Annotated in this window: 45 protein-coding genes (1 of these 45 cut by a window edge); 22 read left to right on the top strand and 23 right to left on the bottom strand. The window is 67.6% G+C overall.

Going from position 1 to position 57,671, the window contains the following annotated elements; all coding sequences use genetic code 11:
• The 7 genes from BHE75_RS06435 to BHE75_RS06405 form a co-directional block, all read right to left on the bottom strand.
• Window positions 1-424 carry the 5' portion of a bifunctional MaoC family dehydratase N-terminal/OB-fold nucleic acid binding domain-containing protein gene (locus BHE75_RS06435; RefSeq protein ID WP_070933200.1) on the bottom strand. Its footprint begins 527 nt before the window's first position, so 424 of the gene's 951 nt are visible here — the first part of the coding sequence; the start codon lies at window positions 422-424; the stop codon falls past the left edge of the window.
• A gap of 7 nt (window positions 425-431) precedes the next feature.
• Window positions 432-1,625, bottom strand: a complete 1,194-nt coding sequence (locus BHE75_RS06430) for an acyl-CoA dehydrogenase family protein (protein ID WP_070933198.1) — start codon at window positions 1,623-1,625, stop codon at window positions 432-434.
• Window positions 1,626-1,627: 2 nt separating this feature from the next.
• A complete protein-coding gene (locus BHE75_RS06425) occupies window positions 1,628-3,445 on the bottom strand; it encodes a long-chain-acyl-CoA synthetase (protein ID WP_070933196.1) in 1,818 nt (605 codons plus the stop codon).
• Window positions 3,438-4,319 (bottom strand): alpha/beta fold hydrolase, encoded by an 882-nt coding sequence (locus tag BHE75_RS06420; protein WP_070933194.1) that lies wholly within the window; start codon window positions 4,317-4,319, stop codon window positions 3,438-3,440. The genes BHE75_RS06425 and BHE75_RS06420 overlap by 8 nt, the downstream gene beginning before the upstream one ends.
• A gap of 28 nt (window positions 4,320-4,347) precedes the next feature.
• Window positions 4,348-6,660 carry a TonB-dependent receptor gene (locus tag BHE75_RS06415; protein ID WP_070933192.1) on the bottom strand — a complete coding sequence of 771 codons (2,313 nt, stop codon included), beginning with the start codon at window positions 6,658-6,660 and terminating at the stop codon, window positions 4,348-4,350.
• A gap of 179 nt (window positions 6,661-6,839) precedes the next feature.
• Complete coding sequence (locus BHE75_RS06410) at window positions 6,840-7,643, bottom strand: Coq4 family protein (RefSeq protein WP_070933190.1); 804 nt, start codon at window positions 7,641-7,643, stop codon at window positions 6,840-6,842.
• A 1-nt stretch (window position 7,644) separates the two neighbouring features.
• Window positions 7,645-9,477, bottom strand: a complete 1,833-nt coding sequence (locus BHE75_RS06405; RefSeq protein WP_254684376.1) for an acyclic terpene utilization AtuA family protein — start codon at window positions 9,475-9,477, stop codon at window positions 7,645-7,647.
• A 76-nt stretch (window positions 9,478-9,553) separates the two neighbouring features.
• On the opposite strand from BHE75_RS06405, the gene BHE75_RS06400 reads away from it, so the two are divergent.
• Entirely contained in the window at window positions 9,554-10,246 is a 693-nt protein-coding gene (locus BHE75_RS06400) for a Crp/Fnr family transcriptional regulator (RefSeq protein WP_015459859.1), read from the top strand.
• 514 nt (window positions 10,247-10,760) lie between these two features.
• Here BHE75_RS06400 and BHE75_RS06395 read toward each other — a convergent pair.
• The gene (locus BHE75_RS06395) at window positions 10,761-11,615 is read right to left on the bottom strand and encodes a helix-turn-helix domain-containing protein (RefSeq protein ID WP_015459857.1); all 855 of its coding nucleotides are present in this window, start codon (window positions 11,613-11,615) and stop codon (window positions 10,761-10,763) included.
• A 254-nt stretch (window positions 11,616-11,869) separates the two neighbouring features.
• Between BHE75_RS06395 and BHE75_RS06390 the strand changes: the two genes are divergently transcribed.
• From BHE75_RS06390 to BHE75_RS06370, 5 genes are read left to right on the top strand one after another with little or no spacing between them, the layout of a single operon-like run.
• Window positions 11,870-12,670, top strand: a complete 801-nt coding sequence (locus tag BHE75_RS06390) for a TetR/AcrR family transcriptional regulator (RefSeq protein ID WP_070933186.1) — start codon at window positions 11,870-11,872, stop codon at window positions 12,668-12,670.
• The gene (locus tag BHE75_RS06385; RefSeq protein ID WP_070933185.1) at window positions 12,671-13,552 is read left to right on the top strand and encodes an amidohydrolase family protein; all 882 of its coding nucleotides are present in this window, start codon (window positions 12,671-12,673) and stop codon (window positions 13,550-13,552) included.
• Window positions 13,549-14,676 carry an acyl-CoA dehydrogenase family protein gene (locus tag BHE75_RS06380; protein ID WP_070933183.1) on the top strand — a complete coding sequence of 376 codons (1,128 nt, stop codon included), beginning with the start codon at window positions 13,549-13,551 and terminating at the stop codon, window positions 14,674-14,676. Before BHE75_RS06385 ends, BHE75_RS06380 begins: the two co-directional genes overlap by 4 nt.
• Window positions 14,666-15,901 (top strand): acyl-CoA dehydrogenase family protein, encoded by a 1,236-nt coding sequence (locus tag BHE75_RS06375; RefSeq protein ID WP_015459853.1) that lies wholly within the window; start codon window positions 14,666-14,668, stop codon window positions 15,899-15,901. The genes BHE75_RS06380 and BHE75_RS06375 overlap by 11 nt, the downstream gene beginning before the upstream one ends.
• On the top strand, window positions 15,898-17,529 hold the full coding sequence (locus BHE75_RS06370; protein ID WP_070933181.1) for a class I adenylate-forming enzyme family protein: 1,632 nt from the start codon (window positions 15,898-15,900) through the stop codon (window positions 17,527-17,529). Before BHE75_RS06375 ends, BHE75_RS06370 begins: the two co-directional genes overlap by 4 nt.
• 156 nt (window positions 17,530-17,685) lie before the next feature.
• On the opposite strand, the gene BHE75_RS06365 is transcribed toward BHE75_RS06370, so the two are convergent.
• From BHE75_RS06365 to BHE75_RS06355, 3 genes are all read right to left on the bottom strand, one after another.
• The gene (locus BHE75_RS06365; RefSeq protein WP_015459851.1) at window positions 17,686-18,642 is read right to left on the bottom strand and encodes a Rieske 2Fe-2S domain-containing protein; all 957 of its coding nucleotides are present in this window, start codon (window positions 18,640-18,642) and stop codon (window positions 17,686-17,688) included.
• Between the two features lie 151 nt (window positions 18,643-18,793).
• Window positions 18,794-20,251: an amidohydrolase gene (locus BHE75_RS06360; protein WP_070933179.1), complete on the bottom strand. Its 1,458-nt coding sequence runs from the start codon at window positions 20,249-20,251 to the stop codon at window positions 18,794-18,796.
• Complete coding sequence (locus BHE75_RS06355) at window positions 20,251-22,425, bottom strand: TonB-dependent receptor (RefSeq protein ID WP_070933178.1); 2,175 nt, start codon at window positions 22,423-22,425, stop codon at window positions 20,251-20,253. Before BHE75_RS06355 ends, BHE75_RS06360 begins: the two co-directional genes overlap by 1 nt.
• A gap of 433 nt (window positions 22,426-22,858) precedes the next feature.
• Here BHE75_RS06355 and BHE75_RS06350 point away from each other — a divergent pair, with 433 nt between their 5' ends.
• Entirely contained in the window at window positions 22,859-25,216 is a 2,358-nt protein-coding gene (locus BHE75_RS06350; RefSeq protein WP_084652970.1) for a TonB-dependent receptor, read from the top strand.
• A gap of 288 nt (window positions 25,217-25,504) precedes the next feature.
• Here the strand turns inward: BHE75_RS06350 and BHE75_RS06345 are convergent, their stop codons facing one another.
• The 6 genes from BHE75_RS06345 to BHE75_RS06315 form a co-directional block, all read right to left on the bottom strand.
• Window positions 25,505-26,662 (bottom strand): LLM class flavin-dependent oxidoreductase, encoded by a 1,158-nt coding sequence (locus BHE75_RS06345; RefSeq protein ID WP_070933176.1) that lies wholly within the window; start codon window positions 26,660-26,662, stop codon window positions 25,505-25,507.
• Between the two features lie 971 nt (window positions 26,663-27,633).
• The gene (locus BHE75_RS06335) at window positions 27,634-28,242 is read right to left on the bottom strand and encodes a nitroreductase family protein (RefSeq protein WP_070933172.1); all 609 of its coding nucleotides are present in this window, start codon (window positions 28,240-28,242) and stop codon (window positions 27,634-27,636) included.
• Window positions 28,242-29,096, bottom strand: coding sequence for an ABC transporter ATP-binding protein (locus BHE75_RS06330; protein WP_015459844.1), 855 nt, complete (start codon window positions 29,094-29,096; stop codon window positions 28,242-28,244). Before BHE75_RS06330 ends, BHE75_RS06335 begins: the two co-directional genes overlap by 1 nt.
• 14 nt (window positions 29,097-29,110) lie before the next feature.
• A complete protein-coding gene (locus BHE75_RS06325; protein ID WP_041865484.1) occupies window positions 29,111-29,881 on the bottom strand; it encodes an ABC transporter permease in 771 nt (256 codons plus the stop codon).
• Window positions 29,878-30,684 carry an ABC transporter permease gene (locus BHE75_RS06320; RefSeq protein ID WP_015459842.1) on the bottom strand — a complete coding sequence of 269 codons (807 nt, stop codon included), beginning with the start codon at window positions 30,682-30,684 and terminating at the stop codon, window positions 29,878-29,880. Before BHE75_RS06320 ends, BHE75_RS06325 begins: the two co-directional genes overlap by 4 nt.
• Window positions 30,684-31,802 (bottom strand): ABC transporter substrate-binding protein, encoded by a 1,119-nt coding sequence (locus BHE75_RS06315; RefSeq protein ID WP_070933170.1) that lies wholly within the window; start codon window positions 31,800-31,802, stop codon window positions 30,684-30,686. The genes BHE75_RS06320 and BHE75_RS06315 overlap by 1 nt, the downstream gene beginning before the upstream one ends.
• Window positions 31,803-32,054: 252 nt before the next feature.
• Here BHE75_RS06315 and BHE75_RS06310 point away from each other — a divergent pair, with 252 nt between their 5' ends.
• From BHE75_RS06310 to BHE75_RS06255, 12 genes are all read left to right on the top strand, one after another.
• The gene (locus BHE75_RS06310) at window positions 32,055-33,170 is read left to right on the top strand and encodes an ABC transporter substrate-binding protein (protein WP_438830581.1); all 1,116 of its coding nucleotides are present in this window, start codon (window positions 32,055-32,057) and stop codon (window positions 33,168-33,170) included.
• A 76-nt stretch (window positions 33,171-33,246) separates the two neighbouring features.
• A complete protein-coding gene (locus BHE75_RS06305) occupies window positions 33,247-34,341 on the top strand; it encodes a sigma-54 interaction domain-containing protein (RefSeq protein WP_041864958.1) in 1,095 nt (364 codons plus the stop codon).
• Between the two features lie 160 nt (window positions 34,342-34,501).
• Window positions 34,502-35,626, top strand: a complete 1,125-nt coding sequence (locus tag BHE75_RS06300; RefSeq protein WP_084652966.1) for an ABC transporter substrate-binding protein — start codon at window positions 34,502-34,504, stop codon at window positions 35,624-35,626.
• 17 nt (window positions 35,627-35,643) lie between these two features.
• Entirely contained in the window at window positions 35,644-36,390 is a 747-nt protein-coding gene (locus BHE75_RS06295) for a class II aldolase/adducin family protein (protein ID WP_015459837.1), read from the top strand.
• Between the two features lie 64 nt (window positions 36,391-36,454).
• On the top strand, window positions 36,455-37,819 hold the full coding sequence (locus tag BHE75_RS06290) for an LLM class flavin-dependent oxidoreductase (RefSeq protein WP_070933167.1): 1,365 nt from the start codon (window positions 36,455-36,457) through the stop codon (window positions 37,817-37,819).
• Entirely contained in the window at window positions 37,816-38,874 is a 1,059-nt protein-coding gene (locus tag BHE75_RS06285) for an ABC transporter substrate-binding protein (RefSeq protein ID WP_070933165.1), read from the top strand. The genes BHE75_RS06290 and BHE75_RS06285 overlap by 4 nt, the downstream gene beginning before the upstream one ends.
• Window positions 38,875-38,885: 11 nt before the next feature.
• On the top strand, window positions 38,886-40,682 hold the full coding sequence (locus tag BHE75_RS06280; protein ID WP_084652964.1) for an ABC transporter ATP-binding protein: 1,797 nt from the start codon (window positions 38,886-38,888) through the stop codon (window positions 40,680-40,682).
• Between the two features lie 21 nt (window positions 40,683-40,703).
• Window positions 40,704-42,566, top strand: coding sequence for an ABC transporter ATP-binding protein (locus tag BHE75_RS06275; protein ID WP_070933163.1), 1,863 nt, complete (start codon window positions 40,704-40,706; stop codon window positions 42,564-42,566).
• Between the two features lie 67 nt (window positions 42,567-42,633).
• A complete protein-coding gene (locus tag BHE75_RS06270; RefSeq protein WP_070933161.1) occupies window positions 42,634-43,200 on the top strand; it encodes a TetR/AcrR family transcriptional regulator in 567 nt (188 codons plus the stop codon).
• A gap of 49 nt (window positions 43,201-43,249) precedes the next feature.
• Window positions 43,250-44,218, top strand: coding sequence for a quinone oxidoreductase family protein (locus BHE75_RS06265; RefSeq protein WP_070933158.1), 969 nt, complete (start codon window positions 43,250-43,252; stop codon window positions 44,216-44,218).
• Between the two features lie 141 nt (window positions 44,219-44,359).
• Entirely contained in the window at window positions 44,360-44,566 is a 207-nt protein-coding gene (locus tag BHE75_RS06260; protein ID WP_070933156.1) for a TOBE domain-containing protein, read from the top strand.
• Between the two features lies 1 nt (window position 44,567).
• A complete protein-coding gene (locus BHE75_RS06255) occupies window positions 44,568-44,978 on the top strand; it encodes a winged helix-turn-helix domain-containing protein (protein WP_070933154.1) in 411 nt (136 codons plus the stop codon).
• Here BHE75_RS06255 and BHE75_RS06250 read toward each other — a convergent pair.
• Both BHE75_RS06250 and BHE75_RS06245 read right to left on the bottom strand, forming a co-directional pair.
• Window positions 44,939-45,949, bottom strand: a complete 1,011-nt coding sequence (locus BHE75_RS06250) for a cytochrome-c peroxidase (protein ID WP_070933152.1) — start codon at window positions 45,947-45,949, stop codon at window positions 44,939-44,941. The genes BHE75_RS06255 and BHE75_RS06250 overlap by 40 nt on opposite strands.
• Before the next feature lie 22 nt (window positions 45,950-45,971).
• On the bottom strand, window positions 45,972-46,514 hold the full coding sequence (locus BHE75_RS06245; RefSeq protein ID WP_041864957.1) for a hypothetical protein: 543 nt from the start codon (window positions 46,512-46,514) through the stop codon (window positions 45,972-45,974).
• Between the two features lie 188 nt (window positions 46,515-46,702).
• Between BHE75_RS06245 and BHE75_RS06240 the strand changes: the two genes are divergently transcribed.
• Entirely contained in the window at window positions 46,703-48,691 is a 1,989-nt protein-coding gene (locus BHE75_RS06240; RefSeq protein ID WP_438830611.1) for a TonB-dependent receptor plug domain-containing protein, read from the top strand.
• 137 nt (window positions 48,692-48,828) lie between these two features.
• Here BHE75_RS06240 and BHE75_RS06235 read toward each other — a convergent pair whose 3' ends face one another.
• The 4 genes from BHE75_RS06235 to BHE75_RS06220 form a co-directional block, all read right to left on the bottom strand.
• Entirely contained in the window at window positions 48,829-49,821 is a 993-nt protein-coding gene (locus BHE75_RS06235; protein WP_070933148.1) for an aldo/keto reductase, read from the bottom strand.
• 137 nt (window positions 49,822-49,958) lie between these two features.
• The gene (locus BHE75_RS06230; RefSeq protein ID WP_070933146.1) at window positions 49,959-51,359 is read right to left on the bottom strand and encodes an alginate export family protein; all 1,401 of its coding nucleotides are present in this window, start codon (window positions 51,357-51,359) and stop codon (window positions 49,959-49,961) included.
• Between the two features lie 44 nt (window positions 51,360-51,403).
• Window positions 51,404-52,306, bottom strand: coding sequence for a glyoxalase (locus tag BHE75_RS06225; RefSeq protein ID WP_070935544.1), 903 nt, complete (start codon window positions 52,304-52,306; stop codon window positions 51,404-51,406).
• A 296-nt stretch (window positions 52,307-52,602) separates the two neighbouring features.
• The gene (locus BHE75_RS06220) at window positions 52,603-53,544 is read right to left on the bottom strand and encodes a quinone oxidoreductase family protein (protein ID WP_070933144.1); all 942 of its coding nucleotides are present in this window, start codon (window positions 53,542-53,544) and stop codon (window positions 52,603-52,605) included.
• 56 nt (window positions 53,545-53,600) lie between these two features.
• Between BHE75_RS06220 and BHE75_RS06215 the strand changes: the two genes are divergently transcribed.
• Window positions 53,601-54,113: a MarR family winged helix-turn-helix transcriptional regulator gene (locus tag BHE75_RS06215; protein ID WP_070933142.1), complete on the top strand. Its 513-nt coding sequence runs from the start codon at window positions 53,601-53,603 to the stop codon at window positions 54,111-54,113.
• A gap of 161 nt (window positions 54,114-54,274) precedes the next feature.
• The coding region (locus BHE75_RS06210; protein WP_191225154.1) for a hypothetical protein at window positions 54,275-57,671 on the top strand (3,397 nt) is incomplete at its 3' end.

The following is a 57,671-nucleotide window of genomic DNA, read 5'->3' as shown; positions in this document are numbered from 1 at the left end:
GGCCGATGCCGAGCCCGGTCCGCTTCTCGTCCGAAATATCGGAGACGATCGCGCGGGCATGGATGATGTCGCCTTCCACGAGGTAGCGGAGATATTCCTGCTCGATATTGGTCGCCACCACACCGCGATATCCGGCCTCGTCGAACAGGCGCAGCACCGCCATGTCCTCGTCCTCGGTGCGGCCGCCGGCGCGATAGGGCGCCATCGTCCACACCTCCAGCATCGCCGGCGGGGCCACGGCCCCGGCAAAGCCGGCCGCGGCGCGGACATCGGGATCGTGCCACAGCGGGTTCGCATCCCCCATCGCCTCCGCCCAGCGGCGGATCATCGGCTGGTTGACCGGGTCGCGCGCCGTCACCGGCGCGGTGGCGGGACGGCCGATCCAGGCCCGGGCGCGGCCCAGCAAATCGCTCTGCTCGGTCATAATCCTCCTATCGCCCGCGCGGCATGCCGAAGGCGACCTGCGCCACCATGTCGCGCAGGACCTCGACGGTGCCGCCGCCGAACGTGTTGATCTGGCATTTGCGATATTCGCGCTCGATCCGGCCCCGCAGTTGCGCGCCCGGCGATCCGTCGCGCACCAGCCCGGCCGATCCCATGATGTCGAGCAGCAGCCGCATCACCCGGATCATGCCTTCGGTGCCGAATATCTTGAGGCCGCTCGCCAATTCGGGCCGGGTAACGCCCTGCGATACTTCCCAGCCGACGCGATCGCCCATCTGGCCGATGGCGCGCAGCAGCGCATAGCATTCGGCCAGCGCCATCTGCACCCAGCCCTGATCGATCAGCCGCCCGCCGTCGGCCGCCGGCATCTCCCGCGCCCAGCCGACGACATCGTCGAAGCAACCGTTCGCGCCATAGGTCAGCGCGGCAAGGCCGATGCGTTCATGGTTGAGCTGCTCGGCGATCAGCCGCCAGCCCTCATTCTCGCGGCCGATGATCATCGACGCCGGCACGCGGACGTCCTCATAATAGGTCACGTTGGTGCGGATGCCGCCCACCGTCCAGATCGGCGAGACGGAGAAGCCGGGCAGCTTCGTATCCATCATGAAGATGGTGATGCCCTTGTGCTTGGGCGCTTCCGGGTCGGTGCGGGCGGCGAGGAACACATAGTCCGCGCCTTCCGCCCCGCTGGTGAACACCTTCTGCCCGTTGATGATGAAATCATCGCCGCCTGCGCCCCCCGATCCGGGGTCGCGCACCGCCCGCGTCTTGAGCGAGGCGAGGTCCGATCCCGCGCCCGGCTCGGTATAGCCAATGGCGAAGATCAGGTCGCCGGCCGCGATCCGGGGCAATATCTCCCGCTTCTGCGCCTCGGTGCCGATCCGCATCAGTGCCGGCCCCACCGTGTTGACCGTCACGAACGGAAAGGGCGCCTCGGCCAGCACCAGTTCCTCCAGCAGGATCTTCTGCATCGAAGGATCGAGGCCCCGCCCGCCATATTCCACGGGCCAGCCGGGGGTGAGCCAGCCGTCCGCCCCCATCCGGCGGATGACGTCGCGATAGACCGGGCCGCTTTCCGCGCCCACGGTCGCCGCGCGCACCTCCTCCGTCATGATGCCGGCCAGATAGGATCGGAACTCGCGCCGCAGCGCCCGCTGTTCCGCGCTCGGTTCGACGCGCATGTTCAGGACTCCGAAGCGAAGGGGGCGATGCCGAGCCGATCGAGCGCCTCGGCCGTCAGCGGCACATATCGGCCGGCGGCGGGATCGACGACGAACAGCGGATCGCCCCCTACATTGGCGGGATCATAGCCTTCGCGCTGCAGATCGATCTTGCGCAGCTTGAAAGTGCTGGTCATGTCCGCCGCCCGCGTGAGCCGCACGAACAGCGGCACCGCATAGGGCGCGAGCCGGCTGGTCGCGAAGCGATGGAAAGCCTCGCCGTCGAAGGCCGAGGGATCGGCATAAGTGAGCGCCGCCATGCCCGCCCGTCCCTCCGTGCCCGGCACGGCCACGCCATAGATGTTGACGATCTCCGGCCCCGGAAAGCCGCCCAGCACCGTCGCCACCTCCTCGGTGGAGACATTCTCGCTCTTCCAGCGGAAGGTGTTGCCGATACGGTCGACGAAGTAGAAATAATCCTCCTCGTCGAACCGCACGAGATCGCCCGAACGGAACCAGACGTCGCCGGGGCGCACCACGTCGCGCAGCAGCTTGCGCTCGGTCTCCTCGGCCGATGTATAGCCCTCGAAGAAGCCGGCGACGCCGCTGCCGCCCAGCACCTCGGCGATCAGCTCCGCCACCTCGCCGGGCTTCGCCTCGACGAGCCTGCCGTCGGCATCGCGGACATGATCGTCGGCTTCCACGTCATAGCGGACGAACTTCATGTTGGTGTGCGCCGGATAGGGAACGCGTCCCACCGACCCGATACGGTTGTCGACATTGGTGATGCCGTAATTGGCCTCGGTCGATCCCAGCCCCTCGAACACCTGGCCGATGCCGAAGCGCCGGGTGAAGGCTTCCCACACATCGGGCTTCAGGCCGGCGCCCGTCATCACCCGTAGGCTGTTGTCGCGATCGTCCGGCCGCTCCGGCGCGGCGAGCAGATAGCGGCAGATCTCGCCGATATAATAAAAGGACGTGATCCCGTGTCGGCGGACATCCTGCCAGAAGCCGCTGGCCGAGAATTTGCGGCGCAAGACGAAGGGCACGCCGAAGGCGAGCGCGGTCGAAGGCACCACCATGCCGCCCGCGCCATGATAGAGCGGCAGGACGCAGTAGAACACGTCCCCCGGCCCGAATTCCATCAGGCCGCCCATCATCTCCCCCGCGTTCAGGAAACGCATGTGGCTCATCTTCGCGGCCTTGGGCAGGCCGGTCGTGCCGGAGGTGAAGATCAGATAGAGCGGATCGCCCATCACCACGCCGGCGCGGGATGCGCGATCGGGATCGACACTGTCGGCGGCCGCCATCTCCCTTCCCAGATCGCGCGCGTCCGCCAGCCCGGCAAGCGGCGTTCCGGGCTCGGCCTGCTCCCACAGCAGCGACGGAAGATCGACCCGGTCGAGATCGGCCAAACCGCGCGCCAGCGCGGAATCGACAATCAGCCCGCGCGCGCCGACCTGGCGCAGCGCATGCACGAGCACCGGCCCGCTGGCGGACGTGTTGATCAGCGCCGTCACGACGCCGATCTTGGCCAGCCCCAGCCAGATCAGCACGAAATCCGGCCGGTTGAGCATCATCAGCGCGACGACGTCGCCCTTGCGCAATCCCGCCGCCAGCGCGGCGTGGGCAACACGGTTGGCGGCCGCGTTCGCCTCCGCAAAGGTCAGCCGCTGATCCTCGAACAGGATGAACGGCGTGTCGGCATGATCGGCCGCCCGCTCCTCCAGCCGGTCGGCCACCGTATAGTCCAGATCCCGGCGAAAGCCGGCGACCCGGCCATAGCCGCGCATCAGCCGCGCCATGGTTTCCTCGCGGGTGGGAAGCTGCCAGTCAGCCATGCCGCGCCTCCCCGGCTTCGGCCCGCCGCGCGACGAAGGCGATGATGGCGGTCAGGAAGGCATCATTGTCGTCGCCGGCCACCATGTGCCGGGCATCCGCGATCTCCGCTATCTCGGCATCGGGCCGCAGCGCCTTGAAGTCCCGGAGCGATTCCTCGGACACCACCTCGCTCCGGGTGCCGCGCACCAGCAGGATCGGCGCATCGACGGTCTGGAGCGCGGCGGAAAGCCGCCGGTTGGTCGCTTCCGGGTCCCAGTCGTCGCGCGGCCGCACGAAGGCCGGGTCCCACCGCCAGTAATAACGATCGTCCTCGCCTCGCCGCAGATTCTTGGCGAGGCCGTCCAGCGACCGGGGGCGCGGGCGGTGCGGCAGATAGGCGGCGATCGCCTCGGCCGCCTGCTCCAGGCTGTCGAAGCCGTCCTTGGTGCCGCGCATGAAGCCCACGACATGATCGCCGCCGCTCCGCTCCAGCCGGGGCACGATATCCACCAGCACCAGCGCCGAAAGCGGTGCGCGCGGCTCCTCCCCGCAGGCCAGCATGGAGGATAGCCCGCCCAGCGACGCGCCGATCAATATCGGCGCGCCGCCGATCTCGCGGATGACATGGCGCACATCCTCGGCGAACAGCTCCAGCCGGTAGATGCCGTCCGGGGACCAGGCGCTCTCGCCATGACCGCGCAGGTCGAGCGTGGTGCAACGGAAGCCGCGCTTCGCCAGCACATCCGCCGTCGCATCCCACGCCCGCCGCGTCTGGCCGCCGCCGTGCAGCAGCAGGACGGGCCGGCCGGCCGCTGGCCCGCGCACATCGGCCGCGAGGGCGATACCGCCATGCCCCCGAAAGCTGATCCGCTCGGGCAGATCCATCTCGCTCATTCCCGTTCCCGTCCGCATCGAGGATGGTTCAGAACTTGAAACGCATGTCGACGCCATAGGCGCGCGGCTCGCCATAGCTGTTGACGGCGAAGCCCAGCGAACCGAAGTCGATGCCGGAGATGCGATAGACCTTGTTGGTCAGGTTCTTGCCCCAGAGGGTGAAGGTGGCCGATCCGCCGCCCAGCGCCACATCCGCCAGCATGATCCGGCCATCGAGCAGGCCATAGCCCGGCGCCGCGATATCGGCGTCATAGGGCGAGAAAGGCGGCCCCGGCAGCACGTTATAGTGCACCTTGCTCTTGTAGGTATAATCGAGCCTGAAGGAGAGCGCGCCCACGGACAGGGCATCGATCGTATATTGCGCGCCGGCGTTCAGCGTCGTGCTGGGCGAATAGCTGAAGCGGCCGATGTCGGAATAATCCTTGATCTGGTTGTCGGCCGGATCGACCGCCAGCAGCTCCTTGAAGTTGCGATCGACATAGCCGAAGGCCGCGTTCAGGCGGAAATTGTCGAAGGGCAGCGCCTCGACCTCCAACTCCACGCCCTTGAAGTCCGCCTTGCCCGCATTCAGCGTCTGGCTGGCGGCGCCGCCGGTGCCGGCGACGAACTGGTTGAGCTGCTTGTCCTTCAGGTCGGCATAGAACAGCGTGCCGTTGAAGCGCAGGCGGCGATCGAACAGCTCGCTCTTCAGGCCGACTTCGTAGGACGTCACCGTTTCCGGATCATAGCCGTCGTTCACCGCGCGCGGGTTGAACCCGCCCGCCTTGTAGCCGCTGGCGATGCGGGCATAGGTCATGATGTCCGGCGTCGCCTGCCAGGTCAAAGTCGCGGCATAATTGAACTTGGAGAAGGACCGCGAAAGCTGCCGCACGAACGGCGCCCGCTGGATCAGTTTCTTGTCGTCCCAGGTGTAGCGCACGCCGCCGGTGAAGCTCAGCGTGTCGGTGAAGCTGTAGGTCCCCTGGCCGAACAGCGCCTTGGATTCGCTTTCGGTGTCGTAATCGACGAGATTTCCAAGGTTAATGCCGACCAGACCGACACCCGTTATGTTCTGCACGAAGGTATAGGCCTGCGGATTGCGCTCATGCGCTTCCTCGCGGAAGAAATAGGCGCCAGCCACATATTCGAAGCTGGAGCCGATCTGGCCTATCGCGTTCAGCTCCTGGCTGAACTGATGCTGCCGGCGGGCATTGTCCGCACCGAACAATTGCACCGGCTGGATACCCGGCGGCGTGGGGCTCACCACATACCCCTTCAGCCCGGAATTGCCGTCCAGATCGGTATTGGCGATCGTGTTCTTCCATTTGCGGAAGCCGGTGATCGACCGCACCGTCAGGTCCGGGGTCAGATCCACCTCGGCGGTGGCGGTGTGGCTGATGTTACGATCCCAGGTGGCGGTAAGATCGGGCCGCGCTTCCTTCAGCCGCGTCGTGCTGGGCGGGATGAAGGCCGTACCGCCCATCGCCGGAGAACGGCTGAAATAATCGATCAGGTTCTGCTTGGCGACCGTGAGCTGCGCCATCGGCGCGACGCCGCGCATATCGGCCCAGTCGAACGCATAGTCGAAGCGAAAATCCCCGCCACGATCGAAGCTGAGCGCCGCGCGCACGGCATCGGTGTTGTAGGCGCCGGGATCGCGGCTGCCCTTCAGGTCCAGATTGTCGACATAGCCGTCGGCCTGCTTGTGCAGGTAGCTGAGCTTCAGCTTCAGGCCGCTTTGGCCGATCTCGCCCGTGTCGATCGATCCCCTGCCCTGCCAGTAATTGCGGTTGCCGTAGCTGCCGGTGACATCCACCCCGAATTCGTCGGACGGCTTCTTGGTGATGAGGTTGACCGCGCCGCCCGTGGTGTTGCGGCCATAGAGCGTGCCCTGCGGCCCGCGCAGCACCTCGATCCGCTCCAGATCGACCAGCTCAAAGATGGCGCCGGTCGACCGGCCGACGATCACCCCGTCGACATAGACGCCGATCGGGCTGTCCGCCGTCAGGATCGGTTCGGATTCGCCGATGCCGCGGATCTGGATGATCAGGTGGCTGCGCGACGACGGCCCCATCGTCGTCGACAGGTTGGGGGCGACCGCGTTCAGCATCGATGCGTCGGTGATCCGCCGCGTCTCGATGGTCTCGGCGCTGACGGCGCTGATCGCGAGCGGCGTGCGCTGCAGGGATTCGCTGCGCTTCTGCGCGGTGACGACGATATCCTCCAGGCCCTGCGCGTCGATGGCCGCCTCGCTGCCCTGGCCCTGGGCCATGGCCGGCGATACCGCCAGCAGCGTCAGCCCGCTTCCAAGATAGGCCAGCCGGCGTCGCTGCGCCTTTGTCGATCGGCGAAGATTACGCATTGTCCGAAGCTCCTCCCTTCACGCCGATCGGGGTTCTCTGATCCCGTTGTCGGCGGCGATATGATCCGCTGGAGGAAGGTCTTAGAATGCCCGGCGCGGCGCGCAGCGGCCGTGTGTTGTCAAATCCCAACACCATTGCCGGATAGAATCATAAAATGGTCCATCCGCGCGGGCGGGCTTCAGTTCCACTGCGCGGAGGCCGCCGCCGTATCGGCGATGCGCACGCCCCGGATACCCAGCTTCTCGCGTGCCTCGCCGGGCGTCAGCGCGAAAATATCCTCGTAGCGCATCAGGAACAGCGGGTCGGACTGGCGCCCCACCGCCGCGCCCCTTTCCATCGCATCAAGCGTCGCCAGCCAGGTCTGCGGATAATGGAGCACGGCGCGAGTCAGGATGCGTGTCGATCCCAGGATCGAGAAAGCGGAAAGCTCGCCCGCCAGCTCCGCATCCAGGTGAACGAACAGATTGGCCAGCCGCATGTAATAAGGCACCAGCTCGCCGATGAAATCGAAGCCGCCGCCGCCCAATATATGTTCCAGATCATGCGTCTGGCCGGCGCGAAGCTGGAAATATTCATAATCGTTGTGGGGCGTGAAACGCGGCACGATATCGACCTGCAGATCATTGCCGGCAAGCTGCGCGTGGAACAGCCCACCCACGCTTTCCGGCGGATAATCCTTCAGGTCCTCCAGCTGGAAGGTGGAGACGAAGCCTTCCTCGAACCACGCGTCCAGCGCGGGATTGCGCTTGCGCTCCGCCGCGAACAGCGCGTTGATATGATCGATGTCCTGCACCTCGCGCAGGATCTGCACGAGCTGGATCGAATCCGAAGGCGTCGGCACGTCCGCGCCGTTGCGGCGGAGCATGTGGGTCGCCACCCAATCGCGCACGCGCGCGTCGTTCAGGTAGCGGGATGAGCTTATGAGCACGCTGCTTTCGGTCGCGACCGGCTTTATGCCCTTCATCAGGTAGGAATAATCCATTTCAGGCTCCTTTCCGGCCGGCGGGCGCGAGCGCCTCGGCCAATGCCGCCGGCACGGCGACGGGGAAACGCAACAGCATCTGGGCCATGCCCTTGGCGGCGGGATCCAGCCGGGTGCTGGCATTGATGCCGCCGGTAAGCGCGTCGTGGACCACGAAGTTCAGGGCGTGGAAGCCGGGCACCTCATGGCGGTCCACCCGCGGGGGCACGCCGTTCCGTCCGAAATGGCGATACCATCGGGCCACCGCCTCCACCGTCAGCGCCGCGCGCAGGAAGGGGAGATAATCCGCCCGCCGTGCGATCACCGCGACGTTGAACAGATGCCCCTTGTCGCCGCTGCGCGCCCAGGCGAGCTGCATCAGATCGACCGTCCCGGCGGGCCCCGCGAACGCACCGTCATCCGCGAATGCCGGCGCGGCCGGCGCGGGAACATCCCCGCCTTGGGGCGGGAGCCACGGTGGCGCCGCCTGCGTTACGCCGCCGATCGTCACGCGCGGGGCGGCCACGGCTGCCTTGTCCAGCAGGAAGAGGAATATGCCGGTCATCGGCAGTACCTGCGTGCCGAGGTTGATCGACGTGCCGGGCGCCATGCCGGAAATGCCGGCCCATTGCTCGCGCGCGAAGATGTCCGCCCCCGCCTTTTCGGGGTGATCGGCCACCAGCTTGCAAATGATCTCCCGCGCGGCGCCCGGCCGGGCATGGTCGCCATAGCTCGCCTCCGCGCCGATCATCACCGTATCCGTCGCGGTGAAATCGGGGAGGTTGCGGGCGCGGAGCAAAGCCCTCGCCCGCGCGAACAGCGCCTCGGCCTGCCGGGCCGCCTTCTCCGCCGCATCTTCGCCCAGGATGGGTTGGTAGGCGGTGGCGCGCCAGCCGGCGTCGAAGGTGACGCACACCTTATATTGCGCGGTGGGCGGATTGCCGCGCGCGCCGCTCACCCGCACCCGATCGGGGCCGATCTGCTCCAGCGCCACGCCGCTGAAGTCGCAGCGGACGTCGGCGACGATATAGTCCGCCGGATCGCTGACCTCGTAAAGCAATTGCTCCGCCACCGTGCCGATCGAAACCAGCCCGCCCGTTCCGTCCGGCTTGGTCAGCACGAAGCTGCCGTCGGCGCGGCATTCGGCGATCGGAAAGCCGATATTCGCCCAGTCGGGCACGTCCCGCCAATCGGTGAAGGTGCCGCCCGTCACCTGCGCGCCGCATTCCAGCAGGTGCCCGGCCAGCGTGCCGGCGGCGAGCAGGTCATATTGCTGCTCGCTCCAGCCATATTCATGGATCAGCGGGCCGAGCGCGAGGGCGCTGTCCACCACCCGGCCGGTGACGACGATATCCGCGCCCCGCGCCAGCGCCTCGGCGATCGGGAAGGCGCCGAAATAGGCGTTGGCGCTGATCACATTGTCCGGGAACGGGGCGCCGGTGAACATGTCGCGATGGCCGGCGGCGCGCAATTGCGGGACGTCGGGCCGCAGATCATCGCCATCCACATAGGCCACCGTCAGGCTCAGCCCCAGCTCCGCGATCATCGCCTCCAGCGCGCGGGCGAGACCAGCCGGGTTCACGCCGCCGGCATTGGCGACCACCTTCAGGCCGCGCGCGGCGATGTCCCGCAGGTAAGGGCCGATATGAACGGTCAGGAAGTCGCCGCCGAAACCGGCCTCGGGATCGGCCGCCTGCATGCGGCCGAATATCCCCATCGAACCTTCGGCCAGATAATCGAGGATCATATAATCGAGGTCGGGCGCCGCCAGCAGCTGCGGCACAGACAGAGCGGTATCGGAAAAGGACGCGGTGGCCCCGCCGATCCGGACGATCTTCTGCTCGCGGCCCGCCATCATCCTCTCCTCCCATTTTTGGGCGAGGCTAGAGCTTTGGCTGGCGGATGATTGTTACGATAGTTACAATCCTGCCATGAAATCCGACGAACGCGCCTCCGCGCTGGCCCTGCTGCGCCGAACCGAATGGCTAGGCCGGCACCCGGCCGAGCTGGCCGCCGCGCTGCTCGATCATGGCCGGCTGGTGCGGTTGAACGCCGGCGAATGGGCGCAGGCCGAGGGCGATGAGCGGGACGGCCTGTTCGTCGTCCTCCACGGCCTGTTCCATTCCTATTGCCAGGCGCCCGGCGATCGCGAGGTGATGCTGGGCGCATCCGGCCCCGGCGCGGTGCTGGGCCATGCGACGCGTTTCAGCGGCGGACCACGCCTCGTCACCGCGATCTGCGCGGAACCGGGCGTGGTGCTGGAAATCGGCGTGGAGGCGCTGGAACGGATCGGCGCCCGCCACCCGGAACTGTGGCGCGCCATCGCCGATTCCGCTTATGCCAATGTCCGCAACGCCTTGCAGATGGTGGCCGAGGTGATCGCGCTGCCGCCCCGCCCCCGTCTCGCCGCCCGGCTGCTGGCGGCCGCCGGCCGGTCCGCCGACGGCACCGCGATCGTGCGGCTGAGCCAGGAACAGCTTGGGGAAACGGCCGGCCTTTCCCGCAAGACGACCAGCCAGCACCTTGCGACGCTGGAGGCGCAGGGCCTGATCCGGCGCGGCTACGGCCACATCATCCTGCGCGACCTTGCCGGCATCGAAAGGGTCGCCCGCGAAGGCGGATGACCGCGACCAGACCAGCTGCCCCCCTCCCCCGGCCTGCGCTCCAGCCCAGGCGGATGGACAAATCCGGATCACGGCCGCTGTTGGAGTTTTCGCCGACAGAGCAGCCATTCCGGACTCGCCGACATTGCTGACGATCTGATTTCGGTTAAGCTGTATCTGTGGAAGAGCCTAACCGTTACAGCAATGGGACTACGATCGGCGGCAAATTCGGCTGTGCCACCGCCGTGTTTGTCGGCCTTCCCGTACTCACCATTCTAATGTTCCTGAGCTTTTACGGTAGCTGCGCACCAAGAGAGCCTTGTCATAATGGTGAGGGGATGCGCTCTCTGGTTGTTATCTTGACGACACTATCGATCGCCACTGCCAGCGGGTTATTGGCCCGCTGGATCGTCAACCGCAGAAAGACGCGCGGCAGCTAACCCCGACATTCCGGTCATTCAGCGCATCGCAAAACCGTCCCCAAACCTGACGGCCGAATCACCATCGGAATTTGTCCACCCGGCCGGGGGCCTGGTCAGTCCACGCCCTGGCGCATGTTGCGATAGCGGCCTGGCGCTTCCCCGGTCATGCGGCGGAAGGCGAGCGAGAAGCTGGCCGGATTGGCGAAGCCCAGCATCGCGGCGATCTGCTTCAGCGGCTTGTCGCTGTCGATCAGCAGGCTCTTGGCGTGATCCAGCCGGACATCCTCGACGAAATTATGCACCGTCTTGCCGGTGCTCTGCTTGAAGGCGCGCATGAAATGCCCGCGGCTGAGGCCGGTCAGCGCCGCAAGGTCGCTCACCCGCACGCCGCCGGCGGGCCAGGCGCGGACATGATCCTCGATCGCGCGCAGCTGGTGCGGCGCCAGCCCGCCGCGTATCGCGCTGCCGCGCATGGCGAGCCCTTCGAAATGGCGGACGAGTTCGACCGGCAGCATGCTGGTGAGCGCATCGACCAATATGTCGCTGCCGAAGCCCGGTTCCAGCGCCTCCTGCCCCAGGCGGCGCATCGCCTCGACGATGCGGTTCGACCGGATATCGCCGAAGCGGGACAGAGCATGATCGTCCCACCCCTGTTCGAACATGGCCAGCGCTTCGTTCGATCCCTTGGGGAAGGTGCATGTCACCATCGTCAGCGGACCGCCCGGCCCGCTGCCCCAGATGGGATGGCCGGCCGGCACGTAAAGCAGGTTGCCCAGCGAGTAGCGGTTCGACGATTGGGGCCGGCCGAAATAGGATCGGGACGTGTGGCGGCGGCGCGCCGACATCAGCGTCAGCAGATGCTGCGACGGGCAGCGCACCTGTTCCGAAGGCACGTCGTAATTATAGGTCTGGACGCGCACCCGCGTGGAGCCGCAATGCAGCTCCGCCTCCACCACGTTCCGGCTCATCGGCACCTCTCCGCATGCCTCGTTCGATCAGGTTTTCTTGTGAACCTGGTGTCACTTTTATCATTCGGATGCCTGCCGGGGCAATCCGCACACCCCTCCTCGCACCGCTTTGCGTTATCGTCACGTCATTTCATGCCGCAAAATGGCAATGATGCGATTCTTTCATATCAAAGCGCCCCGGACCGGGGATTGAACCGCGAAACGCCACGGCTAACCTCGCCTTCCACCGCAGCGCGACGGACGNCCGCAGCCCCATGCCTTCCCCCTCCTTCCCTTCCGCCGCCATCGCTTCCGGCCGGGCGCGTCGCGCGCCGGGCGGCGGATATGCGGGCCGGCAGCCATTGCCGCGCGGGCCGCGCACGGCACGGGGCGAGGCGGCGCGCGAACGGATCAAGGAAGCGGCGCGCATCACCTTCAACCGCATGGGCTATCGCCGTGCCCGCGTTGTCGACATCACCACGGAGGCGCAGGTCGCATCCGGCCTTTTCTATCGCTATTTCCAGGATCTGCGCGAAATCGCGGCCGAGCTTTGCGGCGAGATGATCGCCCCCTTCCTGGCGATCGACGAGGCAATGGATGGCGATGCGGCCGATCGCCTGTTCGAAAAGCTGCGCATCCACCATGCCATCCAGACCGGCAATTATCTGCGCAATCCCGGCCTGATGCGCGCCTGGGTGCCCTTATCGGAAGACAGCCCCAAGAGCCTTGCCGCCGCGCACGCCGATTATCAGCGTTATCTGGAATATCTCGTCACCGATCGCTGGCCGGAGCCCGGCGCCCCGCCTTCCCCCGGCAGCGCCCGCGCGCTGATGCTGGGCTATGCCGCGCTGGGCGCGGGCGAGATGCCGATGGTCGCTTACGCCAATTGGCGCCTGCGATCGCTGCGGCCGCTGGAGCTTGCGGAGGATGCGCTGGCCGAATGGCTGGCGCTGATCGTCTACCGCATGTTCCGCGGCCGCGATCCCGCGCCGGGCAGCCTTCGCCATGCCGATGCGCTTGCCGCCCTTCCCTTTCTGTCCGGCCTTGCCGGGCATCCCAGCCCAGGAGTGAGATGAATGCCGTTTCCAACGGATGTCCGCGTTGTCGATCTGATGCTGAACGTGCCGGTCAGCGCCACGAACGAGGAATGGTACACCCAGTTCCTGCCGCTGCTGATGGACAAGGAAAGCCGGCAGGCCTTCAAGATGCCGGCCCAATATATGTTCAAGGGCATCCCCAATTTCGACGGCGTGGACGACCTGATCGGCCACACCTTCGCGGAGATGGACAAGCATAATATCGGCACCGCGATGATGGGCTTCTACGAAGGGTCCGATCATATCGCGGAGATCGGGCGCCGCTTCGGCGACCGGGTTCTGTGGGAACTGCCGGTCAATCCCAATGAGGGGATGGACGAGGTGCGCCGGATCAAGCGGCTGCACAAGGACCATGGCATCGCCGCCCTTTCCATCTTCCCCTGCGGCCTCAACCCGCAGGTGCCGATCAACGACAAGAAGATGTACCTGCTCTACGCCGCCGCCGTGGAGCTGGACATTCCGGTGATGGTGAATGTGGGCGTGCCCGGCCCGCGCGTGCCGATGGCGCCGCAGAAGGTGGAGCTGGTGGACGAGGTCTGCTGGTTCTTCCCGGAACTGAAATTCATCATGCGCCACGGCGCCGAGCCGTGGGACGAGCTGGCCGTCAAGCTGATGATAAAATATCCCAACCTCTATTATTCGACGAGCGCGTTCGCGCCGCGTTATTATCCGAAGTCGATCGTGGATTTCGCCAACACGCGCGGCGCCAACCAGGTCCTCTACGCCGGCTATTACCCGTCCGGCCTCAGCCTCGATCGCATCTTCGCGGAGCTGCCGGAGGTGCCCTTCAAGGACGAGGTGTGGCCCAAATTCCTGCGCGACAACGCCAAGCGGCTGTTCAAGATCAAGGACCCGGCATGAGCTTCGCCTTTACCGAGGAACAGGCGATGCTGCGGGAAATGGCGGCGCGCTTCGTGGAGGAGGTCGGCGGATCGCAGGCCGTGCGCGCGGCGGCCGCGAGCGAGCCCGGCCATGATCCGGCGGTGTGGCGGCAGATGGTGGAGCTGGGCTGGAGCGGGATCATCGTGCCGGAAAGCGCGGGCGGCCTTGGCCTGGGCCAGATCGAGCTTTCGATCCTGGCCGCCGCCTGCGGCCGCGCGCTGCTGCCTTCTCCCTTGATCGCGACCATGCTGGCCGCCCGCGCGCTATCGATCGCCGGCGACGAGGAACAATGCGCGCGCTGGCTGCCGCCGATCGCGCGCGGCGAGATCACCGCGACCGTCGCGCTCACCCATCCCGAAGGCCGCCACCTGCCGGGCGACGTGGGCGTGCGCCTGCGCCGCGAAGGGCAGGACTGCGTGCTGGACGGCGCGGCGGGCTTCGTGCTGGACGGCCATGTCGCCGATCTGCTGCTGGTCGCCGCCCGGGATGGCGAGGCCATCCGCTTCGTGGCGATCCCGGCCGCGACCGAAGGGCTTGCCGCCACGCGCCAGAATTCGATCGATATCGGCCGCGCCGTGGCGCGGATCGACCTGACCGCCGTTCGCGCAGGCCCGGAAGCGGTGCTGCCGGGCGATGCGTTCGAGGCGCTGCTGCTCCACGCCAACGCCACCCTTGCGGCCGAACAGATGGGGGCCGCCGCCGCCGCGCTCGACCGCACGGTCGATTATGCCAGGCAGCGCATCCAGTTCGGCCAGCCGATCGGCGCCTTCCAGGCGGTGAAGCATGCGCTGGCCGATCTTGCCCTGCTGGTCGAGGCGGCCGAATCCGCCGTCTGGTATGCGGCCGCCGTCGCCGATCAACGGCCGGAGGAACTGCCGATCGCCGCCGCCACCGCCAAGCTGATGGCCAGCGACGCCCTGTCGCGCTGCGCGGCGGACATGATCCATTATCATGGCGGCATCGGCTTCACCTGGGAGCATGACGCCCATCTTTACTTCCGCCGCGCCCGCGCCGCTGCCGGCCTGTTCGGCGACACGGATCGCCAGCTTGCGATCATCGAGGACGGGATGACCACCGATCGGGAGATGCTGCGTGCGGCTTGATTTCACCCCCGAGCAGGAAGCCTTCCGCAGCGAGGTGCGCGGCTGGCTGGACCGCGAGCTGGACGGCCCCTTCCGCCATGTGCGCGGCATGGAGGGGACGAGCGAGGGCATCGACAAGCGCTTCGCCTGGGAACGCCATCTCGGCCGGTCCGGCTGGAACCGGCTGGCCTGGCCGGAGGCCTTTGGCGGCCGCGCCGCCAGCCTGATGGAACAGGTGATCTTTCACGAGGAATACGCCCGCAGCGGCGCGCCCGGCCGGCTGAGCCATGTCGGGCTGGAACTGGTGGCGCCCACCATCATGGCCTTCGGCAGCGACGGGCAGCGCGCCCGCTTCCTGGAGCCGACCGCGATGGTGGACATCGTGTGGGCGCAGCTTTTCTCCGAACCCAATGCCGGGTCGGACCTCGCCAATGTCCAGACCCGCGCGCGGCTGGAGGATCGGCCGGGCGGCCCCGTCTGGGTGCTGGAAGGCCAGAAGATCTGGAGCTCCTTCGCCCAATATTCGCAATGGGGCATGGCGCTGGTGCGCACCGAGCCCGGCAGCAGCGGCGCCAAGGGGCTTTCCATGCTGCTGGTGCCGCTGGACGGCAAGGGCGTGGACATCCGCCCGATCCGCCAGATGACCGGCGGCAGCAGCTTCAACGAGGTGTTCCTGGACGGCGCCGAGACGGCGGCCGAAAACGTGCTGGGCACGCCCGGCGAAGGCTGGCGCGTGGCGATGGCGACGCTGACCTTCGAGCGCGGCGTCTCCACCCTAGGCCAGCAGATGAGCTTCCGCACAGAGCTGGACCGCGTGATCCGCGCGGCGCGGGGCAACGGGGCAATCGGCGATCCGGCCATCGCCAAGCGGCTGGCGCGGGCCGAGGCCGAATTGCGGGTGATGCGCTACACCGCGCTCCGCATGCTGGGCGATACCGGGCTCAGCCGGGCGGGGCTTACCTACAAGCTCTATTATACGAGCTGGCACCAGCGGCTGGGCGAATTGGCGATGGACGTGCTGGGGCCGGCGGGCGACATTGCCGAGCCGGGCGGCGATGCCTGGCGACTGCAGAAGATGTATCTGGAATCGCGATCGGACTCGATCTGGGCCGGCACCAGCCAGATCCAGCGCAACATCATCGCCGAACGCGGCCTGGGCCTGCCGCGCGAGGCCAGACCGCCCCGGCAGGAACCCGCCAGACAGGAACCGGCCAAACAAGAGCCGGCGAAACAGGAGAGAGCATGACCGATCCGCTGATCCTCGCCCTGACCGCGCCCGGCGCGCCGCACGAGCTTGAGGAGATCGACGTGGGCGGCGTGGCGATGCGCGCCTTCCGCAACGGCCCGCGCACCTTGGCCGCGCTCTATCGGGCGGCGGCCGCGTTCGGCGATCGGGACTGCATCGTCCATGAGGGTAGCCGGTTCAGCTACGACGCCTTCTTCGCCCATGCCGGTGCCTGGGCCGCGATGCTGGCCGACCGGCTGGGCGCGGTGCGCGGACGGCATATCGGCATCGCCATGGCCAACCGGCCGGAATGGATGGCCGCCTTCGCCGCGATCACCGCGCTGGGCGGGGTCGCCGTCCTCATCAACAGCCGGGGCACCGGACCGGACATGGCGGCGGCGGCGGCCGACGCCGATTGCACGCTGATCGTGGCGGATGGGCGGCGCGCGCAGGCCCTGATCGCGGGCGGCTGGCCCGCCGGCCGGCTGATCGATTGCGACGCGGATGCCCGGCCGGGGGAAGGCCACCGCCTCGATCCCGTCGCCGTCGATCCCGATGACGATGCCGTCATCATGTTCACCACCGGCACATCCGGCCTGCCCAAGGGCGCGCGGCTCAGCCACCGCGCGCTGACGCAGGGGATCGCCACCACCATGTTCTCCCGCGCCTTCGTCGGCGCCAAGGCGATGGCGGGGATGGACCCGGAAATCGTGAAGCTACTGGCCGCCCGCCAGCCGGCGGTGCTCAACGCCTTCCCGCTCTTCCACATTTCCGGCTGCGGTTCCGATTTCCTGAACACCTTGCTGTCCGGCGGCAAGATCGTGATCCTCGGCAAATGGAGCGCCGATGCCGCGCTCGACCTGATCGAGCGGGAAAAGGTGACGGCGCTGTCGGGATCTCCGGCCATGCTGTGGGATATGGTGCGCGCCCATAACGGACAGCGCGACCTGTCCTCGCTGATGGGGCTGGGCATTGGCGGGCAGGCGCTGCCGCCGATGCTGTTCGCCGATATCCGCGCGATGTTCCCTCATGCCGGCTTCGGCTGCGGCTTCGGCCAGACGGAAACGGCGGGCACGGTCTGCGCCGCCTCCACCGCCGATCTGGTCGAGCGGCCGGGCACGTCGGGCCGGGTCGTCCCCGTCGCGGACGTGCGCATCCTCGACGATGACGGCCGCGAGCTTCCCGCCGGCGAGGCTGGGGAGATCGCGATCCGCGGCCCCATGGTGGCGCGCGGCTACTGGAACCGGGAGGACGAAAGCGCCCGCGTCTTCCGCGACGGCTGGGTCGCCACCGGCGACGTCGGCTATCTCGACGCCGACAATTATCTCTATGTCGTCGATCGCAAGAAGGACATCATCATCTCGGGCGGCGAGAATATCGCCTGCTCGGAAGTGGAGTTCGCGGCGCTGGGTGAGGCCGGCGTCGGCGACGCTGCCGCCTTCGGCCTGCCCGACGAACGCATGGGCGAGCGCGTGGTGCTGGCGATATCGCCAATGCCGGGCGGGGAAGTGGACGCCGCCCGGCTGACGGAGGCGCTCGCTACGAAGCTCGCCCCGCATAAGCTGCCCACCGAAATCCGCATCCTGCCCCACCTGCCCCGCAACCATATGGGCAAGCTCGACCGCCGGGCGCTGCGCGAGGCGGGTTGAGGCCGATGGCGGGGGATCGAGTTGGGCGAACGTTCGGCGGCCCGGCCTTCCATCCACTCCATTGAGGGAAGGAAAAACCCGCAAGAAAACCAGTCCAAAAAAAGCCGGAGCAGGCCCCCTTCGCCTGCCCCGGCCCTGCCTCGCCTGGGCGAGCCCTTATTCCACGTAGAACTGGCTGTAGAACTGGCGCCAGCGCATGATCGGACCATCGCCGTCGCAGATGATCGGCTGGGGCATGAAGCGCTTGTGCTGCCAGATCGGATAATCCTCGTTGAACTGCTTCACGATATCCCGGATCACCGCCTGCCCGGCCGCCTTGTGGCCATGGCTGGGAAGCGTGAAGTTGAAGCGGGCGTGGACGAGATCCTTCTCCACGGGGGTGACGCCGGCGATCAGCAGCGTTTCGGCGATGCCTTCGAAGCGCACCCAGCTCTGCCCCGGCCCCATCACGGTGGAGGTGATCGATCCGTCGATCGGCCCGCGCGGCGTATCCATCTTGGCTTCCACCCGGCCGCGCATCATCGGCCCGTCGAACACGGTATCCATGTCGGGATAGCTGGCGGTGCCGTGGATATAGCGGAAATGGGCGGCATCCGCGCCGTTTTCGGCCATGTCCTGGATGTGGACGGGCACCGTCCATTCATAACGCTCGAACTCGCCCCATTCGGGGTTCGTGGCCTCGGGCACCTCCACCACATCCCATAGCGGATCGACATTTTCGGGGTGATACCAGGCCCAGATCAGCCGGTTACGCTCCACCACATGCCATGCCTTGACACAGGGACGCTTCACCTGCGGCGGGATGACCTTGGCATAGGGGATTTCCACCACCGCGCCCGTTTCGTCATATTGCCAGGCGTGGAAGGGGCATTCCAGCCGGCTGCCCCGCACCTTGCCGCCATGGCCCATATGCGCGCCGAGGTGGCGGCAATAAGGGTGGAGCGCGCGCGCCACGCCGTCCTCGCCCCGGAACAGCACGATCTCCTCACCGAAATAGCGCAGCGGCTTCACCTGGCCGGGCGCGAGATCGGCCGAATAATCGAGCATATACCAGCCGAAGGGGATCGGCAGCGTGATGCCGCGCTCTTCCGCGGTCAACGGGCGGGTCGTCATCAAAAGTCTCCTTCACACGGCCGCGAGCATATCTGCCGGGCATGGCGGCGAAAGAGCTTTCACTTTTCAAAATGGCGCATTTGATGTCGCATTGGCGGCTCGGGCCCGGCCGGCCGCCGACCGGCCGGGCCCTCCGCCGCACGCCGACGGCCTATTTATGGTCGGTATAGTCCAGAGCCGGCGGCTGATCCCCGATCAGGGCCGTGTAGTGGAAATCCTTCCCCCGGCCCGCCTCGAACTCCGCCCTGGCGGCCGCGATCTCGTCCGGGCTGCGGAACAGCTCCGCGCCGGTTAGCGCCAGCGTCTTGGCGGCCAGCACCAGGCCCTTGTTGCCGATGCTGGTGCCGCTGGCCGAAACCGCCTGCCAGCTATGGGGCGAGGTTCCCTCCACCCAGGTGGCGGTGCTGATCTGCAGGGTCGGCGTCGCCCAGCTGACATCGCCGACATCGGTGGAGGCAGGCCCCTTCCGGCCTTCGACGAAGGGCTCCACGCTGTCCGGCCCGCCGCCGGCCCGGCCGCCCGGCGGCAGATTGGCCTTCAGCCGGGCGGCATAGGCCTGCTCCTCTGGCGAATAGGTGAAGCCGCCGAGATCGCGCAGATGGCGGTCGGCGATCCGGCCGAGCGTGTAGTTGGGCAAGGTGCTGTAGGTGCCGCCGATCAGCCGCACCGAAACCTTTGTGCCCGTGGCCAGCGCCGCCCCTTCGGCCGCCTTGGTCACGCGGCCCCAGATGTCCTTCACCACCTCCGGATCATAATGCCGGACATAATAGAAGCTCTCCGCCGATGCGGGCACGATATTGGGCTGATCGCCGCCATTGGTGATGGTGTAGTGGATCCGCGTTTCCTGCGGCACATGCTCCCGCAGATAATTGACCGCGACGTTCATGATTTCCACGCCGTCGAGCGCGGAGCGGCCCCGCTCGGGCGCGGCGGCGGCGTGGGACGGCAGCCCCTCGAAAAGGAACTTGCCGGAGATGACGGACAGCATCTGCGACTGCGATGCGCTGTTGCGATCGCCGGGATGCCAGGCCAGCGTCACGTCCACATCCTTGAAATAGCCATCCCGCACCAGGAACACCTTGGCGAAGCCGCCTTCCTCGGCCGGCGTTCCATAGAGCCGCACGGTGCCGGGCGTGCCCGTCCTTTCCAGCCATTTCTTGAGCGCGATCGCCGCGCCCACCGAGGCGGAACCCAGAAGATTATGGCCGCAGGCATGGCCCGCCCTTTGCCCTTCTATGGGATGGCGATCGGCGTCGGCGGCCTGCGCGAGCCCCGGCAGCGCATCATATTCGGCCAGGAGCGCGATCACCGGCCCGCCCTTCCCCGCCGAGGCGATGAAGGCCGTAGGCATGCCGTCCACGCCGGTTTCCACCTGGAATCCCGCCTGCTTCAGCTCCTTCTGCAAGCGGGCCGCGCTTTTCTGCTCGTGAAAGCCGACCTCGGCATAATTCCAGATATCGGTCGCCAGCGCCGACAAGGCCGGGCTCAGCCTGTCGATATCGCCGGTGATCTGCGCGCTTTCCGCCTTTGCCAGCGGCGCGGCCACGGCCGGCGAGGCCGCCAGGGTTGCGATCAGCAGGCCGGCTGCCCCGCGAAGATGCCTGTTCATCAGAAATTCCCCGTCAGATTGATGCCGATCGTGCGCGGCGGCACGGTGGAGATGACCTCGACGCTGCCGCCCAGCACATTGCCCGCAGACGTCCGCGCCACCTTGTTCAGCAGGTTGTTGACGAACAGATAAGCGCCCCATTCCTGCGTCCTGACGCCGATGCGCCCGTTGACGAGCTGATAGTCGCCGCCCTCGCGATAGTTGAACGGCCGGGCCGGATTGGGCCGGAAATCCGAATAGAATTTGCCGACATGGTTGAAGTCCGCCCGCACCAGGCCGGTCAGCGCGTTCGAAAGATCCCACTCATATTGGCCGGCGAGAGTGAAGCTGCCCTCCGGGATATTGGGAATGCGGTCCCCCGCCCGGCCCGTCGTGGCGCTCGGCACCGTGCCGGGAGCGATCAGATCCTTGGTGAGCTTGGCGGACAGGAGGTTGGCATTGGCCGAGAAGCTGAGCCCCGGAATGGGGTTCAGCACCAGTTCCGCCTCCACGCCCTTGGCCCGCGCCGCGCCGGCATTGCCCAGATAGGCGAAGCTGCCGCTATCCAGCGTGACCTGCAGATTATCCCAATCGGTGCGATAGGCCGTGAGGTTGATGAGCAGCCTGCGATCGACCAGCGAAAGCTTGATGCCGCCTTCATAGGTCCAGAGCTTGTCCGGCAGATAGGGAAGCGCGGCGGCCAGCCCGAGCACCTGGTTCACGCCGCCGGGGCGATAGCCGGATGCCGCCTGGCCGTAGATCAGCACATTGTCGTTCAGCTTGTAGGCAACATTGATCTTGTAGAGCCAGCCATTGTTGTCGCTGGCGAATTCCGCATAGGGCGCGGCCGGCGTTCCCAGCAGCGGGAAGCCGATCGTCGTATCGCCGGAAACCAGCTTGTCATACTGGTAGTAACGCAGGCCGCCGGTCAGCGTCAGCCGATCGAACAGCGTATAGGCCAGCTCGCCGAACAGCGCCTTCTGCTTCAGCTTGTCGCCCACATGGCGCTGCAGCAGGACGGTGGGCGGATCCTTGTCCTCCCCGGTCGCGGGATCGACCTGATGGGCCTCGGAAAGCACCTTGGCCTTCCGGTCTTCGTAGAAGCCGCCGACCGTCCACTGGAAGGGGCCGCTGCCCGCCGACTGGAGCCGGATCTCGCTCGTCCAGTCCGTCACGTTCTGGGGCTGGTAATAGAGGCCGGCCGGATAGGACTGGCCGCCCAGCAGCTTCCACAGATAGCTGGGATCGCGCGTCATCAGCAGATCGCGATCCTGATAGGATGTCGTGGCGACGAGGGTCGCGAAACCCAGTTCCCCCCTGGCGGTGAGGCTGTAGAGCCGGTTCTGGTCGCGGAAAGGCAGCACCGCCAGATTGGGCGATTGCCATTTGCCGACCGAAGGCGACCATAGGCTCGGGCTGCCCTTGCTATCCTGATAGAAAGCGGATGCGTCGATCGTCAGATCGTCGATCGGCTTGATCCTGAGCAGGATGCGCCCGCCGTCGCTATCCTCCTTGTTGACGCCCTTCAGGCCCAGCTTCGGATTGTCGATCCAGCCCGGATCGAACCGCCTGTATCCCACCACGCGCAGGCCGATGCGATCGGTGACGATCGGCACGTTGATCGCGGCGTTGAGCTGATAGCCCTCCCCGCCGTGCGACGTGGTGGTGCCGCTGACGTCGAAGGAGGCGCCGAAGCTGTCGAGATCGGGCTTGTTGAAGATGACGCGCAACGCGCCGCCCATCGCGCCTGCGCCATAAAGCGTGCCCTGCGGCCCGCGCAGCACCTCCACCCGTTCGACATCGAACAGCTTGATGTCGCTGGCGGCGCCACCGGCGTCGGTGGTCGTGCCCGGCGGGCCGGCGAGCGGCGCCTCGTCATAATAGATGCCGACCTGCGCGTCGCCCGCGCTGCGGATGCCGCGCAGCGCGACGCGCCGCTGGCCCGGCCCCGCATCGGTGATCACCAGCCCCGGCGTGGTGCGCTGGAGATCGTTGATATTGTCGATGTTCGCGGCACGCAGCGTCGCCCCGCCCAGCGCGGTGATGGCGGCGGGCGTTTCCTGCAGCGATGTTTCGCGCTTCAGCGCCGTCACGACGATCTCGTCGCCGGGCTCGATGGCCTCGGCGTGAAGCGCCGCTATCGGCACGAAGGCAGTCGTCAGGAACAGGCATGACGTAATCGGCTTGAATCGCATGGAATGATTGCTCCCCCGGGACCCGGCAATTTGTGAGAATCTGATCACGGGAATGCCCCCCGCGACGCACCGGCCCACGCATGTCGCGTGCCAAGCGGCCCGGAACCCCCGGAAACCCAAGCGGAAAGCGGATTCCCGATCCGCCGGAGCCGGGCGATCGAACCCGGCCTGGCGGTTTATGCGCAGCAACCGATGGGATTTGTGTGGATTTTTGCGCGCGGCATCGCGCCGGCGGCCGGCAGCGCCGCGCGACCCGCTGTTGCTGGAAAACCAGCGCCGGCGGCCGGGCTGCGCAATTCCAGCCACCGGCGGGCAGCGGCCGTCCGCCGCAATCCCATGGAAATCATGGTCTTAGATGAATGGCACAGCGCTTGCTCAGCCATCCCCGGCAAAGCCGCGCGAAGCGGGCAACATCAACGCATGGGGAACATCATTGTCGAACATATGGAATTCGCCGCGATCGCTCCGCACCATCGGCGCGAGCGCGTTCGCCCTGATCGCGGCCGGCCAGATATCCGCCGCCCACGCCGATGAGGTGCCGGCCGCCCCCGAAGCGGCGCCCGCCGCCGAGGCGGTGGATGCCGAAGCGGCGGGGACCATCCTGGTGACGGCGCAGCGGCGCGAGGAACGGCTGCAGGACGTGCCGGTCGCCGTCACCGCGCTGGACAAGGAATTGTTCGCGGTCGGCGGGCTCGGCCGTTCGGCCAACGAGGTGCTGAACCTCGTCCCCAACGCATCCGCCGGCACGCAGCAGCATGGCCGGCCGCGCTGGTGGATACGCGGCGTCGGCGCCGGTCAGCAGCAGCTCGACCTCGCCAATCCGGTCGGCTTCTATCTGGACGATGTCTATATCAGCAATTCCAGCGCCACCGGCCTGCCGCTGTTCGATCTGGAGCGCGTGGAGGTGCTGCGCGGGCCGCAGGGCACGCTGTGGGGCAAGAACACCACTGGCGGCGCGATCAACGTCATCTCCAAGCGCCCGTCCCTCAACGGACAGGACGATAATTATGTGAAGCTGGAATATGGCAGCTTCGACGACAAGATCGCCGAAGCCGGCGTGGGCACGACGATCATCGACGACAAGCTGGCCGCGCGCGCATCCTTCCGCTTCGACGATCGCGACGGGCGTTTCGACAACCTCTTTACCGGCGAAAAATCCAGCTCGGTGAAGGATGTCGTGTTCCGGGGCCAGTTGCTGGCCAAGCCGACCGACACGCTCGAGGCGCTGCTCAGCGTGCATTATCGCGATTATGATACCGACGGCACCTATTGGACCACGGCGAGCTATGCCGCCAACGGCGTCGTCCGCAACGGCTATGCGCCGTCGACCGACATCAACGATGTCAGCGCCAACGCCCCCGAATGGAGCCGCAACAAGCAGATCGGCGGATCGCTGCACCTCGACTGGGAGATCGGCGACTTCGCCACGTTGACGTCGATCACCGGCTATGAACGGTTCAAGACGCGGAGCGCCGGCGACAGCGATTACACCCCGCTCGAAATCTCACGCGGCTATTCGGATGCGCTGTCGAAGCAGTGGACGCAGGAATTGCGGCTGACATCGGCGCAGGACAGCCGCCTGACCTGGATCGTCGGCCTCTTCTATTTCAACGAGCATATCCGCTCGAACAGCTATTCCGCCACCCTGCCGCAGGGCGTCGTCCCCGCGCTGCCCGGCGCCACCGCTGCGGCCGCGTTCAGCGACACGGATTACCGCCACAAGGCGGAAAGCGGCGCGGTGTTCGGCAGCACAACCTATGAATTCACCGACAGCCTGAAGCTGACGCTGGGCGGGCGCTGGACGCGCGAGACCAAGACGCTCGATTTCGACCGCCTGTCCTCGCCCACCCCGCCGCCGGGGCAGCCCAGCACCGCATCGTGGAGCAATTATGCCCAATGGTGGAACAGCTATACCGGCACCTATGGCGGGCCGGGCACCTTCAGCGACAATCTGAAGCGGACCTGGGATGCCTTCACCTATGACATCACGCCGTCGTGGAACATCGACCGCAACAATCTGGTCTATGCGAAATTCTCGCACGGCGTGAAATCGGGCGGCTTCAACACCGCCGCGACCCTGCCGATCGCGCTGACGGACGTGGCCCCGGAAAAGCTCAACGCCTTCGAGATCGGCTACAAATCGAGCTGGTTCGACAATCTGCTGACCTTCAACGCCACCGCCTTCCATTATGATTACAAGGATGTGCAGGTGAACGTGGTCGGGCCGAACCCCGGCGCGGTCGGCGGCGCGACCGTCTCCTACCTCCAGAATGCGGAGAAGGCGAAGGTCAACGGCGCCGAGTTCGAGCTGACGGTGAACCCGATCGACGGGCTGAAGCTCAACGCCGCGCTCGGCCTGCTCGATACCGAATATAAGAAGTTCCAGGTGCTGAACGGCGGCGCCAACCTGGCCGGCGCGCGTTTCGTCCGATCGCCCAAGGTGACGCTGAACGCGGGCGCATCCTACAGCTTCGCGCTGGCCGATCTCGGCCGGATCGAGCTGGCGGCGGACGCGCGCTACCAGTCGCGCCAATTCTATTATGTGACGCCGCAGGACACGGTGAACCGCTATTATCTGACGCAGAAGCCCTACACGCTCACCAATCTGCGCATCACCTATACGACGAACGACGAAGCGGTGAGCATATCGGGCTTCATCAACAACCTGTTCGACGTGCGCTACCTGAACCACTCGCTGCCGGGCGCCAATCCGGCGCTGGGCGTGACCGGCGACACGGTGGCCTGGGCCGATCCGCTGACGGCGGGCGGTTCGGTGATCTTCCGCTTCTGACGATCGGGGGCCGGGGCGAATGCGTCCCGGCTACCCGCAAAAAGGGGGGGCGAGATATTTTCCGCCCCCTTTTTGCTGCCTTTTACCAGGGTGCTGATATGCTGACGCATCACGCCCTGGAAATTCCCAGGTGTGGCACGAGCTTAAACCGCGTGGACAAATTCCGATGATGAACGGCCATCGGGTTCCGGGAGACACCGGCGATCTCCGCAAGGCGGTTATTGTCGGGGGATCGGACGTCAGCGCTTTTTCCTCCCCTCCCTTTCAGGGAGGGGAGGAAGGCTGGCATTATTCGGCAGCAGCCTGCAGGGCCGAAACCTGGCGGCCGAGCAGCGGCAGCACCTCCTCGCCCACCCGATAGGCTTCCTCCAGATGCGGCGTGCCCGCGAGGATGAAGGCATCGGCGCCGCGCGCGATCAGATCGTCCAGCCGGGCGGCGCACTGTTCGTAGCTGCCGACGATGCCGAGCGCCGGGCCGCCGCGCAGCAGGTTGAAACCGCCCCACAGGTTGGGCGCGACGATCAGCTCGTCATAACGGCGCGCATCGCTGGGCCGGAGCGCCGCCTGCCGCGCCGCGCCCACCGAATCCGTCGCCTGCCCGCGCCAGCGCTGGCGGGTCTCCTCGCTCACATTCTCGAAGCCGGCGCGGATGTCGGCCCATGCCTCCTCCTCGGTCGGCCGGGCGACCAGATCGACGCGCACCGCGCATTTCTGCTCGCCCCCCAGCGCGGCCGTCCGCTCCTTCACCCGCGCGAACTTGTCGCCGAGCTGGTCGAACGGCTCCAGCCACGAAAGATAATAGTCCGCATGGCGCGCGGCCGTCTGGAGCGCCGCGTCGGATGAGCCGGAGAACCAGATCTCGGGAAATTCCTCGCGCCGGAACAGGGCCGGCAGGCCCCCCTTGCGGAGCTGGTAGAAGCGGCCGTCATAAGAAAAGTCCGACGACTCCCACACGCCCCGGAAGATATCGAGGAACTCGCTGGTGCGGCCGTAGCGGTCGTCATGCGCGAAGCTGTCGCCCCACCAGAGCTGGGCGGGGCCGCCGCCGCCGGTGATGATGTTGAACAGCAGCCGCCCGCCGGTCGCGCGCTGCAGGCTGGCGGCCATGCGCGCGGTGTGGACCGGATTGCCGAAGCCGGGCTGGAAGGCGATCATGAAGCGGAAGCTGCTCGTCTCCCGCGCCAGCAGGGAGGAGATCACCCACGGATCGTCCGTGTTCGGGAAGGACGGGATCAGCCCGCCCTGAAAGCCCACGCTTTCCGCCGCCCGCGCGATCGCGCCAAGATGGTCGATATAGGTGAAGCCGTCCGCTCCACCGTCGCGATCGAGCCCCGGCGCGATATTGCCGGGCTGCAACGGGGACCAGTCACCCCGTTCATAGCCGCTGGTGCGCAGGCTGTTGTGGCAGCCATGGGTGGGAAGCCGCCAGTAGAAGTCGATGGACATGGATGTCTCCCCTCAAGCCGCCTGGCGCGCGGAGCCGGCGCGGGCGCGCAGGCGCGGCAGGACGTGCTGGCCGATGCGATAGGCTTCCTCGAGCGTGGGCGCGGCCTCCAGCACCAATTCGCTCACACCCGCAGCGACGGCGTTGGCGAGCAGCTCCGCCGCCCCGTCATAGCTGGCGACCAGCGTGCCGGCGGCGAGCGGGACCGNCCGCGCGGCCCGCTCGGCGCTCTCCCGATCCTCGCGCGCGACGAGCGGCTGGATGAGGCCGGCGGCCACGCGCCGTCCCTCCGCCTCCGCAAGCCCGTTCAGCCGGGCGATGCGTTCGGCCAGCACATCCGCCGGCGCCGGCCGGAACAGATGGACATCGGCATGGCGGGCCGACTGGGCCAGCGCCTCATCCTCCTCGCCCTGCAGGAAGATGCGCGGGAAGGGATGCTGGTTGAGCGGCGCTTCGAACCCGCCGTTCAGCACCTCGAAATGGCGGCCCTGGAAGGTGAAGGGCCGTTCCCCATGAACACCGCGCGCGACGGTGAGGAACTCGTCGGCCCGCAGCCCCAGATCCTCCTCGTCGATGAAATCGGCGGCCGCCTCCCGCTCGTCGCGATCGGCATCCGGCGCCAGCGCCCAGCCCAGCCGGCCATGGGTGCCGCGCTGGAAGGTCGCGGCCTGCTTGGCGGCATAGACGGCCGATCCCACCGAGGCGGGAAATTCGGGCACGACAACAAGGCGCGGCACGGCGCGGGCGACGACCGCGGCGATGATGCGGCTTTCGTCCGCCTCGATGCGGTGGCGGATGAACAGGCCGTCAAAGGCCGTCTGCGCCACGGCGTCCGCCACCTGCAGATAATAATCGAAGCGGTTCTGGCTGGGCGGCCGGCGATCGCGGACCAGCGCCGGCAAGGGCGGCCGGGCGGCCGGCTCCAGCCGCTGCGGCTCGGCGGCGGGATCGAGCCGCCAGTGGATGTTCAGGGTCATGCGGCGTCCTTTTCCTGTGCGAAGGCCGGCGTTTCGAGCGAGCCTGCGAAAACCGTATCGATCAGCGGGCGACGGCCATTGGGGGCTTCGGCGGCGTGGAATTCGGGGTCCAGCCCGTCGAGATCGCCCCGGCGGCCGAGCGCCACCATCGCCTCGATCGCGAAGTCCTCCGGCACGTGGAGCCGTTCGCGCGCCGCTTCCCGATCGAACCCGCCGATGCCGTGCGTATGCCAGCCCAGCAGCAGCGCCTGATGGGCGAAATTGGCCCAGGCCGCGCCGGCATCGAAGCTGTGGGAAACATTCTCCACCGTCTCGCCCCGGCGATCGAGCCGGCGGGCCGAGAGGATCAGGATCAAGGCGGAAGCGCGCCCCGCCCACAGGCGATTGCGCGGCATCAGCAGATCCAGATAGCTTTCCCACCAGCCATCGCCCGGCCGCGCCACCAGGAAGCGCCAGGGCTGGGCGTTCATCGCCGAAGGCGCCCAGCGGGCGGCCTCGAACGCGCTCTTCAGGACGGCATCGGGCACCGGCTCGCCCGTGAAGCTGCGGGGCGACCAGCGATCCACGAACAGGGGATGGATCGGATGATCGGCGGCCCGGCCCATCAGCGCGCCTCCCGGCTGGGCAGGTGGACCAGATTGCCGGCATCCCCATCCGCATCGGCGCCGGAGGTCAGCTCGGCAAGGATCTCGTCCTTGAGGCGATGGAGCAGGGGCGATCGGCGATCGCGCGGGTGCGGCAGGTCCACCTCGACGATGCGGCGGATGCGGCCGGGATTGGGCGACATCACGATCACCCGGTCGCCCAGATAGAGCGCCTCCTCGACATCGTGCGTCACCATCACCATCGTCGAACGCTGCGCCATCCAGATGCGCTGAAGCTCGCTTTGCACATGCACGCGGGTCAGCGCGTCGAGAGCGCCCAGCGGCTCGTCCAGCAGCAGCAGGCGCGGCTCCGTCACCAGCGCGCGGGCGATCGCGGCGCGCTGCGCCATACCGCCCGATAGCTGGTGGGGATAGGCCTTCTCGAAACCCTTGAGGTTCACCAACGCGATATGATCGGCCACGATCTGAGCGCGCCGCGCCCTGGGCGTATCGGTGTTCAGCAGCGCCAGCTCGATATTCTGTTCCAGCGTCATCCACGGGAACAGGCGATGATCCTGGAACACGATGCCGCGATCCAGGCTGGTGGTGGCGATGCGCTCGCCATCCAGCCGCAGCTCGCCGCTATATTCGGTGTCGAGCCCGACGATCAGGCGCAGCAGGGTCGATTTGCCGCAACCCGACGCGCCGACGATGCTGACGAACTCGCCCGGACGGACGGTGAGGTTGATATTGTCTAGGATCCTGCGCGGCTGGCCGTTGATCGTGAAGCTCTTGTTGAGATCGCTGACGATCAGCTCACCCCGGCCTGTCTTGGCGGACAGCCGGTCTTCACGGGCGTGGGGATAGGGGGTCATGCCGGATTTTCCCATCATGGAAGCGAAGGTTGCCAGCGCAGCGCGGAACGGCGCAGGCGACGGAACAGATGGTTGATGACGAAGCCGAGGGCCGCGGTGGCGCCGATCACCACCAGCATCACGTCCAGCCGCTGCTGCATCTGCGCCTGGCCCATGGCGACGCCGAGGCCGGAGCCGGCGCCGGTCAGCAGCTCGGTGCCGATCGTCGCGATCCAGGCGAAGGCCAGCGCCTGGGTGATGCCGGTCAGCACCAGCGGCATGGCGGCGGGCAGCAGGATGAAGCGGATGCGCTGGACCGTGCCGAAGCGCAGGATGCTGCCCACCTCCAGATAGCGGCGTTCGACCTCGGCCACGCCGGCATGGCTGTTCAGCATGGACGGGAAGAAGGCGGACATGCTGACGACGATCAGCTCCGTGCCCTCGCCCACGCCGAACCACAGGCCCATCAGCGGCAGCCAGCCGATCATCGGCACCTGCCGCAGCGCATGGAGCAACGGGCCGAGCACGCGATCGACAGGTTTCCAGATGCCCATGGCGATGCCCAGCGCCACGCCCAGCGGCGCGCCGATGGCGAGGCCGGTGAAGGCGCGGGCCAGGGTGGACAGCGTATCGCGCAGCAGATCGCCGCTGCGCAGCATCTCGACCAGCGCGCTGCCGACCGCGGCGGGCGGCGCGAAGGAGACGATATGCGCGCTCGCCTGCCACTGCCACCAGCCGATCAGCAGGGCGGGCGCGGCGAGGCCGATCAGCAGCCGGACGGGAAAACGGGCCAGCAGGCTGTTCATGCCGCCCTCCACCGGGTCGCGCGGCTTTCCACCCAGCGCGCGCCGCGATCGAGCAGGAAGCCGATCAGCCCGCTCACCATCACGCCCGCCAGCACGACATCGATCTGGAACAATTGCCGCCCCATCTCCATCATCTGGCCGATGCCGCTGTCGGCCGCGAGCAGCTCGGCCGCCACCAGCACCACCCAGGCGCGCGTCAGCGACACGCGCAGGCCGGTCAGCACCGCCGGCACCGTCGCGGGCAGCAGGATGCGCCGGATGAGCTGGGGCAGGCGCAGGCGATAGACCTTCGCTACCTCGAACCAGTTACGCGGCACGCCGCGAATGCCGTCGAAGGTCGCCAGCGCCATCGGGAAGAAGGCGGCGATCGCCACCACCGCCAGCTTGAACGGTTCGTCTATGCCGAGGAACATCACCATCATCGGCACGAAGGCGATGACGGGCACCTGCCACAGCGTCATGAACAGGGGCGACAGCGCCGCCTCCGCCAGCCGCGACAGCGCGATCACGGCGCCGAAAGCCATGCCGGCCACCGCCCCGATGGCGAAGCCGACGGTCAGGCGGAACAGGCTGTCGCCCACATGGCGCTGCAACTCTCCGGATTGCGTCATGTCGACCAGCGCGCGCGCCACGCCGCTGGGCGGCACCAGCACCTGCGGCGGGAACAGGCCGGTCAGGCAGGCGATCTGCCATGCCATAAGCAACGCAACCAGCGGAACGACCGCGCCGACCGGCGGCAGGCGGAAGCGGAAGCCCGCCCCCGCCCCGCCGGCCACGGGGAAATCGGCGGCCCGGCTCGCCATCAGCGCTGCCCCGGCGCGGGCTGTGCCCAGAAGCCTTCCAGCTTCAGATCCTTCAGCGCCTGAGTGACGAAGCGTTCGTCCAGCAGCGCATCGGCATCCACCTTGTTGCGGATCAGCCCGCGCTGCAGCGCATAATCGGCGACCGAGTGGTAATGGGTGCGCAGCGCGGGCGAGAAGATGGGCGAGAAACGTTCACGCCAGGCAATGTCGGAATTGGCATAATCGCGCTCGACCACCGCTTCCGGCATCGCGCCGCGCGCGGCCTTGCGGATCACCTCCGCCTTGTTGGCCTCGTCCGATGACCAGGTGGCGGCGCGAACATAGGCATTGACGACAAGCTGAGTCAGATCGGGATGGGCATCCACGAAATCCTGCCGCCCGAAAAGCTCGGCCCGCATCCGCCAGTCGGCTGGCGCATCGCGCGTGGACCAGATGACGCGGGCGATGCCCTTCTGATCCAGCAGCAGGCCATCCGAAAGCAGCACGGCGGCATCGACGCTGCCCGATTCCAGCGCCGCCGGGGTCGCGCCGGGATTGATGTTGACGATCTTGAAATCGTCGAGCTTCAGGCCGCTTCGATCGACCAGCTTGGAAAAGGGCAGTTCCCACGGCCGGCCGCGATGGAGCGCGATCCGCTTGCCCTTGAGGTCAGCCAGGCTGTTGGCCGCCAGCCCCTTGCGCACGACCAGATAGACGTCCTGCCCCTGCCCCACCGGCGCCACGATCTTCAAAGGCACGCCGCCCGCCACCGCGATGGCGGCGGGAAAATCACCATAAGCCGCGAAATCGATGCGCTTGCCGGAAAAGCCTTCGTTGATCAGCGGCCCGCCGACGGCCGTGGAAACCGGCTGGAACACCAGCTCCACGCCCTTTTTCGCGAGCTGTTCCTTCAACCAGCCCTGCTCGAGAACGACGCTGGTCAGCCCACTGAACACCTGCTGGCCCTGATAGGGATAGGCGATCGAGGCGATCGTCACCGTCTTCACATCCGGCGCGCCGCCCTTCCCGCCGCCCGATCCGCCGCAGCCGGCCAGCACCGCGCCCGCGAGGGCGAGGAGGATCGCGGTCAGACATCTGGTGGCACGGTCGAAGGGGAGGAACGAGGTCTGATTTGCCACCACGCAAAGGCTCCGTACTGCCCGAACCGATTTCGGGGCTCGCCCGGAGACGATGCACAGGATGTGCCAACCACCGGCATGGCGGACTTGCGCGGCCTTGGGCTTGCCCGGCCGGCGCGCGGCTGTTGATATCGGCGCAGCCGGCCCGCATCGGCTGCGCGAAATGAAGCGGCGGCGCGGCCCTTGACCCGTTGGTTCGCGCCCGTGCATCGGGATATCCGCAGGATCGCGCTTCTGGCACGGGCTTTGCGGATGGGTGCCCGTCAAAACCTGTCAGGAGGATGCTTGATGCCGGAAACCACGGGGCGCGGCGGCCAGACTATCGCGCGGCCCATGCCGGACAGCATCTGGATCACGCGCTGCCCCGTTCCCGCGGCATCCGGCGTCGCCTGCGCCAGAGGATGGATGGCGGAAGCCTTCGCCCGCGACGGCATCGCCGTAAAGCGCGTGTTCGAGCAGGGGCTGAACCTCGTCGATCGCGATCCCGACAACCAGGCGCGCCACCTGTTCCGCGAGGGCGGCAATATCCAGGCGCTGGCGGCGCGCGCGCTGGGCGCGCCGACGCGGGTGATCGGGCTCACCTGGATCGACGAGCGGCAGGCCATCATGGTCCGGCGCGATCTCGGCGTGCTGGCGCCCGCCGACCTCAAGGGGCTGCGCTTCGCGCTTCCCGGCTATGCCCGGTCGCGCGGCGAAAGCATCGCGCGCGGCATGGCGCTGCACGGCATCAAGNGCGCGCTGGCGCTGGGCGGGCTGAAGCTGGAGGACGTCCGCTTCGTCGAGGTGCCCGCCCCGCCGGTGGAACGCGCCAGCTTCCAGGGCATGCGGCGCCTGTGGCTCGGCCTGGAATGGCTGGCCTCGGGCCGGGTGGACGCGGTCTATGTGAAGGGCGCCGCCGCCGCCGAGGCCGCCCAGCGGCTGGGGCTGGAGGTGGGTATCGACCTGGATGCCTATCCCAGCCGCCTCGCCCGCGTGAACAACGGCACGCCGCGCCCGATCATCGTCCACCAGCATATGATCGATCACCATCCCGAGCTGGTCGAACGCTTCCTGGAACAGAGCCTGCGCGCGGCCGATTGGGCGGCGGGCAATCCGACCGAGCTGAACGGGATATTGGCGCAAGAGACGCTGGCCGGGATCGACGGCGTCGAGCTTGCCCATCGCAACGGCTTCCATCGCTTCCTCCATCCCGACCTGTCGGACGAGCGCGCGGAAATGCTGAAGATCCAGGCCAATTTCCTGTGGCTGCACGGCTTTCTGGAATCGCCCGTCGATATCGACGCCTGGATCTGCGCCGCCCCGCTGAAGGCCGTCCTGCAACGGCGGGCGGCGCTGGCACCCCGGCCCGATTATGCCGGCGATAGCTGAGCTAGGGCCTGGAAATTAATTTCTACTAAAACGAAAGACAATTGACTGCTATCCCTACCTCAAAGGAGGCGGGAAGATGACCTCAGGGAGTCGCGCAAGCAATCGATCGGTGGGGCTGGTATCCGCCACCAACGGGGATGGCCGCCCGCTGCTGGCCTATGATTGCGATCAGCATCATGCCGTGGGGCCCCGCGCCCGCGCGCTGATCTTCAACGATCCCCGGTCGCGATCGCTGCTGCCGCTGATCGAGCGGGTGGCCCCAAGCGACGCCAATGTCCTCATCATGGGCGAAACCGGCACCGGCAAGGAACTGGTCGCCCGCTATGTCCACAGCCTCAGCCAGCGGGCCGACGCGCCCTTCGTCGCGATCAACTGCGGCGCCTTTTCGGAATCGCTGATCGAAGGCGAGCTGTTCGGTTACGAAAAAGGCGCCTTCACCGGGGCCAATATCGCCCGGCCCGGCTGGTTCGAGGCGGCCAATGGCGGCACCCTGTTCCTGGACGAGCTGGGCGATCTGCCCCTGCCCCTGCAGGTGAAGCTGCTGCGCGTGCTGCAGGAGCGCGAGGTCGTCCGCCTGGGATCGCGTAAGGCGGTGCCGCTCAACGTCCGCGTCATCGCCGCGACCAATGTCGAGCTGCAGCAGGCGGTGAACGAGGGCCGCTTCCGCTCCGATCTCTTTTACCGGCTGCAGGTGGTGCCGATACCGCTGCTGCCGCTGCGCGAGCGGCGCGCCGATATCCTGCCGCTGGCCCGCCATTTCCTGGAAGTCTACGGCGCCCGCCTGGGCGCCGGCCACCCGGAATTAAGTGCGGCGGCCGAGGAGGCGGTGTTCCAGCACAACTGGCCGGGCAATATCCGCGAGCTGGAAAACGCCATCCATCGCGGCACCTTGATCTGCGAGAACGGCCGCATCCAGCCCGCCGATCTCGGCCTGGGCGAGATATCGGAAACCGGCGGAAACGGCGGCTCCGCCACGCTGGAGGAAGCGGTGCGGCCCTTCATCGCCCGGCTGCTGAAAGGCGGGCATGACAATCTGCTGGAGCGTGTCGTGGCGCTGACGGTGACGGAGGCTTTCCGCCAGTGCGGCGAAAACCAGATCAAGACGGCCGAGGCGCTGGGCGTCACCCGCAACGTGGTGCGCACCCATCTCAAGAATCTCGACCTGATCTGAGGCACGAACCCCGGCGGGGGTGAAAAACCAACAGCCCGTCTGCGCAATATTCCACATCCGCCTCAAGACGCGCCGGGTAAATCCTTTTGTTTCCGTAGTTTCCTGATTGGCACAGCCCTTGCTCCCTCTCCTTTGAACTTTACCGGAGAGGTGTTCCCCCGTGTCGATCCTGTCCAACCGCAAGCCTGCCGCGCCCGCCCGGCCTGACGAAATCTGGTTCACCCGCTGCCCGGTGCCGACGGCGACCGGCATCGCCTACAAGCTCGGCTGGCTGGGCGAGGCGTTCGAGGCGGACGGCATCGCCCTGCGCACCCTGCAGGAATCGGGCACGGAACTGGGCCGTCACCATTATGACCACCGCCTGCCGACGCTGATCCGCGAGGGCGGCAACATGCTGGCCATCGCGGCGCGCGCGCAGGGCGAACCGACCCGGCTGGTTGGCCTCACCTGGATCGAGGAAAGCCAGCTCATCCTCGCCCGGCCGGATTCGGGCATCCGCTCGGCCGCCGACCTCAAGGGCAAGCGCCTCGCGCTGCCGGGCTGGAGCCACAACGACATCCCCGCCCATGTGCGCGGCACCAGCATCGCGCGCGGCATGTCGCTGGCGGGCTACAAGGGCGCGCTCGCCTCCGCCGGGCTGACCTTCGACGACGTGGACCTGATCGAAACGCCCGATCGGCTGCGCAACATCGGCGGCAGCGGCCGCGATCTACTGCCGCGCGGGCAGGGACAGCGCAGCGGCGTCGGCCGGCTGTGGCCGATCGAGGCGCTGGCGGAGGGCAAGGTCGATGCCATCTACGTCAAGGGCGCGGCCGCGATCGACCAGGCGCGCGAGGCCGGGCTGGTGGTGGCGATCGACCTCGATGCGCTGCCCGACCGGCGCTTCCGCGTCAACAACGGCACGCCGCGCCCGATCACCGTGCACCAGAGCCTGATCGACGATCATTTCGACCTGCTCGTCCGTTTCCTCGCGGTCACGCTGCGCGCGGCCGACTGGGTGGCCGAGCAGCCGGACCGGCTGCGCGACATCCTGGAATATGAGACCGAAGGCAGCCCCGAGGCTGTCGACCAGGCCTATGCCCGGCTGCACGAAGGGCTGCACCCGACGCTGGATGCGGAAAGGCTGGCGCTGTTCGACAGCCAGAAGAAGTTCCTGTTCACCCACGGCTTCCTCGATGCCGATTTCGATCTTGCCGGGTGGGTCGATCCCCGCCCGCTGGAAGCCGCGCGGGCGTTCAACGAGCAGCGCCCGGCGCTCCATACGTCCGCCCTCCACACGCTTTGAACCGAAGGAAACACGCCATGTCTGATGTATCGGGACTGTCCAGGGAGGCGATCGCCTTCATCACCCAGGCGGCGGATGATGCCCGCCGCGCCTTCCGGCTGCTGCGCGAGACGCGGACCATCTCCGCCAGCGGCACGCTGGGCTTCGCCGTGCGCGTGCCGGACGAGGACAAGATCGTCACCCTGAGCTATGCGGGCCTCTGGGAGGACGATCCCGACAAGCCGCGCGTCAGCGTCATCGATTTCGACGGCAACCGCCTGTGGGGCGAACAGACGGGCGGCGAGGCCCGTTACCTCAAGATCTTCAGGAAATATCCGGACTTCAAGGCGATCAGCCACGTCCACACACCGCATCTGGGCGCCTATTCGCAGGCGCATCAGGAGCTGCCCCTGCTCTACGTGCCCAACCGGCGCTTCCGCTTCACCGCCGCGCTGCCCGTCTACATCAACCGTCGCCAGCTGGAGGCGGACTTCATCCTCGATGCGATCGAGAAGGATCGCGAGGTGCCCGGCATCGTCGAGGCCAATGGCGGCGCGACCATCTGGAGCTGGAAGGGCATCCGCGACCTCACCAACAATATCGTCCTGCTGGAAGAAGGCGCCCAGTTCCAGGTGCTGGCCGCCGCGCTCGGCGGGTCTAGGCCCTTCGGCCCCGGCGTGCTGGAACAGCAATGGAAGATGGGCAAGCTGGTGCCGCCCGACGCCCGCGTCGACGACGACGGCACCATCCACCTGCCGCAAGCCGCCGTCCAGGCCGCCGAATGACATGGCGCCGGCGCCCGGAGGCGGGCGCCGGCTCCCCTCCCCCGCGTAACCGGAGCGATCCGTCATGAGTGACAAGAAGCGCCAGCTCGCCCTTGCCGTGTTCCTCACCCGGCACGGCCATCATCCCGGTGCCTGGCGCCAGCCGGGCACCGCGAGCACCGGCAAGCCCGATTTCCGCTACTGGGCCGATCTCGTTCGCACCGCCGAGCGCGGCAAGCTGGACGCCGCCTTCTTCGCCGATTTCGTCGGCCAGAGCGGGGACAGCACCAGGGGCATCGAGCGCCGGCACGCCTTCCTGGATTTCGAGCCGCTGACCGCCACCGCCGCGCTCGCCAGCATCACCAGCCATATCGGGCTGGTGGCGACGGTGAACACCAATTTCGAGCAGCCTTATGCGCTCGCCCGCCGCCTTGCCTCGCTGGATCATATCAGCGGCGGGCGGATCGGCTGGAACATCGTCTCCTCGCTGGCGGACGGCGCGGCGAAGAGCTTCGGCATCGACCAGCCGGCCAGCCATGCCGAACGCTACGCCCGCGCCCATGATTTCGTGGAGTTGGCCAAGGCGCTGTGGAACAGCTGGGAGGACGACGCCTTCGAGGGCGCGGACAAGGAAAGCGGCATCTACCTGAACGCCGATGCCGTCCACCCCGTCCATTATCGCGGGCCTTATTACCGCATCGATTCCGTGCTCGACATGCCGCGCCCGATCCAGGGCTATCCGGTGTTCGCGCAGGCCGGCAATTCGGAGGTCGGCCGCGATTTCGCCGCCCGCCATGCCGAGATGATCTATGCCGCCGCCCAGTTCATCGAGGATGCGCAGGCCTTCTACAAGGACGTGAAGGCGCGCGTCGCCGGCCATGGCCGCGATCCCGATACGCTGAAGGTGATGCCCGGCCTGTCCTTCACCATCGGCTCCAGCCTTCAGGAAGCGCAGGACAAGTTCGGCGCGCTGGAGGAGAAGGTCGATTTTTCGGGCGACCTGAACCTGATGGGACAGGATGTCAGCGCCTATCCGCTCGATGGCCCGCTGCCCGACCTGCCGGAGCCGGAGAACGGCAAGGGCCGCTGGCGGCAATTGACGGCGCTGGCCCGGCGCGAGAACCTCACCATCCGCCAGCTCTTCCTGCGCTTCAACGCGGTGCGCGGCCATCGTGTCGTGCTGGGCACGCCCGCCGACATCGCCGACCAGATCCAGGACTGGTTCGAACGCGACGCCGCCGACGGCTTCAACCTCATCCCGCCGCTGCTGCCCAGCTCGCTCGAGGATTTCGTCGATCTGGTGGTGCCGGAACTCCAGCGGCGCGGCCTGTTCCGCACCGAATATGAAGCGACGACGCTGCGCGAGCATCTTCGCCTGCCGCGCCCCGCCAATCCCAACGCCTCGGCGGCCCGCGCGCCGGCCCCCATCCTCGAAGGAGAATTTGCATGAGCGAGCCTCTCGATACGCTCTGGTACACGCGCTGCCCCGTGCCCACCGGGCTCGGCATCGCCATCCAGCAAGGCTGGCTGGAGGAAGCCTTCCGCGCGCGGGGCACCAGCCTGTCCTCGCTGCTGGAATCCAGCGATTTCTCCAAGCGGGAGTCGCATTTCTCGCACACCGTGCGGAACAGCGTCCGCCATGGCGGCAACATCCCGGCGATCAGCGCGCGGGCGCGCGGGCGCGACACGCGTGTCATCGGCCTCTCCTGGGCGGACGAGACCCAGCTGATCCTCGCCAGCCCGGAATCGGGCATCACGTCGGTCCGCGATCTCAAGGGCCGGCGCTTCGGCCTGCCCAACTGGAAGAATGTGGAGATCGACTTCACCCGCGCGCAGGCCATTCGCGGCCTGGAAAACGCGCTCCGGCTGGAGGGGCTGGAGGTTGCCGACGTCGAGATCGTCGACCAGGATATCGAGACCCATTATAGCGACGGCCAGGCCCAGTCGGTCGGCGGCACGCTCGCCTGGAACGGCCGCAGCACCAGCCGCGCGCGCGCCAACAATCTGGAGCTGATCGCCCTCTTGCGGGGCGAGGTGGACGCGATCTTCCTGAAGGGCGCCCATGGCGCGCAGGCGGCCCACCAGTTCGGCCTGACGACGGTGATCGACACCGGCATCCATCCCGATCCGCTGGTCCGCGCCAACAACGGCACGCCGCGCACGCTCGCCGTGGACGGCCATCTGATCGACCATCATTTCGACGCCGCGGTCACCACCGTCGAACAGGTGCTGCGCGCCGAAGCCTGGGCGCAGGCGCATCCGTCGGAAGTGCGCCGCTATCTCGCGCGCGAGACCAACAGCAGCGAATATTGGGTCAGCATCGCTTATGGCGAGGATGCGCAGAAGAAGCTGAAGACCGACCTTTCCGAACAGTCGATCGTCGCGATCCAGGACTTCACGAACTTCCTCCACCGCTGGAAGTTCATCCCGGAAAGCTTCGACGTGCGGACATGGATCGACCCGCGCCCGCTGGAAGCGGCGCAGCCGCTCGCGCTCGCCAGCTAATCGGGGAGCATATGGGGGAGGAATCGACCGGCGGCTTCATGCGGCGCAGCCCGCTGCTGCGCTGCCTGGCCATCTATGGCGAGATGCCGGGCCGCTTCGCGCTGACGGCGATCCTGCTGGCGGCGGTCAACCTCGCGCTGGTGGCGCAGCAGGTGATGGTCGGCCATGCCGTGCAGGAAGCGCAGCATGGCCGGCTGGTCGTGGCCGGGGCGGACGGCATCCTCGATTATGACCGGGCCTGGTTCTGGGTGGCGCTGCTCCTCGGCCTCTCGCTCGCGCGCGCCGTCGTCCAATATGGCGCGGGGCTGCTTTCGCTGTCCATCGGCCAGCGGCTGCTCACCACCTTGCGCGAGCGTATCCTGGTCCAGATCCAGCGGCTCGACCTCAGCTATCACTGGCGTCACGGCGTGGGCGAGATGGTCACGCGGATGACGCGCGATGCCGACAAGGTGCGCGACGCGCTCATCAATTTCTGGCGCCAGATATTCGAAACCGGGCTGATCGTGCTGATCTCGCTCGGCCTGCTCTGCCTCTATTCGCCCTGGCTGGCGCTGGTGCCGCTGATCCTGCTGGTCGCGGGCATCGCCATGCTCTGGCGGCAGGCGGACGCGCTGGTCGCGCTGGACCGGCGGATCGGCGATGCCTATGACGCGGTGACGCAGGACCTGTCCGAAGGCGTCAACGGCGTCCGCGTCATCAAGGCCTTCTCGCTGGGCGAGGCGCGCGCCGAACGTTTCCGCCGCCATATCGATCTGTTCCGGGCGGAGGCGCGCGCCGCCATCCGCCATGCCTCCCGCCGGGTGCCCCTGCCCCAGACGGTCATCGCGCTTTCGCACGCCTGGGTGCTGGGCTTCGGCGCCTGGATGGTGGCGCAGGGCGCGCTCGGCCTGGGCGCGCTCGTCGCCGCCATGCTGGTGGTCAACACGCTGGTGCTCAGGATCGAGGGCATCGGCCGGCTGCTGCAGGTGATCGCCGACGCCCGCGCCTCCGCCGCGCGCATCTGGGAGGTACTGGATGCGGAGCCGGTGATCCGGTCGGGCACGCGCCCGCTGCCCGCCGGCCCGCTGGGCCTGCGCCTGTCGCATGTCGCCGCCTCGCCCCTGGGCGACGGCGCCGCCGTGCTCCACGACCTCAGCCTTGCCATCCAGCCGGGCGAGGTGGTCGCGCTGGTCGGCGCCACGGGTTCCGGCAAGAGCATCCTCACCGCCCTCCTTCCCCGCCTGGTGGAGGTGGATGCCGGCCGCGTCGAGCTGGGATCGGACGAGGCCGGCTGGCAGGATGTCCGCGACACCGAGCTGCGCGATCTTCGCCGCCGCGTGCATGTGCTGCCGCAGGAAAGCTTCCTCTTTTCCGATACGCTGGCCGCCAATCTCCGGCTTTGCGCGCCCGATGCCACCGACGCGCAGCTGCGCGAGGCGCTGGACAGGGCCGCCGCCGGCGAGCTGCTCGACCGCCTCGGCGACGGCCTCGCCACGCGGGTGGGCGATCGCGGCGCCACGCTTTCGGGCGGCCAGCGCCAGCGGGTCTGCCTCGCCCGCGCGCTGCTCGCCGATGCGGACCTGCTGGTCCTCGACGACGCCACCAGCGCGCTGGACGCCGAGACCGAGCGGCGGGCGATCGACAATATCCGGTCCCTGCGCGCCGGCCGGGCACGGCCGATCACCATGCTGATCGTGGCGAGCCGCCTGTCGACCGCACTGGCGGCCGACCGGGTGATCGTGCTGGCCGGCGGCCGGATCGTCGCCGAAGGCCCGCATCGGGAACTGGAGCGGACCAGCGCGGCCTATCGCGCATTGATGGGGCTTTGAAGGCATGAACGGGTTGGTCCCATGAACGGATTCAGGGGCGATAGCGCCCTTTCCGATATCGAGCTGGAGGAGAAATTCGCCCGGCGATCGCTGAACCAGAGCATGTTCGGCCGGCTGCTGCCGCTGATCGCGCCCGTATGGCGGCAGATCGCGGCGGTGATCGGCATAGAGATCGTGCAGGTGCTGGCGATCTTCGCCCGGCCGCTGCTGATCGGGCTGGTGATCGATCGCGGCCTGCGGCAGGCGGGCGCCGGGGTGGATGCGCCGCTGATCGCCTGGGCCTGCCTCGGCCTCGCCACCACCTGGGGCATACGCTTCGCGCTGGGCGGGCTTTCCCAATATTGCGCGGGGGTGGCCGCCATCCGCGTCCTCAACGATCTGCGCACGCGCGTCTTCGCTCATGTCCAGACGCTGAGCGTCGGCTATTTCGATCGCACCAAGGCCGGCCGCATCATCGCCCGCGCCGATCGCGACGTGGATACGCTGGAGCCGCTGCTGATCCAGGGTCCGCCCGAATTCCTGTCCGCCATCCTGCGCCTCTGCCTCGCCGGCTTCCTGCTATGGCTGATCGCGCCGGCGCTGCTGGCCGGCCTGGTCGCGGTGGTGCCGGTGCTGGTGGCCGCCACCTTCCTTTTCAAACGCATATCGCAACGCAGTTGGGCGAAGGTGGCCGAAAACCGCAGCCGCTTCACCGCCCATCTGGTGGAAACCGTGGCCGCCGTCCGGCTGATCAAGCAATCCGGGCGGGATCGCGAGAATCTGGCGAAATATCGCGGGCTGCTGGAGGATTTCAATTCCGCGCTGATCTTCGGATCGATGCGTTCGGGCTGGTTCGCGCCCTTCACCGGGCTGCTCACCACCGCCGGCCTCGCGCTCACCCTCGTGGTCGGCGGCCGGGGCATCGCGCTCGGCACGCTGAGCCTCGGGGAATTGGCGCAGAGCCTGTTCTACGTCTTCCTCTTCCTCGCGCCCCTCCAGGAATTCAGCGACCTGTTCGAACGCTTCGCCAACGGCACGGCCTGCGCCCAGCGCATCTTCCTGCTGCTCGATACCGAGCCGGACATCGTCGACGGGCCCGCCGCCGCCACCCTGCCCGCCGTCGAAGGCGCGATCGAGTTCCGCGACGTCCGCTTCGGCTACCGGCCCGATCAGCCGGTCATCAACGGGCTGGACCTGAGCATCGCCGCCGGGGAGCTGCTGGCGATCGTCGGCCCCACCGGCCATGGCAAGAGCACGCTCGTCCAGCTGCTGACGCGCTTCTACGATGTCGATCAGGGCGCCGTCCTGCTCGACGGGCGGGACATCCGCTCGATATCGGAGCGCAATCTGCGCAGCCATATCGGCGTCGTCCTGCAGGATAATGTGCTGTTCGGCGGCACTGTGCTGGATAATCTGCGGCTCGCCCGGCCCGAGGCCAGCGATGCGGAGCTGATCGCCGCGTCGGAACGGATCGGCGCCCATGAGGTGCTGCAATCGCTGCCCCACGGCTATGCCACGCAGGTCGGCCCGCTCGGCGGCCAGCTGAGCCAGGGGCAGCGGCAGCTCGTCTGCCTGGTCCGCGCCTATCTGGCCGACCCTTCCGTCCTCGTCCTCGACGAGGCGACCTCCGCGATCGACGTCAGCACCGAACGGCGCATCCAGCAAGCGCTCCGGGTGCTGTGCGAAGGGCGGACCGCGCTGGTCATCGCCCATCGCCTCGAAACCATCCGCTCGGCCCATCGCATCGCCGTGATCCGCAACGGCCGCGTCGTCGAACTCGGCTCGCACGAGGCGCTGACCGCGAAGGGCGGCCATTATGCCGCGCTCTACGGCACCTATGAGGATTCGGCGAAATCCAGCCCGCCGAGGAGTCAGCCGGCCCCCGCGCTCAATGCGGCCTCCTGAGGGCAGCGCATGAATCGGCAGCGACGAGGTTCTTGAACGATCGTTCCCGAAGCACTAGATGGCGTGCATGGCACGGCCACGGGAATTCGATGCGGACGCGGCGCTGGACAGCGCGATCGGCGTCTTTCGCGAACATGGGTTCGAGGGCAGCTCGGCCCAGATGCTGGTCGATGCCATGGGAATCGGGCGGCAGAGCCTTTACGACACGTTCGGCGACAAGTGGCAGCTCTACCGATCGGCGGTGCGCCGATATGGGATGGGCGAGTGCGCCGCCCATTTCGATGCGCTCCGCAGCGGCGCGCGGGCCATTGACGGGATCGCCGCGATGCTGCGCCGGGTGGCCGAAACGGCCAGCCAGCCCTGCCTCGGCGTCGCATCGATCTGCGAATTCGGCGCATCCCGCCCCGATCTCGCCGAAATCAACGCCGCCCTGGCGATGCCCCTGCGCGCCGCGATCGCCGCCCGTGTGCGGGACGCGCAGCGGGAAGGCGATGCCGCGCCCGATCTCGACGCGGAAGCGATCGCCGATTTCCTGACCGCGAACATCGCCGGCATCCGGATCGCCGGGCGCGGCGGCGCCGATCGCGCCACGCTCGACGGGCTGGCCGCGACCGCGCTCCGGGCGCTGCGATAGCCTCTTTTTTGCGAATTTATGGAATGATCGTTCAATATAGGAGCAGTCGATGAAAGCCATCGTGATGAACGGGACGGGCGGCCCGGAAATGCTGGAGCATGTCGAACGGCCGGAGCCGGTAGCGGGGCCGGGCGAGGCGCTGGTCGAGATCGCCTTCGCCGGGGTGAACTTCATGGACATCGGCGTGCGCCAGGGTGCGGCCTGGACCGAGATGCCCAATCCCAAGATCCTGGGCGTCGAAGGCGCCGGCCGGGTACTGGCCACAGGCCCCGGCGTGGAAGGCATCGCGCCCGGCCAGCGCGTCGCCTGGGTCTATGCGCCCGGCAGCTATGCGGAGCGGATCGCGATCCCGGCGACGTCGCTGGTGCCGGTTCCCGACGCGATCGACGATCGCACCGCCGCCGCGGTGATGATGCAGGGCCTCACCGCCAGCCATTTCGCGACGGATTTCTACCCCGTGCAGCCCGGCGACGTCGCCTTCGTCCATGCCGCCGCCGGCGGCGTCGGCCTGTTGCTGACGCAGATCGCCAAGCTCCGCGGCGGCCATGTCATCGGCCGCGTCTCCTCCGCCGACAAGGCGGCGATCGCCAGGGCGGCCGGCGCCGATCATGTCATCGTCGATACGGAAGGCCGGTTCGCCGAGGAAGCGCTGCGCCTGACGGACGGCGAGGGCGTGCATGTCGTCTATGACGGCTCCGGGCCGAAGACCTTCCAGGGCTCGCTCGACGTGCTGCGCCGGTCGGGCACCTTCTGCTGGTACGGCCCCATCCTCGGCGGCCCCGGCCCGCTCGACATCATGAGCCTGCCGAAGAGCATCAAGATCGGCTACGGGGTCTTCTCCGATCACATCCACACGCCCGAACTGCTGCGCGCGCGGACGATGCGGCTGTTCGACTGGATCGCCGACGGAAAGCTCCGCATCGAGATTGGCGGCGAATATCCCCTGGCGGATGCGGCGCGCGCGCATGCCGACATGGAAAGCCGCCGGACCACGGGCAAGCTGCTGCTCGTCCCCTAAGCGCGGACGGTGCCGGAGACGGGCCGCCCCGCCGGGTTCTGCCGCGCCGGGGGCCGTGCTAGTGGATCACATCCAGCAGAGCATCCGCTTTTGCTGGGTGTCCGATCCGCTAAGCCGGTGGCCTGACGTTCGAGGTGGTGCATGAAGATCAGCGCGCGCAATCAGTTCACGGGCACGGTGCTGGCGGTCACGCCGGGCGCGGTCAATGGCGCCGTGAAGGTGGATATCGGCGGCGGCAACGTCGTCACGACGAGCATCACCGAGGAAGCGATCGCCGAGCTCGGCCTTGCGGCCGGCGATCGGGTGACGGTGTTCGTGAAGGCCAGCGACGTGCTGATCGGCAAATAGGATGCGGATCGGCTCCCTCAAGCTCAAGGCGCAGATCTATTGCGGGGACCGGATCGCCATCGGCCCCGGCAAGGCCGATCTGCTGGAGGCGATCGACNGCGAAGGATCGATCTCGCGCGCCGGCCAGGCACTGGGCATGAGCTATCGCCGCACATGGCTGCTCGTCGATGAAATGAACCGTTGCTGGTCGGAAAAGCTGGTCGATACGGTGGCCGGCGGCGCGCGCAATCGCGGGGCGCGGCTNACCGATCGCGGCCGCGAGGTGCTGCGCCTGTTCCGCGCGATCGAGCGGGATCTGGGCGATGCGGCGGACGGCGCTCCGCTGGCGCGGCTCGCGGCCCTGCTGCGCGCCGAACCCGCCGATGCGCAGGATCAGAGCGATATGCCGCAGGCCGCTCGCGGCAGCGCGTAACGCGGATCGGAAACGAAGGCCCGATCGGTCAGCGCGCCGAGGAAGCGGACGATCGCCTGCCTGTCCGCCGCCGCCATCCCGGGCGCGACCGCGAGATGCCGGTCGATCGCCTCGGCGACCGTCCGGGCCGAGCCGTCGTGCAGATAGGGCGCGGTCAGCATCACATTGCGCAGGCCCGGCGTGCGGAAGCGGCCGTCGTCCGCCCGGCGCCCGGTAATCTCGCCAAGCCCGCGGTCGCCGGGTTCGAAGCGCGCCCTGTGGAAGCGCCCGTCGGTCAGGTCCGGGCCTGCATGGCAGGAGGCGCAGGATCGCCCGAACAGCCGCGCGCCCTGCTGCTCCTCCGCGTCGAGCGCGGAAGCATCGCCCGCCAGCCAGCGATCATAACGGGTATCGGCGGATATCAGGCTGCGCTGGAAGGCCGCCAGCGCCCTGCCGATCGTAACAATATCGATGCGCCCGCCGGCTTCGGGAAAGGCATCGCGGAACATGCGGACATAGCAATCGTCGCGCCCCAGCCGGAGCGCGATCTCCCCTTCCCTGCCCCGCATCCCCATTTCCACCGGATTCGTGCCGGTAAGGGGTATCAGCATCTGCTTTTCGAGTGTGCGGACGCGCGGATCGCCCCAGGTCAGGCTTTTCGCCCAGACGACATTGGCGAGGCCCGGCACGTTGCGCCGTCCCGGATCGCCATGGACGCCCGGATGCGTCGCATTGCCGTCCGCGAAGGCATGGCGCTGCACATGGCAGGTGGAACAGGCCATGCTGCCGTCGACCGAAAGATCGGCATCGTAGAAGAGGCGGCGGCCCAGCTCCACTCTGGCCGCCGACATCGCATTGCCGCCGGGCAGCTTCGGCGCGGCGCGCGCCGCGGGCCACGCCCAGCCCCCCGCGGCGGTGGCGGCAGAAGCGGCGCAGGCCGCCCCCAGCAGCAGCGCCGCCAGCATCAGGCCGGGGCCGATCCCTTTCCGCATGCCCGTTCAGGACCGGCGGGGTTCAGGGCAGGCGCGCGACGAGCACGGAGATCGCCGGCGATCCGCTGCCGGCGATCTGGAGCACATAATCGCCGGGCTGGAGCGTGAAATCCACCATCTTGCGGATGCCGGAGCAGGCCGGCCCGCGCCCGTGCGCGACCGACGCGACGACGGCGCCGTCACGCACCACGTCGATCCACGCGGCCGAGCTGATCGCCACGCGATAGCGGCCCTCGCGCTCCACCGCGAAGCTCGCCATGCCGCCATTGCTGACCGATCCGCCCGGATTTTCCGGCCGCAGCGCATAATGCAGCCGCGGCGTGGGCAGCAGCGACAGATCCACCGCGCCGCCGATCGTCAGTCTCGCCCCGGCAAGGCCGGGGACATCGGCGGCGGCGGCCAGCGGCGTCCGCGCCGTCCAGCCCGCAAGCTCGGGCGGAAGCGGCGCGGCATCGGCAGGGCATGCGGCTTCCACCGCCGGGGCCGGCTGCGCGGCGGCCGGCCCGGGGCTGGCCGCCATCGCCAGGATGATCGTTCCAAGCACCAGCCCTTGCCTACCGCCCATGATTCATCCCCGCGATATTTGCGTATATACAGTTCGCTATATCCGAACATATACGGTGTGCGAACCACGGCGGGCAACGCCGGCGATCAGGGATAGGGGGAATCATCTTGCGCGCCTGCCTGCTTGCATCCGCTTGTATCGCCACATTGGCGTCCTCCCCTGCCTTCGCCCAGGCGATCACCGCGCCGGTGGAGGAACGCGACAGCAGCTTCGCCCTCGGCCAGATCGTGGTCACTGGCCAGCGGCCCGAAGGCGTTTCGATCGGCATCGATACGATCGGCAGCCAGGCCATGGCGACCTTCAACCGCAACACGCTCGACGACGCGGCAACCCTGATCCCCGGCGTGGTTGCCGGCAACAGCGGCGGATCGCGCAACGAGCGGCTGCTGTTCGTGCGCGGTTTCGATCGTTTCCAGGTGCCGCTTTCGATCGACGGCATCCGCGTCTACCTGCCCGCCGACAACCGGCTCGATTACGGCCGCTTCGTCACGCCCGATCTGGCCGAAATCCAGGTGGCGAAGGGCTATGCCTCGGTGCTGGACGGGCCGGGCGCGATGGGCGGCGCGGTCAACCTCGTCACCCGCAAGCCGACCCAGCCGCTGGAGGTCGAGGCGCGCGGCACGCTCAACCTCGGCCGCAATGCGGATTATAACGGCTACAACGTCTCCGGCCTGATCGGCACGCGCCATGACAAATGGTATGCCATGGTAAGCTATGCGCGGAACTTCCAGGATCACTGGGACCTATCGGGCGATTTCACCCCCACCGCGAACGAGGATGGCGGCAAGCGCGATCTGTCGCGCAGCCGGGACTGGCGGGTGAACGCCAAGATCGGTCTGACGCCCAACGCCACCGACGAATATTCCATCAGCTACCTGCGGCAGGAAGGATCGAAGAACGCGCCGCTCCACGTCACCGAGCCGATCGCCACCCAGCGCAACTGGTCCTGGCCCTATTGGAATATCGAAAGCGTCTATTTCCTCTCGACCACGGCGCTGGGCGACATGGCGACGCTGAAGACGCGCGCTTATTACAACACGCTCGACAATCTGCTGCGCGCGTTCGACGATCGCACCCAGACGAGCCAGACGCGGCCGCGCGCCTTCAACAGCCCTTATGCCGACAAGGCCTATGGCGGCTCGGCCGAACTGGCGGTGCAGGCATCCGGCAGCGACACGATGAGCCTCGCGCTCTTCTATCGCCGGGACGAGCATAACGAGACGCAGCAGAGCTTCCCCGCCGGCACCTGGGAACCGAACCAGAAGTCGGTCGAGGATATGTGGAGCATCGCCGCCGAGAATAAGCTCGCATTATCGTCGCAGCTCCGCTTCACCGTCGGCGCGAGCTATGACTGGCGGGATCTGGACCGCGCGGAAGAATATTCGCAGGCAAGCGGTCTGTTCAGCTATCCGCTGCGCAGCGCCGGTGCCTGGAATGCCCAGGGCCGGATCGACTGGACGCCGGACCCGGCGACCACGCTGCATGCCAGCATCTCGTCCCGCGCGCGCTTCCCCACGCTGTTCGAGCGTTTCAGCAGCCAGTTCGGCACCGCCGTGGCCAATCCCGACCTCAAGGCCGAGCGCGCGACCAATTTCGAGCTGGGCGGCACGCGCGATTTCGGCATCGTCAACGTGACGGCGGCGCTGTTCTACAGCCATCTCGACGATGCGCTCGTCTCCGTCCGCACGCCCGCCAATCTCAATCGGCGCGAGAATTTCGGCTCGGCCGATTATTATGGCGGGGAGNTTTCGATCACGGCGCGGATCACGCCCACGCTCGATGCGGGCGTCAATTACAGCTACATCCATCGCGACTTCGATGTCGGCACGCCCGCGTCGGGCGATCTGATCCGCCCGTTCGCGCTGACCGACGTGCCCGACCACAAGGGCTTCGCCTACGTCTCGTGGCGGCCGCTCGAGGGGCTGGAGATCGTGCCCAACCTGGAATTCGCCTCCGATCGCACCACCGTCACCCCCGCGTCGGCGAACGGCCTCTCGCCGGTCTATTACGATACGGGCAGCTATGTGACCGCCGGGCTGACGATCGATTATGCGATCCTGCCCCAGGTCACGCTGAGCGTGGGCGGACGCAATCTGTTCGACCGGAACTATGTGCTGACGGACGGCTTCCCCGAGCCCGGCCGCACCCTCTTCGCCAGCATCAGGACGCGTTACTGACCGCCGCAGGCCGGATTCCCCACCGCCAGCACGAGGACATCCCGCGCTGCGTTGCCCATTATCCTAGCGGCCTGAGCTTGCCCGTGGCCCGTCCGCTCGCGGCAGCGGATGCGGACGGACCATGGACTTGCCTTCCGTCAGAGCTTCACGCGCGCCATTCCCGCTTCGCCATAACGCGGCCCCGCCGTGCCGCCGGCCGGCGCCGCCGCCGCGATGGCGGCAAGATCGTCGGCAGTCAGCGTGACATCGGGCGCGCCGGCGCTGTCGCGCATCGTCTCGCTGCGCTTGACGCCGGGGATCGGGACGATGTCCTCGCCCTGGGCCAGCAGCCAGGCGAGCGCGATCTGCGCGTTGGAAACGCCATGGCGCGCCGCCACCTCGGCTATCGCATCGATGATGGCGAGGTTCCTGGGCATGTTTTCGGGCGAATAGCGCGGATCGTTGCGGCGCCAGTCGCCGGCGGGAAGCGCGTCGAGGCTGCGGATCCCGCCGGCCAGGAAGCCGCGGCCCAGCGGGCTGTAGGGCACGAAGCCGATGCCGTTTTCCCGGCAGGCAGGAAGGATATCCTCCTCCACGTCGCGCTCCCAGATCGAATATTCGCTCTGCAGCGCGGCGATGGGGTGCACCCTGGCGGCGCGGCGCACGGTGCCGGCCGCGGCCTCCGAAAGGCCGAGGAAGCGGACCTTCCCTTCCTTCACCAGCTCGGCCATGCCGCCGATCGTCTCCTCGATCGGCACGTCCGGGTCGACGCGATGCTGGTAGAACAGGTCGATCGTGTCGATGCCCAGCCGCTTCAGCGATCCCTCGCAGGCGCGACGGGCGTTTTCCGGGCTGCCGTCGACCCCGATCGCCTCATTCCCATCCCAGCGCATCGCGAACTTGGTGGCGATGACCAGCCCGTCGCGACGCCCCTTGATGGCGGCGCCGAGCAGCTCCTCGTTGCGGAAGGGACCATACATCTCGGCCGTGTCGAAAAAGGTGATGCCGAGATCGATCGCCTCGTGGATCGTTCGCGTGGAGACGTCGTCGTCGGCCACGCCATAGTTGATGTTGCCTTCGCGGATCATCGGCATGCAGCCGATGCCGATCGCCGACACCTTCAGGCCCTGGCCCAGCGTGCGGTATTTCATCCCAGCCTCCTGCGTTGCAATCGCGGGCGTCAAAGCTGTTCGCCCATGTCGCGTGGACAGGCGATATCGGATCGATCGCCTCCATCCCGCAGCCTGATTCGATCGATCTCTTGCCCGATCCTATCAGGGTGGCCGGGTCAGAAGCGGAAATTGCTTTCGAGGCCGATCATGCGGATCGTGCGCGCGGGGCCGGTATCGCGGATGAAGGCACCGGGCTTGAAGAAGGAAAGCGAGGCCGAAATCTCCAGCTCTGGGGTCGCGAGCCAGGATAGGGTCGCCTCCGCTTCCTTGCCCACGAAGCGCGCGTCGCTGCCCTCGCCGCTGCGGATCAGGTGGCCGGGAATGTCGTAGATGCCGTCGCCTGTGCTCTCCCGCCAGAAGGCCATGCCGGCCAAACCGAGGCCGAAGCCATGGCCAAGATCGATACCGGCGCCGAGATGGGCGTTGACGATGTTGTAGGGGCCGATCGGCGAAAGCTCGCCAAAATATTTGCCCTTGGGGAACAGGGCATTGAACGTCTGCAGCCGGGGATCGTCGCGGTCATGGTCCCCGCTCACGATATTGGCGCGCAGCGTAAGCTGCGGCTTGAGCGGCGTATCGGGAAAGGAGCGGACAAGCTCCGTGCCCAGGGTCCAGGCGCGGATCGGCGCGCCCGCGAAATGGCCGAACTGCCAGACTCCCTCGACGTTCCAGCGCCAATTGCCCTCCGCGCCGAAGCTCCGCAGCCCGATCGTATGCCGCGTCTCGCGCCCCTCCCCCTGATCGAAGGCGGCGCGGCTGTTGCGGTAGCCGAGATAATAGAGGTCGATCCCGGTCCCGCCCGCGCTGCCCAGCGTGCGCGTCACATAGGCGCCCCACAGCCTGCGCGTGGGCGAGCTGCGATCGTCGAAGCTGTCGGCGCGCGCCTCCACGGGCAGGACATAGAGCAGGTTGATGGTCGCACGGCCGCTGTGCAGGATGGCGCGGCCGCCATCGAAGGCGAGCGGAACGTTGGGCCCGTAGCGCGTGCCGACCAGGCGCTCCGTCCCGAGCCCGATCAGCTCACGCCCGGCCCTGAGGCGCAGCGTCGCCTCCCCGTCCAGCGGCAGGACGACATCGGCGAAGCCTTGCAGCAGATCGACGCGGGTCTGGTCCACCGGGCCGGGGGATGGCTGGACGCCGATGGCATAAGCGGCGATCGGCTGGACGAAAATGCGGGCCGCGCCGACATGCAGATCGGCATAGGGCATGGCCCGCAGCCAGAGATAGCCGTCGTCGGGCGCATCCGCGCCGCCCCAGAGGTTGTTGCGATAGGCCTCGTTGCGCAGGCGGACCTCGATGCCCGTCGTCAGATAGCTCCGTCCGGCATCGTCGAGGGGCATATATTTGAACCGCTCGGTCCATCGGCCGGAACGCCGCGCGGGATCGGCAAGGTCGGACCAGTCCTCATTATAGCGTTCGGTGGTGAGAACGGGCGGCTGCCAGGGCTCGGCCACCTGGGCGGCCGCCGGGGCCGCGAGAAGCATGGCGGCGACGGCTGCCGGCCGTATGCGGCGCATCACCCATTCCGCTCGGCGCGCCCCGACGGATCGGGGCGCCCCCCTCATTCGGCGGACTCGCTGTGGATTTCGGCGATATAGCCGCCGGGGAACTGGACCATGGCGGCCTTGCGCCGGCCGGCCGTCCATGGCCCGGCCAGCACGGCAGCGCCGGCGGCCTTCGCCTTTTCCAGCGTGGCGGAAAGGTCCGCCACCTCGTAACCGGTCATGTCGCGGCCGAAGGGCCAGGGGAGTTGCCCGTTGGACACGAGCACCGCCATCTTGCCGTAGCCGGAGCTGATGTTGACGCGACGGATGGTCCCGCCCGGCTGGCCGACCTCGTCGCCGGGGGCCGCGCGATCGTCGGCAAGGATCCGCCCGTGCGAGAAGGCCAGCCAGTGCCGGATGAAGGCATCGGCGGCATCCGCCGTCAGATAGACGCGGTTCTCCGGCACCGTGCCGAGCGGCGCATAGCTGGGCTTGGTGGTGTGCCAATAAAGCTGCATGTTCACCCCGCCCGGCCATTGCACGATCGCGTCGCGGCCGATGGGGTCCGGGAAGGCTTCGACCAGCCGGGTCGCGCCGTTCCTGACCGCCGCGTCGACGGCGGCGTCCAGATCGGTGACGAGATAGCCGGTGCGCTCGGCCCCGAAGGGATAGGGGATGGGCGTCTTGAAACCGAAGACGGAGATGGTGCCGGCCGGCGTCAGCGCAAGCTGCGACATGGTCTGGCTGGGCGTCGGGGTGACCTGGAACACGCCCTGCCTGGATGTCGTGCCGCCGAAGGTCGCGACGAAGCTTGCGATGAAGCGATCGAAATCGGCCGCATCCACATAGACATGGGTCGTGTCATATTGCGGCCCCACCGAAAAATCGGCGGTCGCGACCGCCTTGTCCCTGGCCGAGGCGGGCGGGGCGATGGCGATCGCCGCGGCGGCGAGGAGCAGGGTCAGGCAATGACGCTTCATCGGACCTATCCTTCCAGTCGGGGGAAGCAAGCCGCGCGGCATCCATGGCCGGGGCTGCCCCACGAAGCCCGGATGCCGGCGGCGGCGATATCGGCGGCAAAGGAGGCGCATCGCGATGCGATCGCGGATCATCCGGGCATGGTCGAAATCCAGTGGAACCCATGTAACGGGATATCCCGATTGACCTTTTCGAACCCATCCGGCGCGCGGCCGATCATTCCATCATAGGTGGCACGGAACCGCCATGGCCAGCGATTTTCCATCGGCGGGCGGGCCTCGGTTCGGGGCCGCACCGATCAGGCGGTGAAGACGATCCGCCGGCCATCGTCGCGCGGCCAGGCCGCCTCCACGCCGGACAGGGGCACGGGATCGGTGGGCAGGGTGAGGCCGGCGGACAAGGCTGCGTCGAATACGCCGGCGATCGAGGCGAGGAGACCATCGAGCGATACGCTGCCGATGCCGCTGCCCATCAGCTCGATGGCCGAGGACCGCAATATCGCGCCGGGAAGGGTGATGTCCGCGCCGCTCGCGGTGCCCACCTGCACGAAGCGCAGCGGCACGCCTTCCTTCGCCACCCGGGCGGCGGCGATCAGCAGGCGTTCCGCGCTGATGCCCCAGAGATAGTCGACGACGACGTCGACGCCCTGCGCCAGTTCCGCCTGGAACCGCGCCTCCAGCGCATCGCCGTCGCCATCCAGGGGTATGACCGCGTCGGCGCCCAACGCGGCCAGGACATCCACGTTCCGGCCGGTGGCGATGACCTTGCCCGCACCGAGATGCCGGGCGATGCGGATCGCGAGCTGGCCGGAGGCGCCGGTCGCGCCGTTGATGAGCACCGTCTCGCCGGGCTTCAGATGCGCGCGCCGGGTGAAGGCGGCCCAGGAGGACATGCCCGGATTGGCGATGGCGGCCGCGGTCACGTCGTCCAGCCCGTCGGGCACCGGGATCTGGCGGGCAACGGGAACGACGGTCCGCTCCGCCATCGCGCCGAAGGGCGCGCGCGGCAGGAAGAAATAGACGCGCTGCCCGTCATCGAGCGTGCCCACCCCATCCACGCCGACGACGAACGGGAACCGGCCGGAGGAACTGTAGTGGCTGCCCGAAGCGCGCGCGCGGACCAGGGGCGCGAGGGCGGCGGCACGGACGGAGACGATCCGCTCGCCCGCGCCGGCGACCGGCTCCTCGAAATCCGCGTAAATGGGCAGGCGCCCTGCTTCGGTGACGATAGCGGCCTTCATCGGACTTCCTCGCGTTCAGGATGCGTGTATGATGCACATATATAGGGAAGGTCGGCATGACGGCAAGAAAGAATGTGCATAATACACATATGACCGGGCAGCTCCGGCTGCTGCACGGCGCCGTCCTCGATATCGTGGGCATGATGAACGGTCCGCAGCGGGACGAGGCGATGATCCGCGCGGCGGGCATCCGGCTGGATCGGGCGCTCTTTCCGCTGCTGGTGCTGATCGAGCGGTTCGGCCCCATCGGCGTGGTGGAGCTGGCCGACCGGGTGGGGCGCGATCACACCACGGTAAGCCGGCAGCTCGCGAAGCTGGAAGGGCTCGACCTGATCGAACGGCGGAGCGGCGCTGCCGACCGGCGGGTGCGCGAAGCGGTGATCCGCCCCACGGGCAAGGCCATGACCGACCGGATCGACGAAGCGCGCGAACGCATCCTCAGCGCGGGCTTCGCCGGCTGGCCCCAGGAGGACCTCGACACGCTCGTCCGCCTGCTACCAAAATTCGCGCAGGCGATGCGGGACAGCCTGCCGGGCGAAAGCACCGATCAGCGGGACGACGATCAATAGGCCGCTAGCGCGCCGGTCGGTGCCGGCCGCAGGGTTGTTGGCACAACGTCACCCGCCGGAACGCGGCAGGCCATATCCCCTAACCGTCCATCGGGACTTTCACCGATTGTGGGCTTTTCGGCAAAGGTCGAACATCGGCGCTCCTAATTGGGAGCCTCGCCATGGAGCATGTCGATCTGACAACCCCTTGGGGCGCGGCCCAGGACATCGGGGTTTCGGGATCTGCATTCCGGCGCCGGCAGATACTTTCCACCACGTCGGCGATGACGCTCGCTTTGTCGATGCTCCTCATCGATGCCATTATGTCGGATGCCGCGGGGCAGGAATGCGCAGTGCAGGCATCGGGGCAGGTGAGCGCCACCACGGCCTGCACCGTGAGCGGAACGAGCTATAGCACCAGCGCCAATGCCACGCCGGTGTTCCAGGCAGACTCCCCCGCTGGAAGCATAAGCGTCACATCCGCACCGGCAATCACCTCCGGCGGAACGGGATCAACCGGCGTGAGCGCCATCGATGGCGGCACCGTGACGTTTCTGGCCGGCGGGTCCGTCACGACGACCGGCACCAATGCGCTCGGCCTACAGGCGTCCGGCAACGCCTCCACGCGGATCACGGCCGCCGGCCTGGCCGTCACGAGCATGGGCCACGCCATTTCGGTCGCCAGCGGCGGGCAGGTGCAGTTCAGCAACGGCACGATCAACAGCATGCGCGACGGCGTCAACATCAACTTCACGAACGGCCAGGTGACGATCGGCAACAGCACCATCACTGCGGCTGGATCGGGCATATTCGCTGCCGGCAGCAATGCGGCGGTGACCATAACCGACACTCGTATCTCCACGACCGGAACCGGGGCGGGGCTGATCGCGGAAGGCGGCACGATCACGAGCACCGGCACGACGATCGTCATCGCGGCCGCCAATGCAGCCGGGCTCCGTGCCACGGCGGGCGGGGTGATCGGTTTCGATGCGGGGTCGATCACGACGATCGGCACCAATTCCTACGGCGCCCACGCTTCCGCCGGTGGCCGGATCGATATCGATCCGACGACGATCATCACCTCCGCAACCGGCGCCCATGGCCTGTTCGCGGACGGAGCGGGCGCGATCGTCACCTCGTCCGGGGATGCGATCTACACGGGCGTTAGAGTCGATGCCTCCGGGCAACCGGTCAATGGGGCCGGCCAGCCGGTCACCGATCCCGCGCTATATGTGTCGTCCGGCGCCAACACCGCTCACGGTGCCTTCGCCCAGGGCGGCGGCCAGGTCTGGCTCAATGTCGATCCGGCGACCGGGGATGCGACCGGCGACAGCGGCATCATCCAGACGCTCGGCGACGGAAGCGATGGATTGCGGGCGGACGGCACGGGCTCCGCCATCGCGGCGGCAGGCGAAGCCATCACCACCAAGGGGCGTTTCTCCAACGGCGCCTATGCGCTGAACGGCGGCGCCATCAGCATCACCGGCGGTTCGATCAGCACGACCAGCACCAACGGGCAAGGTGCCAACGCAGCCGGGCTTCGCGCCGAACAGAATGGCATGATCAGCGCCTTCGGAACCGCGATCACCACAAGCGGTGCGGGATCGCACGGCGTGACCGCGAGCGCCGGCGGCACCGTCAACCTCGGCGGCGATGCCACGCATCACACGACGATAAACGTCCTCAACACCAACAATCGCGGGCTGCAGACCGAAAGCGGCACGATCAATGCCGCCTTCACCGACGTAACGAGCGCGGGCCACGGCGCGCTCGCATCGGGAACGGGCGCGATCCATTTCGACGGCAACAGCACCGTCACGGCCACCGGCGCCTCCAGGGTCGGCCTGGGCGCGGAAAGCGACAGCCTGATCGATTCCACCGGGCCGATCACCGTCACCATGCGGCCGCCCGATCCCGTGCCGCCCGCGACGACCTATGCCGTCGCGGGCACCGCCGTCTACATGCATGACGGCGGGCTCGTCGCGCTCGGCGCGGGATCGACGCTCAACATTTCCGGCGGGGCCGGCGGCACCGGCATCACGATCGACAATTCCGATCTGGCCGCGCCGATCGACGGCCTCACCATCAACCTCAATGCCGCGACCGCACCGCCCCCTGGAGCGACCTTCCAGCCGTCGGGCAGTTCCGGCGTGGTCGCCCTCAACGGTGGAACCGCCAGCTTCGAGGATCTCGTCGTCACCGGCGCTTCCGCGGGATCGGGCGTGTTCGCGCGCGATGCCGGCAGCCATGTCACCGTCACCGGCGCGAGCGAGATCACCATCGTCCGCGACAGCCCCAATTTCTACGAGCTGCGCGCAGGCTCCACCCTGTTCACCGCGGGCAATCCGTTCACCTCCAACGGCAGCTCGCCCGCCCACGGCCTCTCCGCCCGCGATTCCGCTCTCGTCACCAGCACCGGGACCACCATCACGGTGGCCGTGAATTACGGGGCCGGCGCCTATGCGCTGCGCGACGGCCGGGTCGATCTGGACGACAATGCGATCACCACCACCGCCACCGGCACGAGCGGGCTGCATTCGGTCTACGGCGTGATCACCGCCAGGAATTCGACGGTCGATACCAGCGGCGGCGGCACCGGCGTGCTGCTGGCATCGGATACGATCGCCCCGGCCGCGGGCGCGAAAAGCGTCGTTGAGATCGCGGATACCGCCGTCACCGCCACGGGCGATTACACCTATGCCTTCTATTCGCGGAACCTGAACGGCGAAACGCCCAACGAATTCCGCATGTCCGGCGGCAGCCTCAGCAGCGAGAAGGCGGTCGCGATCGGCGCGGCCGGGCGCGTCGATATCGAATTATCGGACGGGGCGAGGGTCGAAGGCCCCTATATGCTCGTCGCCTTCGGGCAGGATTCCTTCCAGCAGAGCGGGGCCGCGGCCGCGCGGGTCGAAACCCTGGTCAATCTGGTCGCGAAGGGCGGTAGCGAGCTTGTCGGCGACAGCGTCGTCACCACCGGCTGCGTCTACGATACCTTCGCCGACCGGAACTGCGTTGCGACCACGCATGCCACGGCCAATGTCCTGCTGGATGAAGCGACGACGCTGACGGGCACCTTCACCACTGAACCGGGCAACACAGCCAACATGGTGCTGGACAGTGGTTCGACCTGGAACGTCACGGGCAATTCCAACGTCACCTTCCTGCGCAACGAGCTGAGCGATATCCTGTTCACGCCGCTGGCGGCCGGCGCCGATCCGGAGGTGCTCGCCAGCTACAAGACGTTGACCACCATCGACTATGTCGGCGCTGGCGGCCTGATCGGTCTCAACACCTATCTCGGCGTCGATGGCTCGCCATCGGATCGGCTGGTGATCGACAGCGGCACGGCAACGGGCGCCACCCGGCTCAAGATTACCAATTCGGGAGGAGAAGGCGCTATCACCACCGGCAACGGTATCCTCGTCGTCGATGCCATCCACGGCGCCACGACCGTGCCGGGCGGCTTCGCGCTCGCCAATCTCGTTATCGCCGGCCCTTACGAATATACGCTGCATCATGGCAGCATCGACGATTCTGCGCCGGAAAGCTGGTTCCTGCGTAACATCCTCGACTGCCCCT

The organism is Edaphosphingomonas haloaromaticamans (genome assembly GCF_001853345.1).
GTDB classification, from domain to species: domain Bacteria; phylum Pseudomonadota; class Alphaproteobacteria; order Sphingomonadales; family Sphingomonadaceae; genus Sphingomonas_E; species Sphingomonas_E fennica.
This window is presented reverse-complemented; position numbering and strand designations above follow the sequence as displayed.

Bases quoted from the DNA above. Each gene is read 5' to 3' on its own strand.
- BHE75_RS06430 (WP_070933198.1), bottom strand. From the start codon at position 1,625: ATGCGCGTCGAACCGAGCGCGGAACAGCGGGCGCTGCGGCGCGAGTTC.
- BHE75_RS06425 (WP_070933196.1), bottom strand. From the start codon at position 3,445: ATGGCTGACTGGCAGCTTCCCACCCGCGAGGAAACCATGGCGCGGCTG.
- BHE75_RS06420 (WP_070933194.1), bottom strand. From the start codon at position 4,319: ATGAGCGAGATGGATCTGCCCGAGCGGATCAGCTTTCGGGGGCATGGC.
- BHE75_RS06415 (WP_070933192.1), bottom strand. From the start codon at position 6,660: ATGCGTAATCTTCGCCGATCGACAAAGGCGCAGCGACGCCGGCTGGCC.
- BHE75_RS06410 (WP_070933190.1), bottom strand. From the start codon at position 7,643: ATGGATTATTCCTACCTGATGAAGGGCATAAAGCCGGTCGCGACCGAA.
- BHE75_RS06405 (WP_254684376.1), bottom strand. From the start codon at position 9,477: ATGGCGGGCCGCGAGCAGAAGATCGTCCGGATCGGCGGGGCCACCGCG.
- BHE75_RS06400 (WP_015459859.1), top strand. From the start codon at position 9,554: ATGAAATCCGACGAACGCGCCTCCGCGCTGGCCCTGCTGCGCCGAACC.
- BHE75_RS06395 (WP_015459857.1), bottom strand. From the start codon at position 11,615: ATGAGCCGGAACGTGGTGGAGGCGGAGCTGCATTGCGGCTCCACGCGG.
- BHE75_RS06390 (WP_070933186.1), top strand. From the start codon at position 11,870: ATGCCTTCCCCCTCCTTCCCTTCCGCCGCCATCGCTTCCGGCCGGGCG.
- BHE75_RS06385 (WP_070933185.1), top strand. From the start codon at position 12,671: ATGCCGTTTCCAACGGATGTCCGCGTTGTCGATCTGATGCTGAACGTG.
- BHE75_RS06380 (WP_070933183.1), top strand. From the start codon at position 13,549: ATGAGCTTCGCCTTTACCGAGGAACAGGCGATGCTGCGGGAAATGGCG.
- BHE75_RS06370 (WP_070933181.1), top strand. From the start codon at position 15,898: ATGACCGATCCGCTGATCCTCGCCCTGACCGCGCCCGGCGCGCCGCAC.
- BHE75_RS06365 (WP_015459851.1), bottom strand. From the start codon at position 18,642: ATGACGACCCGCCCGTTGACCGCGGAAGAGCGCGGCATCACGCTGCCG.
- BHE75_RS06360 (WP_070933179.1), bottom strand. From the start codon at position 20,251: ATGAACAGGCATCTTCGCGGGGCAGCCGGCCTGCTGATCGCAACCCTG.
- BHE75_RS06355 (WP_070933178.1), bottom strand. From the start codon at position 22,425: ATGCGATTCAAGCCGATTACGTCATGCCTGTTCCTGACGACTGCCTTC.
- BHE75_RS06345 (WP_070933176.1), bottom strand. From the start codon at position 26,662: ATGTCCATCGACTTCTACTGGCGGCTTCCCACCCATGGCTGCCACAAC.
- BHE75_RS06335 (WP_070933172.1), bottom strand. From the start codon at position 28,242: ATGGGCCGGGCCGCCGATCATCCGATCCATCCCCTGTTCGTGGATCGC.
- BHE75_RS06330 (WP_015459844.1), bottom strand. From the start codon at position 29,096: ATGACCCCCTATCCCCACGCCCGTGAAGACCGGCTGTCCGCCAAGACA.
- BHE75_RS06325 (WP_041865484.1), bottom strand. From the start codon at position 29,881: ATGAACAGCCTGCTGGCCCGTTTTCCCGTCCGGCTGCTGATCGGCCTC.
- BHE75_RS06320 (WP_015459842.1), bottom strand. From the start codon at position 30,684: ATGGCGAGCCGGGCCGCCGATTTCCCCGTGGCCGGCGGGGCGGGGGCG.
- BHE75_RS06305 (WP_041864958.1), top strand. From the start codon at position 33,247: ATGACCTCAGGGAGTCGCGCAAGCAATCGATCGGTGGGGCTGGTATCC.
- BHE75_RS06295 (WP_015459837.1), top strand. From the start codon at position 35,644: ATGTCTGATGTATCGGGACTGTCCAGGGAGGCGATCGCCTTCATCACC.
- BHE75_RS06290 (WP_070933167.1), top strand. From the start codon at position 36,455: ATGAGTGACAAGAAGCGCCAGCTCGCCCTTGCCGTGTTCCTCACCCGG.
- BHE75_RS06285 (WP_070933165.1), top strand. From the start codon at position 37,816: ATGAGCGAGCCTCTCGATACGCTCTGGTACACGCGCTGCCCCGTGCCC.
- BHE75_RS06280 (WP_084652964.1), top strand. From the start codon at position 38,886: ATGGGGGAGGAATCGACCGGCGGCTTCATGCGGCGCAGCCCGCTGCTG.
- BHE75_RS06275 (WP_070933163.1), top strand. From the start codon at position 40,704: ATGAACGGATTCAGGGGCGATAGCGCCCTTTCCGATATCGAGCTGGAG.
- BHE75_RS06270 (WP_070933161.1), top strand. From the start codon at position 42,634: ATGGCACGGCCACGGGAATTCGATGCGGACGCGGCGCTGGACAGCGCG.
- BHE75_RS06265 (WP_070933158.1), top strand. From the start codon at position 43,250: ATGAAAGCCATCGTGATGAACGGGACGGGCGGCCCGGAAATGCTGGAG.
- BHE75_RS06260 (WP_070933156.1), top strand. From the start codon at position 44,360: ATGAAGATCAGCGCGCGCAATCAGTTCACGGGCACGGTGCTGGCGGTC.
- BHE75_RS06250 (WP_070933152.1), bottom strand. From the start codon at position 45,949: ATGCGGAAAGGGATCGGCCCCGGCCTGATGCTGGCGGCGCTGCTGCTG.
- BHE75_RS06245 (WP_041864957.1), bottom strand. From the start codon at position 46,514: ATGGGCGGTAGGCAAGGGCTGGTGCTTGGAACGATCATCCTGGCGATG.
- BHE75_RS06235 (WP_070933148.1), bottom strand. From the start codon at position 49,821: ATGAAATACCGCACGCTGGGCCAGGGCCTGAAGGTGTCGGCGATCGGC.
- BHE75_RS06230 (WP_070933146.1), bottom strand. From the start codon at position 51,359: ATGCGCCGCATACGGCCGGCAGCCGTCGCCGCCATGCTTCTCGCGGCC.
- BHE75_RS06225 (WP_070935544.1), bottom strand. From the start codon at position 52,306: ATGAAGCGTCATTGCCTGACCCTGCTCCTCGCCGCCGCGGCGATCGCC.
- BHE75_RS06220 (WP_070933144.1), bottom strand. From the start codon at position 53,544: ATGAAGGCCGCTATCGTCACCGAAGCAGGGCGCCTGCCCATTTACGCG.
- BHE75_RS06215 (WP_070933142.1), top strand. From the start codon at position 53,601: ATGACGGCAAGAAAGAATGTGCATAATACACATATGACCGGGCAGCTC.